This is a genomic window from Hymenobacter sediminicola (genome assembly GCF_014250515.1).
In the GTDB taxonomy this organism is placed as follows: Bacteria; Bacteroidota; Bacteroidia; order Cytophagales; family Hymenobacteraceae; genus Hymenobacter; species Hymenobacter sediminicola.
In genome coordinates, this window is record NZ_CP060202.1 from 4,321,200 (window position 1) to 4,378,870 (window position 57,671).

At 59.2% G+C, this 57,671-nt stretch carries 48 protein-coding genes (2 of these 48 cut by a window edge); 24 read left to right on the forward strand and 24 right to left on the reverse strand.

Going from position 1 to position 57,671, the window contains the following annotated elements:
- Nucleotides 1–177: the 3' end of an alginate O-acetyltransferase AlgX-related protein gene (locus H4317_RS18445; RefSeq protein WP_185888016.1), read on the forward strand. 1,146 nt of this gene lie to the left of the window's left edge; 177 of the gene's 1,323 nt are visible here — the last part of the coding sequence; its start codon lies off the left edge, out of view; it ends in the stop codon at nt 175–177.
- A gap of 71 nt (nt 178–248) precedes the next feature.
- Here the strand turns inward: H4317_RS18445 and H4317_RS18450 are convergent, their stop codons facing one another.
- Nucleotides 249–1,175: a T9SS type A sorting domain-containing protein gene (locus H4317_RS18450; protein WP_185888017.1), complete on the reverse strand. Its 927-nt coding sequence runs from the start codon at nt 1,173–1,175 to the stop codon at nt 249–251.
- Between the two features lie 108 nt (nt 1,176–1,283).
- Between H4317_RS18450 and H4317_RS18455 the strand changes: the two genes are divergently transcribed.
- Nucleotides 1,284–1,532: a hypothetical protein gene (locus H4317_RS18455; protein WP_185888018.1), complete on the forward strand. Its 249-nt coding sequence runs from the start codon at nt 1,284–1,286 to the stop codon at nt 1,530–1,532.
- A 71-nt stretch (nt 1,533–1,603) separates the two neighbouring features.
- Here H4317_RS18455 and asnS read toward each other — a convergent pair whose 3' ends face one another.
- On the reverse strand, nt 1,604–3,007 hold the full coding sequence (asnS, locus tag H4317_RS18460; RefSeq protein ID WP_185888019.1) for an asparagine--tRNA ligase: 1,404 nt from the start codon (nt 3,005–3,007) through the stop codon (nt 1,604–1,606).
- 280 nt (nt 3,008–3,287) lie between these two features.
- On the opposite strand from asnS, the gene rpoN reads away from it, so the two are divergent.
- On the forward strand, nt 3,288–4,877 hold the full coding sequence (gene rpoN / locus H4317_RS18465) for an RNA polymerase factor sigma-54 (protein WP_185888020.1): 1,590 nt from the start codon (nt 3,288–3,290) through the stop codon (nt 4,875–4,877).
- 130 nt (nt 4,878–5,007) lie between these two features.
- The gene (locus H4317_RS18470) at nt 5,008–5,640 is read left to right on the forward strand and encodes a hypothetical protein (protein ID WP_185888021.1); all 633 of its coding nucleotides are present in this window, start codon (nt 5,008–5,010) and stop codon (nt 5,638–5,640) included.
- 12 nt (nt 5,641–5,652) lie between these two features.
- Here the strand turns inward: H4317_RS18470 and H4317_RS18475 are convergent, their stop codons facing one another.
- Nucleotides 5,653–7,032: an FAD-dependent oxidoreductase gene (locus H4317_RS18475; RefSeq protein ID WP_185888022.1), complete on the reverse strand. Its 1,380-nt coding sequence runs from the start codon at nt 7,030–7,032 to the stop codon at nt 5,653–5,655.
- Between the two features lie 314 nt (nt 7,033–7,346).
- Here H4317_RS18475 and H4317_RS18480 point away from each other — a divergent pair, with 314 nt between their 5' ends.
- The 4 genes from H4317_RS18480 (at nt 7,347) to H4317_RS18495 (ending at nt 11,793) form a co-directional block, all read left to right on the forward strand.
- A complete protein-coding gene (locus H4317_RS18480; RefSeq protein ID WP_185888023.1) occupies nt 7,347–7,499 on the forward strand; it encodes a hypothetical protein in 153 nt (50 codons plus the stop codon).
- Nucleotides 7,500–7,804: 305 nt separating this feature from the next.
- Nucleotides 7,805–10,045, forward strand: a complete 2,241-nt coding sequence (locus H4317_RS18485; RefSeq protein WP_185888024.1) for a TonB-dependent receptor — start codon at nt 7,805–7,807, stop codon at nt 10,043–10,045.
- A gap of 90 nt (nt 10,046–10,135) precedes the next feature.
- A complete protein-coding gene (locus tag H4317_RS18490) occupies nt 10,136–10,528 on the forward strand; it encodes a hypothetical protein (protein ID WP_185888025.1) in 393 nt (130 codons plus the stop codon).
- Nucleotides 10,529–10,653: 125 nt separating this feature from the next.
- Nucleotides 10,654–11,793, forward strand: a complete 1,140-nt coding sequence (locus H4317_RS18495) for a putative sensor domain DACNV-containing protein (protein ID WP_185888026.1) — start codon at nt 10,654–10,656, stop codon at nt 11,791–11,793.
- A gap of 11 nt (nt 11,794–11,804) precedes the next feature.
- Here the strand turns inward: H4317_RS18495 and H4317_RS18500 are convergent, their stop codons facing one another.
- From H4317_RS18500 to H4317_RS18525, 6 genes are all read right to left on the reverse strand, one after another.
- Nucleotides 11,805–12,407, reverse strand: coding sequence for an alpha-ketoglutarate-dependent dioxygenase AlkB family protein (locus tag H4317_RS18500; RefSeq protein WP_185888027.1), 603 nt, complete (start codon nt 12,405–12,407; stop codon nt 11,805–11,807).
- Nucleotides 12,408–12,424: 17 nt separating this feature from the next.
- Entirely contained in the window at nt 12,425–13,126 is a 702-nt protein-coding gene (locus tag H4317_RS18505; RefSeq protein WP_185888028.1) for a hypothetical protein, read from the reverse strand.
- Between the two features lie 125 nt (nt 13,127–13,251).
- Entirely contained in the window at nt 13,252–14,532 is a 1,281-nt protein-coding gene (kynU, locus tag H4317_RS18510; RefSeq protein ID WP_185888029.1) for a kynureninase, read from the reverse strand.
- A 26-nt stretch (nt 14,533–14,558) separates the two neighbouring features.
- Nucleotides 14,559–15,644, reverse strand: a complete 1,086-nt coding sequence (locus H4317_RS18515; protein WP_185888030.1) for an amidohydrolase family protein — start codon at nt 15,642–15,644, stop codon at nt 14,559–14,561.
- A 38-nt stretch (nt 15,645–15,682) separates the two neighbouring features.
- Nucleotides 15,683–16,222, reverse strand: coding sequence for a 3-hydroxyanthranilate 3,4-dioxygenase (locus H4317_RS18520; RefSeq protein ID WP_185888031.1), 540 nt, complete (start codon nt 16,220–16,222; stop codon nt 15,683–15,685).
- Nucleotides 16,223–16,313: 91 nt separating this feature from the next.
- Nucleotides 16,314–17,597 carry a hypothetical protein gene (locus tag H4317_RS18525; protein WP_185888032.1) on the reverse strand — a complete coding sequence of 428 codons (1,284 nt, stop codon included), beginning with the start codon at nt 17,595–17,597 and terminating at the stop codon, nt 16,314–16,316.
- Nucleotides 17,598–17,736: 139 nt separating this feature from the next.
- On the opposite strand from H4317_RS18525, the gene H4317_RS18530 reads away from it, so the two are divergent.
- Both H4317_RS18530 and H4317_RS18535 read left to right on the forward strand, forming a co-directional pair.
- Nucleotides 17,737–18,528: an SDR family oxidoreductase gene (locus tag H4317_RS18530; protein WP_185888033.1), complete on the forward strand. Its 792-nt coding sequence runs from the start codon at nt 17,737–17,739 to the stop codon at nt 18,526–18,528.
- 158 nt (nt 18,529–18,686) lie between these two features.
- Nucleotides 18,687–19,409 (forward strand): glycosyltransferase family 2 protein, encoded by a 723-nt coding sequence (locus H4317_RS18535; RefSeq protein ID WP_185888034.1) that lies wholly within the window; start codon nt 18,687–18,689, stop codon nt 19,407–19,409.
- Nucleotides 19,410–19,549: 140 nt separating this feature from the next.
- On the opposite strand, the gene H4317_RS18540 is transcribed toward H4317_RS18535, so the two are convergent.
- The 3 genes from H4317_RS18540 to H4317_RS18550 form a co-directional block, all read right to left on the reverse strand.
- Nucleotides 19,550–20,857 (reverse strand): hypothetical protein, encoded by a 1,308-nt coding sequence (locus H4317_RS18540; protein ID WP_185888035.1) that lies wholly within the window; start codon nt 20,855–20,857, stop codon nt 19,550–19,552.
- An 88-nt stretch (nt 20,858–20,945) separates the two neighbouring features.
- A complete protein-coding gene (locus H4317_RS18545; protein ID WP_185888036.1) occupies nt 20,946–21,485 on the reverse strand; it encodes a carbohydrate binding domain-containing protein in 540 nt (179 codons plus the stop codon).
- Nucleotides 21,486–21,555: 70 nt separating this feature from the next.
- Nucleotides 21,556–22,851, reverse strand: coding sequence for a hypothetical protein (locus H4317_RS18550; protein WP_185888037.1), 1,296 nt, complete (start codon nt 22,849–22,851; stop codon nt 21,556–21,558).
- 122 nt (nt 22,852–22,973) lie between these two features.
- Between H4317_RS18550 and H4317_RS18555 the strand changes: the two genes are divergently transcribed.
- From H4317_RS18555 to H4317_RS18565, 3 genes are all read left to right on the forward strand, one after another.
- The gene (locus tag H4317_RS18555) at nt 22,974–23,723 is read left to right on the forward strand and encodes a class I SAM-dependent methyltransferase (protein WP_185888038.1); all 750 of its coding nucleotides are present in this window, start codon (nt 22,974–22,976) and stop codon (nt 23,721–23,723) included.
- A gap of 127 nt (nt 23,724–23,850) precedes the next feature.
- The gene (locus H4317_RS18560; RefSeq protein WP_185888039.1) at nt 23,851–25,239 is read left to right on the forward strand and encodes an ArnT family glycosyltransferase; all 1,389 of its coding nucleotides are present in this window, start codon (nt 23,851–23,853) and stop codon (nt 25,237–25,239) included.
- 49 nt (nt 25,240–25,288) lie between these two features.
- On the forward strand, nt 25,289–26,242 hold the full coding sequence (locus H4317_RS18565; RefSeq protein ID WP_185888040.1) for a glycosyltransferase family 2 protein: 954 nt from the start codon (nt 25,289–25,291) through the stop codon (nt 26,240–26,242).
- A 64-nt stretch (nt 26,243–26,306) separates the two neighbouring features.
- On the opposite strand, the gene H4317_RS18570 is transcribed toward H4317_RS18565, so the two are convergent.
- Nucleotides 26,307–28,058, reverse strand: a complete 1,752-nt coding sequence (locus tag H4317_RS18570) for a DUF6311 domain-containing protein (RefSeq protein ID WP_185888041.1) — start codon at nt 28,056–28,058, stop codon at nt 26,307–26,309.
- A 115-nt stretch (nt 28,059–28,173) separates the two neighbouring features.
- Between H4317_RS18570 and H4317_RS18575 the strand changes: the two genes are divergently transcribed.
- Nucleotides 28,174–29,616: an aldehyde dehydrogenase gene (locus H4317_RS18575; RefSeq protein ID WP_185888042.1), complete on the forward strand. Its 1,443-nt coding sequence runs from the start codon at nt 28,174–28,176 to the stop codon at nt 29,614–29,616.
- Between the two features lie 50 nt (nt 29,617–29,666).
- Here the strand turns inward: H4317_RS18575 and H4317_RS18580 are convergent, their stop codons facing one another.
- Together H4317_RS18580 and H4317_RS18585 are read right to left on the reverse strand one after the other, a co-directional pair.
- Nucleotides 29,667–31,175, reverse strand: a complete 1,509-nt coding sequence (locus H4317_RS18580) for an energy transducer TonB (RefSeq protein ID WP_185888043.1) — start codon at nt 31,173–31,175, stop codon at nt 29,667–29,669.
- A 289-nt stretch (nt 31,176–31,464) separates the two neighbouring features.
- Entirely contained in the window at nt 31,465–33,777 is a 2,313-nt protein-coding gene (locus H4317_RS18585) for a S9 family peptidase (RefSeq protein ID WP_185888044.1), read from the reverse strand.
- A gap of 128 nt (nt 33,778–33,905) precedes the next feature.
- Between H4317_RS18585 and H4317_RS18590 the strand changes: the two genes are divergently transcribed.
- On the forward strand, nt 33,906–34,874 hold the full coding sequence (locus tag H4317_RS18590; RefSeq protein WP_185888045.1) for a hypothetical protein: 969 nt from the start codon (nt 33,906–33,908) through the stop codon (nt 34,872–34,874).
- A gap of 83 nt (nt 34,875–34,957) precedes the next feature.
- Here H4317_RS18590 and H4317_RS18595 read toward each other — a convergent pair whose 3' ends face one another.
- The gene (locus H4317_RS18595; protein ID WP_185888046.1) at nt 34,958–36,502 is read right to left on the reverse strand and encodes an OmpP1/FadL family transporter; all 1,545 of its coding nucleotides are present in this window, start codon (nt 36,500–36,502) and stop codon (nt 34,958–34,960) included.
- A gap of 67 nt (nt 36,503–36,569) precedes the next feature.
- Complete coding sequence (locus tag H4317_RS18600) at nt 36,570–37,916, reverse strand: hypothetical protein (protein ID WP_185888047.1); 1,347 nt, start codon at nt 37,914–37,916, stop codon at nt 36,570–36,572.
- Between the two features lie 197 nt (nt 37,917–38,113).
- Here H4317_RS18600 and proS point away from each other — a divergent pair, with 197 nt between their 5' ends.
- Nucleotides 38,114–39,589, forward strand: a complete 1,476-nt coding sequence (gene proS / locus H4317_RS18605) for a proline--tRNA ligase (protein ID WP_185888048.1) — start codon at nt 38,114–38,116, stop codon at nt 39,587–39,589.
- Between the two features lie 66 nt (nt 39,590–39,655).
- Here the strand turns inward: proS and H4317_RS18610 are convergent, their stop codons facing one another.
- The 3 genes from H4317_RS18610 to H4317_RS18620 all read right to left on the reverse strand — a co-directional run bounded on the left by H4317_RS18610 (nt 39,656) and on the right by H4317_RS18620 (nt 41,175).
- Complete coding sequence (locus H4317_RS18610) at nt 39,656–39,901, reverse strand: hypothetical protein (protein WP_211538804.1); 246 nt, start codon at nt 39,899–39,901, stop codon at nt 39,656–39,658.
- Between the two features lie 66 nt (nt 39,902–39,967).
- Nucleotides 39,968–40,495, reverse strand: a complete 528-nt coding sequence (locus tag H4317_RS18615; protein ID WP_260625742.1) for a DinB family protein — start codon at nt 40,493–40,495, stop codon at nt 39,968–39,970.
- Nucleotides 40,496–40,590: 95 nt separating this feature from the next.
- Nucleotides 40,591–41,175, reverse strand: a complete 585-nt coding sequence (locus H4317_RS18620) for a Crp/Fnr family transcriptional regulator (RefSeq protein ID WP_185888050.1) — start codon at nt 41,173–41,175, stop codon at nt 40,591–40,593.
- Nucleotides 41,176–41,313: 138 nt separating this feature from the next.
- Here H4317_RS18620 and H4317_RS18625 point away from each other — a divergent pair, with 138 nt between their 5' ends.
- Together H4317_RS18625 and floA are read left to right on the forward strand one after the other, a co-directional pair.
- A complete protein-coding gene (locus H4317_RS18625; protein ID WP_185888051.1) occupies nt 41,314–41,760 on the forward strand; it encodes an NfeD family protein in 447 nt (148 codons plus the stop codon).
- 93 nt (nt 41,761–41,853) lie between these two features.
- Entirely contained in the window at nt 41,854–42,855 is a 1,002-nt protein-coding gene (gene floA / locus H4317_RS18630; RefSeq protein WP_185888052.1) for a flotillin-like protein FloA, read from the forward strand.
- Nucleotides 42,856–42,967: 112 nt separating this feature from the next.
- On the opposite strand, the gene H4317_RS18635 is transcribed toward floA, so the two are convergent.
- A complete protein-coding gene (locus H4317_RS18635; RefSeq protein WP_185888053.1) occupies nt 42,968–45,010 on the reverse strand; it encodes an OmpA family protein in 2,043 nt (680 codons plus the stop codon).
- Between the two features lie 285 nt (nt 45,011–45,295).
- Between H4317_RS18635 and H4317_RS18640 the strand changes: the two genes are divergently transcribed.
- The 4 genes from H4317_RS18640 (at nt 45,296) to H4317_RS18655 (ending at nt 50,753) form a co-directional block, all read left to right on the forward strand.
- Nucleotides 45,296–47,419, forward strand: coding sequence for a hypothetical protein (locus tag H4317_RS18640; protein WP_185888054.1), 2,124 nt, complete (start codon nt 45,296–45,298; stop codon nt 47,417–47,419).
- A gap of 53 nt (nt 47,420–47,472) precedes the next feature.
- The gene (locus H4317_RS18645) at nt 47,473–48,999 is read left to right on the forward strand and encodes a T9SS type A sorting domain-containing protein (protein WP_185888055.1); all 1,527 of its coding nucleotides are present in this window, start codon (nt 47,473–47,475) and stop codon (nt 48,997–48,999) included.
- Nucleotides 49,000–49,300: 301 nt separating this feature from the next.
- Nucleotides 49,301–49,870 carry a Riean_0653 family protein gene (locus tag H4317_RS18650; protein ID WP_185888056.1) on the forward strand — a complete coding sequence of 190 codons (570 nt, stop codon included), beginning with the start codon at nt 49,301–49,303 and terminating at the stop codon, nt 49,868–49,870.
- Between the two features lie 187 nt (nt 49,871–50,057).
- Nucleotides 50,058–50,753: a hypothetical protein gene (locus H4317_RS18655; protein WP_185888057.1), complete on the forward strand. Its 696-nt coding sequence runs from the start codon at nt 50,058–50,060 to the stop codon at nt 50,751–50,753.
- Here H4317_RS18655 and H4317_RS18660 read toward each other — a convergent pair.
- The 3 genes from H4317_RS18660 to H4317_RS18670 form a co-directional block, all read right to left on the reverse strand.
- On the reverse strand, nt 50,750–50,923 hold the full coding sequence (locus H4317_RS18660; protein WP_185888058.1) for a hypothetical protein: 174 nt from the start codon (nt 50,921–50,923) through the stop codon (nt 50,750–50,752). The two genes, H4317_RS18655 and H4317_RS18660, sit on opposite strands and share 4 nt — an antisense overlap.
- A 221-nt stretch (nt 50,924–51,144) precedes the next feature.
- A complete protein-coding gene (locus H4317_RS18665; protein WP_185888059.1) occupies nt 51,145–54,750 on the reverse strand; it encodes a T9SS type A sorting domain-containing protein in 3,606 nt (1,201 codons plus the stop codon).
- Between the two features lie 207 nt (nt 54,751–54,957).
- Nucleotides 54,958–55,782 (reverse strand): hypothetical protein, encoded by an 825-nt coding sequence (locus H4317_RS18670; RefSeq protein WP_185888060.1) that lies wholly within the window; start codon nt 55,780–55,782, stop codon nt 54,958–54,960.
- 131 nt (nt 55,783–55,913) lie between these two features.
- Here H4317_RS18670 and H4317_RS18675 point away from each other — a divergent pair, with 131 nt between their 5' ends.
- Both H4317_RS18675 and chrA read left to right on the forward strand, forming a co-directional pair.
- Nucleotides 55,914–56,891, forward strand: a complete 978-nt coding sequence (locus H4317_RS18675; RefSeq protein ID WP_185888061.1) for an isopenicillin N synthase family dioxygenase — start codon at nt 55,914–55,916, stop codon at nt 56,889–56,891.
- 197 nt (nt 56,892–57,088) lie between these two features.
- A protein-coding gene (chrA, locus tag H4317_RS18680; RefSeq protein ID WP_185890097.1) for a chromate efflux transporter crosses the window boundary here: on the forward strand, nt 57,089–57,671 show its 5' portion. The gene runs 596 nt beyond the window's last position; 583 of the gene's 1,179 nt are visible here — the first part of the coding sequence; its start codon is at nt 57,089–57,091; the stop codon falls past the right edge of the window.

The following is a 57,671-nucleotide window of genomic DNA, read 5'->3' on the forward strand; positions in this document are numbered from 1 at the left end:
ATTTTCTACCCGCTCACAGATGCTGACCAGACCCGCATCAAGGCCATCGAGGAGCGCCTGAAGCAGTCCACTGCCCTCCAGGACTCGCTGTGGCAGCAGGCCAACGCCATCAACCGCGACTACAATGAACTGCTGCGCGAGAAGGCTCTGCAACAGTACGAGTTGGTAAGACCGTGAAGCCAGCTTTCTAAAACAAGAACAGCCGCTGGTAAACCCAGCGGCTGTTCTTGTTTTAGGGCATCCTCGCGCTATTCTCGCACGAGCCGGGTGGTCTGCTGCCATTTATCGTTCCAGACGGTCAAGAAGTAAATACCGGCGGCCAAATCGGCGGGCAACTGCAACGTGCGCTCTGCTCCGGCGGCTGTCTGCTGCTGGAAATGGCTACGCCCGAGCACGTCGGTCAGCGAGACATCTAGGCGCTGGTTCTGGCTGCCGGCCCCAATCAGGAGCTTCAGGTCTGTCGCGAATGGGTTAGGAGCTACTTGCACCCAGTCGGCAGGCGCCTGGCTGAGGGAGGAATTGACAATGGCCACTTGGAACTGCACGTTCGGACGGTTAGCCGCCCACCGAACGGTTGGAATTACGGCACTGTTGACCTGGGTGGCATGGGCACCGCCGGTTGCGGAAACGGCTGTGTAGCGCCAGCTGATATCGGCGGTGGGAGCACTGTTGCGGAACCAGTCTACTAGTACTTCAATATTGTCGGTGCCGTTCCAGACAAAGGGGGCCGTGAAGGCGAAATCCTTCCAGCCGGTACCCGTCGGCAGGCTCAATGTAGTGTTGCTGTACACCTGCGTGGCGCTCAGCACTTCCGTATCCCATACCACCGGGTTGGCAGAAAGGGCTGCGGCTGTCGTGCGCTTGAGGTAGATGCGCAGTTGTGCATTACCGGAAGTATACTCGCCGGTGCCGTCCTTATACCAGGCAAGCTTGGTAATGGAGCCGGCCCGTGCTCCGGCGGCCTGTAGCTCGGCAGCAGAATAGATGGACACCGTGCGCGCGTACTTGTTGGTGGTGGTGCTGGTGCTGAGCAGCGCGTTGGTAGAGCCAGCGGAAGTTCCGGTGCCAATCGTAACGGTTACCGGAGTCTGGGCTTCCGCAAAACCGGTGGCCAGCGCCAGCAACGACAGGCTTAAAAAGGTCCGGGAAACGAAGGAGGGTAGTAATTTCTGCATGCAACTGGTTTTGAGGGTGGTGGTGGAAGGTGAAGGAAAGCGGAATATAACTACTTCCTGGCAGAGACGTTGTTACGGGTATCTGTTGTCTTCAGACTCACCTGTACCATGCCTACCGCCTACAAACCCATCAGCTGCAGCTTCTACGACGAGCTGGAAGCCCGCGCCACCACCGGCCAGCCCTGCACCCTCACCTACCGCACCGAGCCCGACACGCCCCCCAGCACCTACCACGGCATCATCCAAGACCTCTACATTCAGGACAAAGTAGAATACCTGCGCCTCGCCGACGGCTTCGAGCTGCGGCTGGATAATCTGCTGGCCGTAGACGACAAAGAACTGCGGAACTACTGCTAATACTCAAACTAAAACAGGCGGCCCTTACGGAGCCGCCTGTTTTGTTGTTGGAGCCGGATGAATTCAGACGGTTAAAACTCCGCGCTTTTCGGGAAGCGGGGGAAGGGAATGACGTCGCGAATGTTGGCCATGCCGGTGATGAACAGGATGAGACGCTCGAAGCCCAGGCCGAAGCCAGCATGCGGGGCGCTGCCATAGCGGCGCGTATCGAGGTACCACCAGAGGTCTTCTTCGGGCACGTGCATTTCCTGCATGCGCTGCGTAAGCTTCTGCATATCCTCTTCGCGCTGCGAGCCGCCGATGATTTCGCCAATGCCGGGAAACAGCACGTCCATGGCGCGCACCGTGCGGCCATCCTCGTCCAGCTTCATGTAGAACGCCTTGATATCCTTGGGGTAGTTAGTCAGGATAACGGGCTTCTTGAAGTGCTTCTCCACCAAGTACCGCTCGTGCTCCGATTGCAAATCGGTGCCCCAGTCCACGGTAAACTCGAACTTCTGCTTCGCCGATTTCAGAATTTCCACGGCCTCGGTGTAAGTGAGGCGCTTGAACTCGTTATCCACCACGAACTGCAGACGATTGAGCAGTTCTTTGTCGTACTGGTCGTTGAGGAACTGCAGGTCGTCGGGGCAGTGCTCCAGGGCATAGCGGACGAGGCTGCGGAGGAAATCCTCGGCCAAGTCCATGTTGTCCTGCAGATCGTTGAAGGCCACTTCCGGCTCAATCATCCAGAACTCGGCCAAGTGGCGGGCGGTATTGGAGTTTTCGGCCCGGAACGTGGGGCCGAATGTGTAGACCTTGCCCAGCGCCATAGCTGCCACCTCGCCTTCGAGCTGACCCGAAACGGTGAGGTTGGTGGCTTTGCCGAAGAAGTCGGCTGTGTAGTCTACTTCACCGGCCTCATTCAAAGGCGGCTTGGTGTCAGACAGCGTGGTTACGCGAAACATCTGGCCGGCACCTTCGGCATCGGAGCCGGTGATGATGGGCGTGTGGATGTAGAAGTAGCCGTGGTCGTTGAAATACTTATGGATGGCAAACGACATGGCGTGCCGGATGCGCAGCACCGCGCCGAACGTGTTGGTGCGGGGGCGCAGATGGGCTATTTCGCGCAGAAACTCCAGCGAGTGGCCTTTCTTCTGCAACGGATACGTGGTCGGGTCGGCAGAGCCATACACCGTAATTTCCTCGGCCTGAATTTCTACCGACTGGCCTTTGCCCTGCGAGGCTACCAGCTTGCCGCGCACGGCAATAGCGGCGCCATTTTCTACGCCGTCGGCTTTCAGCTTTTCCTCCGGAAACTGCTCGGCGTTGGCTACTACCTGAATAGAATTGAAGCCTGAGCCGTCATTCACGGCAATAAACTGCACGTATTTGTTGCCGCGGCGGGTGCGTACCCAGCCTTTCACCAGCACTTCGCGGTCCAGGTCGGTGCTACGGAGCAGCTCCTGCACGCTGGTTTTTCGGAGGTCGGACATCAGGATTTCGGTTCTCAGGGTTTGGAATAGATAAGATGGCAAAGGTAGAAGATTTGTTAGCCGGTTTTCACCCTTATATCTGTCATCCTGAGCCAAGCGAAGGACCTTCTCACGTCTGGGTTACTGTTAAATGGTTTTGGTCTGGCGTGTGAAGGTCTTTCGCTTGGCTCAGGATGGCAGATGCTGAGCCAACATTTTCCCCCTAACCCAAGTACAGAAAGGCATATCTTTGGCTACCACACCCCGTTTTCACCTAGGCGGGGCGTACGCGTTTTTGAGTATGCAACGACTGGACATGAAACAGCTTCTCTCGCAGAAGCTGTCACCCCAACAGATACAATTCATTAAGCTGCTGCAAATCCCGACCGTGGAGCTCGAAGCCCGCATTAAGGAGGAGTTGGAGGCCAATCCGGCATTGGAGGAAGGCGACGACGCGGACGACGATTTCGAGGACCAGGAAGGCGGCGACGATTCCAGCGACGACACGGATGATTTCGACGACCCGGATTCGGAGTTCGACAATCCGGACAACACTCTGGACGAGGACTTTGACGACAGCCGCAGCGAGGAGCAGCCCGAAATAGAGCTGCCAATGAAGGACGAGCCGGCGGACCAGAAAGAGTCGGACAGCGCTGATGACCTGGACCTGAGCGACTACCTCAACGACGACGAAATAGCCGGCTACAAGATGCAGGGCGACGGCCCCGGCGAGGACGAAGACGACCGTGAAATGCCTTTGGCCGATACCAGCGGCTCGCTCATCGATAACCTGCTCGACCAGCTGGGCTTCGCTGACCTAGACGAGAAGCAGGAAGCCATTGGCCGCCAGCTCATCGGCTCGATTGACGGCGACGGCTACATCCGGCGCGACCTGTCGGCCATTGCCAACGACATGGCTTTTGCGCAGAACGTAGAAGCTTCGGTGGCAGAAGTAGAAGCGGTGCTGCACGTGGTACAGAGCTTCGACCCGGCCGGCATAGCGGCCCGCGACTTACAGGAGTGCCTGCTGCTACAATTGGAGCGCCGCCCCCAGGACGAGGTAACGGAGCACGCCGAGCGGATTCTTAACGAAACATTCGACGAGTTTACCAAGAAGCACTACCCCCGCATCCAGCAGCGCCTTGACCTTGAAGACGATGAGTTGAAAGAAGCCATTGCCCTGATTCTGAAGCTCAACCCCAAGCCCGGCGGTACTGGCCCGGTGGGTATGGGCAAGGTGCAGTATATCATCCCCGACTTCATTCTGACCAACGACAACGGCATTCTGAACCTCACGCTCAACTCGCGCAACGCCCCAGATTTGCGTGTGTCGCCGGCCTACACGGATATGTTCCGGGCTTATGACAAGGGCGCCAAGAAGGACAAGAAGCTGAAGGAAGCTGTGACCTTCGTGAAGCAGAAGTTGGACTCGGCTAAGTGGTTTATTGATGCCATTCGGCAGCGCCAGAACACGCTGCTGCGCACCATGGACTCCATTGTGCGCTACCAGCGCGAGTTTTTCCTGGACGGCGACGAAAGCAAGTTGCGCCCCATGATTCTCAAGGACATAGCCACCGAAATTGGCATGGACATCAGCACCGTGAGCCGAGTAGCCAACTCCAAATCGGTGCAGACGGAGTTCGGAATTTACCCGCTTAAGTACTTCTTTTCCGAAGGCATTGCCACCGACTCGGGCGAGGACGCCAGCAGCCGCGAGGTGAAGCACATCCTGAAAGAAATCATCGAGGGCGAGAAGAAAGACCGGCCACTCAGCGACGATAAGCTGGAAAAGATGCTGAACGCCCGCGGCTACAACATTGCACGCCGCACAGTGGCCAAGTACCGCGAGCAGCTTAACATTCCGGTGGCGCGGCTGCGCAAAGAGCTGTAGATTACTATTGAGTATTGAACGGTGAGCCGGCCGGAAGTTGTTGCTTCCGGCCGGCTCACTGCTTTGGTAGCGGGCCGGCACTTTGGTAGCTTTGGCTATTGCTGCTCCCCTACCGCTACCTATTGCTTTTTTGAACCGCCTGCTCGCCACCATTTTATCGTCGGTGTGCCACCCGCTGCTTGTGCCCGGCTACCTGTTCTATGTGGTCTGCTACCAGCTGCCTGGTGTGGTGCTACGCCCCGCCCTGCCCGACCGGTGGCTGGTGCTGGGCGTAGTGCTGCTATTCACGTTTGTGCTGCCTTCTGTGGGTACGGCGCTGCTGCTGTGGGGCGGCTACGTAAGCAGCTTGGAGCTGCGGGAGCGGCGCCAGCGGCCCTTGCCCCTGTTGCTGGCCGTCATTGGGTTTAGCACGGCTACCCTGACGATGGGCCGCTATCCGCAGGCGTTTGATATGCTGTTGGTACAAATGATGGCCGGCATGACCCTGGCCGTGCTTCTTACCCTATTAATTTCGCTGCGCTGGAAAATATCGGCCCACGGCGTAGGCATGGGCGGCACGGTCGGGCTGCTGACACTCTTGTATCTGGGAGGCGAGGCCGGCAGCACCATCATCTGGTGGCTGACGGGCAGCATTGTGCTGGGCGGCGCCGTCATGAGTGCACGGCTGGCCCTGAATGCACACACGCCGGAACAGGTTTGGGCCGGTTTCGGGCTGGGCGTCAGTCTGGTTATGGGGTTTGGTGTAGGGCTGGCGCTGGGGTAGCTCCGGGCAGGCTTAGTCAGCTATGCGGCCCATTTCGTGGTGCACCAGTTCCTGCACTTCCGGCTTATCAAAGTCCGCCTCGGCCTCAATGTGCTTCATCAGTTTGCGCATGATGCGCTCTTGCCGCTGCCCGTTGGCCAAGGCCTCAGCGTAGGGCGTGTCGGGCGAGAATGTAACCTGGGAGTAGAGCGGCAGCCATTGGTCGGGATACTGCGCCGATATTTTGCTCTCGATTTTCTTCTGCAGCAGGAAGCGCGGGTCCGCTACCCTGTCACGCATCTCCTCGAAGTTGTAGATGGCTAGGTCGGCCATGGCGTCGGCGTTGGGCTTGCGCTGCCGCTGAAACTCCTGGAAAATCGTGTGCCAGTCGTTGCCGTGTTCATCCATGAGTTGGCTGAGCACGGTGCAATCCTCGAAGCCGGCGTTCATGCCTTGTCCATAAAACGGCACAATGGCGTGCGAGGCGTCCCCGAGTAGCAGCACATCATCGTCAAACGCCCACGGAAAGCAGCGCACCGTCACGAGCGAGCCGGTCGGGTTCTGGAAAAAGTCTTCGATCAGTTCCGGCATCAGAGGGGCAGCATCCGGAAACACTTCTGCGAAGAACTCCTGCACCTGCGCCGGAGTTTGCAGTGCCGCGAAGGAGTGCTTGCCTTCGTAGGGAAAAAACAAGGTGCAGGTAAACGAGCCGTCGAGGTTAGGCAGTGCAATCATCATGTACTGGCCGCGGGGCCAGATGTGCAGCGCATTCTTCTCCAACTGCCACGTGCCATCAGCAGCGGGCGCAATGTTCAGCTCCTTGTAGCCATACTCTAGGTAGCTCTGCGAGTAGTTGTAGCGGTCCGTCTTCTGCATGGCCGTGCGCACCGCCGAAAACGCCCCATCAGTACCGAATAGCCGCTGAAACGGCCGCACCTGCTCCTGGCCGGTAGCGGCATCGCGTAGGTGCAGCTCACGCTCCTTCAGGCCCACGTGCAAGCACTGCTGGTTGAAGTGCAGCGTCACGCCCGGCTCGGCCTCGGCCAGCTCCAGCAGCGTGCGGTTCAGGCCGCCTCTCGACACAGAATAAATAGCCTGATTATCCTGGCCGTAGGGTTGGAAGGTGAGTTGGCCCTTCGCGTCGTGCATCACGCGCCGGTACATAGGAATGGCTACGCGCCGAATTTCGTCGCCAATACCCACGCCTTCTAAAGCCCGCCAGCCACGGTCCGATAGTGCCAGATTGATGGAACGGCCTTCTACCGGGCCAGCCAAACGCGGGTCGGGGCGGCGCTCAAACACATCTACGGAATGGCCACGACGCGCCATGTATAGGGCTAGCAGCGAGCCAACCAGGCCAGCTCCCATGAGCGTAACGGAATCAGATGAGTGTGGGGCGACGGTAGCGGACATGGAGTGGGTGGGTAAGGAAGGGGTAACGAAGCTACTAGTTCGGCAGCGGATTTGTTCGGCTGCCCCAACTCCCAGCAGTTAGTCTGGCAAATGGTGAGGTTGGTCGGGTATCTGCCCCTGCTTCAGCGTAAACTCCTGAAGCGCCTGAAATAGCCGCGTAATTTTGAACTATACAATGAATTTATTTATCCATGAATCCATATACTTCACAGTCTTCGTATCTAAAGTCCAATAAAGATTTACTGCCGATACTGTGCATAACTCCTTCCGCTTGCCTACTCATTCTCTGCTCCTCTCCTAAAATCTCCCTGACCATGCCTCCAATTCCTACTCCTGAAATGTCGCATTCTACTGCTGTTACCTCCAACCTCACGGGCACAGGCCCCGAGCAGTTGCAGATTGGCGAGTATCTTATTGGCAGCGGTGATTGTCCACAGTTGTATGGGCATCCGGACATTCGCTACTAATTCGCCGGTTTCAGTTTACGGCTTCCCTATCTATTCTTATTTCGCTATCCAACCGCCTTCGGGCGGTTTTTTTGTGTCTGCCTCTTTTCATCTCGCAACTGGCCTCAGGCTACTTGGCTTGCTATTCCAGGCAATAGCAAATGGATATATACTGTTTGATGTAGGTTAAATACAAGAAGATACTTAGCAATAAACTTATGATTTTCAAATACTTGCCCTATTTTTTGTTATGCATAACAACTATAATTTTGCAGGCTATTTGCGTTTTTACCCTTTGCTAACTCCCTTTTTTTGCTTGCTCTAACATGAGAAAAACCTACCATTTGTTTGTCTTTCTGCTTCTTCTGCTGAGCTATGCTCCAGCTTGGGCACAGGAAGCCATTACGGTCAGCGGCCTAGTGCAGACCGATGCCGGTGAACCGCTACCGGGTGCCACCGTGTTTATCAAAGGAACATTTATTGGTAGCAGCACCGACCGGGAAGGCCGGTTCCAGCTACGTGCCGATTTCTCGGCTCCACCGGTTGTGCTGTCGGTATCGTTTGTGGGCTACGAAACCCGGGAAGTTTCGCTGGCGCAGCCCGACAACAACGTGCAGGTGACGCTCAAAATCAATTCTACGCTCACGAATGAGGTAATTGCCTCGGCCTCGCGGGTGCAGGAAGGGATTCTGCAGGCTCCTGTGACTGTGGAAAAGCTCAACACGCAGCAAGTGGAACGCATCCCCACAGCCGACTTGCAGGTGGGCCTGAACCACTACAAAGGCATTGATGTAAACAGCAGCAGCCTGCTGATGAACTCGTTGAGCACGCGCGGCTTCAACTCGGCCAAGTCGGAGCGCCTGATTCAGCTGACGGACTACTTCGATACTCAGTCGCCGAGCCTTAACGTGAATGCTGGCAACCTGACGGGCCTGCCCGAGCTGGACGTGGAAAGCATCGAAATCATCCACGGCCCGGCTTCGGCACTCTACGGAGCCAATGCTTTCAACGGCGTATTGCTACTCAACTCCAAAGACCCCTTTGTGACGGAAGGCCTGAGCGTGCGGCTGCGCGGCGGCCAGCGCAATCTGTTAGACGGTCAGTTTCGCTACGCCAAGAAGCTGGGCGAGAAGTTTGCCTTCAAAGTTGTAGGCTCGTATCTGACAGCCGACGACTGGCTGGCCAGTAACTACGCGGCTACCAGCACACTCATTGAAGGCCGCAACAACGCCGAAGGCTCGGCGCTGGGCTATGATGCCGTGAACCGCTACGGCGACGTAGGCGGGTTTACCTTCACCAACGACCCGACCTCGCCGGCTTATGCCACTACGCCAGCCGCGCTGCGCGGCAAAACAGTGTTTATGCCGGGCTTCACGGAGAAAGAGCTGGTAGCCGATGACTACAAGGCTCGGTCTGTGAAGATTCACCCGTCGCTGTCGTACCTGCTGACCAGCAATATCAAGATGACGGTTGGTTTCAGCTATAACCGTGGTACTTCTAGCTACCAGAGCAGCAGCCGCTACCGTTTCAAGGAATTTGGGACCAACCAGCTGCACGGCGAAATCAAGGGCAACCGCTGGTTTCTGCGGGGCCAGTCGCTGCAGGATTTCGGGGGCGAATCGTACGACTTGGGCTTCCTGGGTTCCTTCCTCCAGACTTCCTCAACCAACAACCCTAGCCGCCCCACCGAAACCTACGCAAGTCGCTTCTACGAGACGTACCTGACCAAATTCCAGACGACTGGCTCGCTGGAGCAGGCACAGGCTGCCGCCAACGCCACGCAGCTACAACCCTCTGATCCACGCTTCCAGGAGCTGCGGACGCGCATCATTACGGATGCGACTCCTGGCGCCGGTGCCCGCCTCAACCCTAGCTCTTTGCTGAACGAAGGCAACGCCCAATACAACCTGCCACTGGCCGAAGGCACCGACCTAATTGTGGGTGGTGCGTACCGCAAGTTCCGTCTGGGTTCCAACGGCAACCTGTATTCCGATGACAACGCCCGCATTCAGAACCACGAATTGGGTGGCTACGCTCAACTGACGCAAAAACTGCTGAATGAGCGCCTGAAACTGGCAGTAGCCGGCCGCGTTGATGCCTTCAAGAACTTTGATGCCGCCTTCTCTCCCCGGGCTTCGGCAGTGTACTCGGCCGGTGAGAACAAGCAGCATAACTTCCGTGTCTCGTACGGCCGTGCCTTCCGCTCACCCACGCAACTCGACCAGTACATCCGTCTGGACGTGCGCCAGGTGCTGCTGCTCGGCAACGTAGATAATGGTTTCCAAGGCTACAGCACCGGCGTTGCCACGCGGGCAAACATCATTGCCGCACAAAGCAACCCGGCCGTACTGACTCCATTCGAATACAACGCTGCTCCGCTGAAGCTGGAGCGCCTGAGCACCTACGAAGCGGGCTACAAAGGCACGCTGGGTGAGAAGCTGGCCGTGGATGTGAACTACTACCAGAGCTACTACAACGACTTTATCGGGGCGCAGCGTTTCATTGGCAACCGCGACGGCAGCCGCCCAACGCTTGCCCAACTGACTGCAGAATCCGGTAAGGCCTAACCTTTTCAGGATGTTACCTCTCCTACCCGCATTCTGCAGGTATGGACCAACGCCCGCCAGGAAGTACGCACCTATGGCGCGGCACTTGGCATGAGCTACAGCGTGGCTCGCCCGCTCACGTTCACTGCTAACTATTCGCTGAACGTGCTGGACAAAAGCAATCTGCCCGAAGGATTCCAGACGTTCTTCAACACACCGAAGCATAAGTACAACGTAGGTGCCAACGGTGTGGCGTTCAACCACCTGACCTACTCCGTGAACTACCGCTGGGCTCAGGGTCACCTCTACGAGCTACCCTTCGCAGTGGGCGAACTGAACGACTACAGCTCGGTGGATGCCTACGTTGGGTATGCCATTCCGAAGCTGTACACGACCGTGCAGGCCGGTGGCTCCAACCTGCTTGATGCCACCAACACGCAGGTATACGGCGGCCCGAACATCGGTCGTCTGGTATTTGTGGGGCTACTCTTCGATATCAAGTAAGCAGCTGCAGCTGCCTTCGGGCATCAGAAACATTCCCTGCAAACGGCCGGTTTCCTCGCGGAAGCCGGCCGTTTGTGTGTTCCGGCTAACCCGTAATTTGCGCCGCCACAACCGGCGGCCAGCCTATGCTTTCTGAACCTACTTATCTGGCGGCCCGCATGGTGGCGCCGGTCATTGAAACGCATTTCGCGCAGCACCGGGCGCTGGCCAGCCAGCATGATATTCCGCACCTGGCGCCGCCGCCCGAAGTGCCGTTGGTAGAAGCTATTATTGATGTGGCTTTCTGGGCGAGCCTGCGCCGGGAAGAAGGCCGGCCACCCAAAATTTCGCTGGCGCTGCTGCAGCCCGATCAAACCGCGCAGCCCCTGATATTCGGGCACCGGCGGCGCCTTACACCATCAAACCTGATTAAGCTGGCCCCGGCTGTAGAGCAGCCCGGCACCCACTTAGGGGTGTGGCACGATGAAGATGGCCTATATGTATGGGGAACGGCCACCAGTGTACCGCCTCTGTGCTTTGTGCTGGAAGTAATAGAACCGGGCCTGCTGGTAGCCAAGCACCGCCGGGCCGATGGCTTCGGCAAGTTTATCAACGTTGCCATTCTGCGCGGCGACCAGATTCAGGTGGTAGACGAGGACAACGCAGGCGTAGCCGACTGCCCGGCGCTGCGTAAGTCGCTGCAGAGTTTCACGCTGCCTTCTACCGGCCAGTCTGATAATGTATTGGTAGAGCTGGCGGCTGCCATGCGCACCCACGGCCGCGGCGGGTTGGTACTGATAGTTCCGCCCGATTCTGAGCGGTGGCGGACATCTATCGTGCAGCCCATGAGCTACCCGGTGGTGCCAGCCTACACGACCATTACAGAAGTCCTGAGCCAGAAGCCGACAAACAAGGACAGCCTAGAATGGCAGGAAACCCTGCTGCGCGCCATTGATATTGTGGGTGGCTTCACGGCGGTGGATGGTGCTACTGTCATCACCCGGCAGTATCATCTGCTGGCTTTCGGGGCGAAAGTAACCCGAGCGGCTTCCAGCGTACCCGTAGAAAAAATGGTGATGACGGCCCCCGTGGTGGGTGGTGAGGCTCAGGAAATGCACCCGGCCCAGAACGGTGGCACCCGGCACTTAGCCGCCGCCCAGTTCGTGCACGACCAACACGATGCACTGGCACTAGTAGCTTCTCAGGATGGCTATTTCACGGTATTTGCCTGGTCGGAGCCGCTGCAGATGGTACACGCGCACCGCATAGATGTACTGCTGCTGTAATAGCAGCGGCTTCAGGAAGAAGGCGTAACAGCCCGAAAGGTCAGGTTGAGGCGTGGGCCGGTAGGCCGGGCCGTTTTGGGCACGGCATGCAGCCAATAGCGCTGCGTGTAGCCACGCATGACGAGCAGACTTCCTGCCGATAATTCCAGTGAAACCGGTGCGTGCTGCGTACGTTGTGGGTCGCGGGGCTTCAAGCGGAACCGGCGGGTATCACCAAGGCTTACAGAAGCAATGATGGGAGTCGGCCCCAACTCCGGCTCATTATCAGCGTGCCAGCCCATACTATCCTGCCCAGAGCGGTACAGATTAAGCAGTACACTGTTGAAGTGGGTGCCTGTAGCAGCTTCCACTTGTGACCGGAGCCGCTCCAGAGCCGGAGTCCAGGGGTACGGCTCTAGGGCCAGGCCAGAATACTGATACCGTGCGGACGGGTCGCCATACCAAGCAGTAAGGCGCGGTTGCATGACCTCCTTGCCAAATAGCTTGATGGGTTCCTGTCGCCACGCAATGGTAGTGGTCAGTTCTGATAGCAGGGCAGCGGCAGCATCCAGGCTCAGAAACTGCGCATCGAGCAGCACATCAGCATCGGGCAGGGCAAGTGACTGGACTGGCACAGGACTTTACAGGCGGCTTATTGCTTCATCATTTGCTCCACCTGCATCTGCACCTCCTTCGGCTGCTGCTTAATGATATAGGGCATAGCTTTCTGCAGGCCCCAGACTACCAAAAAACAAATGACGATGGGCGGTATCAGGCTGCGGCTGCGGTAAGTGGCTGTGCGCACGTAGCGTGGCCAGAACCAGAGCAGATAGGCCAGTACGGCGGGCACATTGAAGAGCACGATAGCCAGATACGGGTTCAGGCCCTGCATCATGGCCCAGGCCAGCACATTAGAAGCCACCAGCAGATACACCACAATAAACAGCACCAGGCCGAGCAAAGCACGCTTGTGTCCCAGCCGGAACAGGTTCATCCCCAGCAACACGCCCCCACCTATCATCATCGACATAGGCAGCATCGAAAACAGCACGATAGTACCCGGCGAATACAGCGCAGGACCATCGACAGCGGCAGGCTCAGGTTCTCCCGGAGCGGCTACAGGCGTGCGCGCCAGTTCCCGCTCACGAAGCTGCTGCTGTTGCCGCTGCTGCTCTACTACGGGTAGAAATTCGGTGCGGATGGCCGCCGCTTCGGGCTGGGGCTGTCCACGCAGCTCCAACTCTTCGAGGGCAGCCAGAACAGCCTCTTCCTGGTATTCCGTGCGGTTGCGCACGTACAGGAGAAGTTCGGGCAGTTTTTTGCGGCTCATTTTTTCCGCGTACTCTTCAGACATGGCACTGGGGGTGAAAGGGAAACCACCGAAGTTCGGTAGTAAAACGTAAAACAGCGCACCGAAGGAAATGATGCCCGAAATGTTACACGGGCTGCATTTTCATCGGAACACTACAAGGCCGGTCGCTAGCGGGTCAGCCAGCCGGCTAGTGCTGCGCCTACGCGCTGCACATCCTGAAATGAGTTGTAGAGCGGCACTGGTGCCAGCCGGATAACGTTAGGCTCACGCCAATCAGCAATGATGCCTTTCGCGGCCAAGAAATCGAACAGTTCCCGGCCCTGCTGATGCACAAGCAAGGACAGTTGGCAGCCGCGCGCCTCCGGGCGTTGCGGCGTAATAATTTCCAAGCGGCTAGCAGGCAGGTTCAGCCCCCGAATCAGAAATTCCAGATACGCCGTGAGCTGCTCACTCTTGCGGCGCAGCACCGCCATTCCCCCGGCCTCCTCCACCAGCGCCAACGCAGCTCGGTGAATGGCCATCGGGAAAATCTGGGCGTTGGACAGTTGCCAGCCAGCGGCACCAGCCATGGGCCGGAAGCCCTTTTTCATCTGGAAACGGTCGGACGGGTCGTGGCCCCACCAGCCCGCCAGGCGCGGCAAATCGGGCCGGTTAGCGAACCGCTCGTGCACATATACGCCGCTTGTGCCGCCGGGACCAGAATTAAGGTATTTATAGGTGCACCAGCAGGCGAAATCCACGTCCCAGTCGTGCAGCTGCAGCTCCAGGTTGCCGGCCGCGTGGGCCAGGTCGAAACCCACAATGGCACCTACCGCGTGGCCGGCCCGCGCAATAGCCGCCATATCAAAGGCCTGGCCCGTATAGTAGTTCACGCCGCCCAGGATGATGGTGGCCAGCGAGTCGCCCAGCTCCTGAATCTTCGCCTCGATGTCCTCGGTGCGCAGCGTATGCTCGCCGGAGCGCGGCACCAGCTCCACAATGGCATCATCGGGGGCGAAGCCGTGCAGCTTCACCTGGCTTTCCAGCGCATATTGGTCCGACGGAAACGCGCCACCTTCCATGAGCACCTTGTAGCGGGTGGCTGTAGGGCGGTAGAACGAAATCAGTAGCAGGTGCAGGTTAGTGGTCAGGTTATTCATTACCACCACTTCTACTGGCTTCGCTCCTACCAGCCGGGCGCTGGCCTCGGTGAGGGTTTCGTGATAGTGCATCCAGGGCGAGGTGCCATGAAAATGGCCTTCCACTCCCAGCCGCTCCCAGTCGGCAAACTCCTGCTCCACGGCCGCGCGGGCAGCTTTTGGCATCAGCCCCAGCGAATTACCGCACAGATACACACTTTCCTGCCCATCGGGGCCGGGCGGAATATGAAAGCGGGAACGGAAGTCGCGCAGTATATCCTGCGCGTCGAGGTGGGCGGCAAAGTCGGGGGTGGGCTGGAAGGAAGTCATTGGGGCAAAGATAGGCGGGCGAGTGGCTAGCGGCCCGCCAGAATTTGGGCCACCTTCGCATCGGGCAGCCCCAGCCAGTCCAGGGCATTCTGGCCTAGCATGCGGGCTTTCATTTCATCCGGGAAAGGCATGGAATGAATCAGCTCACCCGGCGTCAGCTCGCCCAGCGGAAACGGATAGTCGGTGCCGAGCGTGATTTTGTCGGCCCCCAGGGTTTTCATGAGGTAGTCGAGCATCAGCGGGTCGTGCACCAGCGAATCGACCCAGAACCGGCCCAGATACTCACGCGGATTCACATTGTTGTCGACGGCGCACAAGTCGGGGCGCACCTGAAAGCCGTGCTCGATGCGGCCGATGGTACTGGCGAAGGTGCCACCGCCGTGCGCCACCGCCACGCGCAGTTTCGGCAGCCGCTCCAGCACGCCTCCAAATACCAGCGAGCAAAGCGCCAGCGTACTTTCGGCGGGCATACCCACCAGCCAGGGAAGCCAGTATTTGGGCATTTTCTGCTGCGCCATCATATCCCAGGGATGCACAAACACGCACGCTCCCAGTTCTTCGGCCGCCGCAAATACCTCAAATAGCTCCGGCGCATCAAGGTTCCAGTCGTTGACGTGTGAGCCAATCTGGATGCCGGCCAGCCCGATCTTCATGCACCGTTCCAACTCCCGCACGGCCAAGTCGGGGGCCTGCAGGGGCACGGTGCCGAGGCCAATGAAGCGCGTAGGGTAGCGCTGCACTACGTCGGCAATATGGTCGTTGAGCAGCTGGCTCAGGTCCAGCGCATCCAGCGGCTTGGCCCAGTAGCTGAACATGACGGGCACTGTGCTGAGCACCTGCACCTGCACCCCAAACTGGTCGTATTCGCGCATCCGCACCTGTGGGTCCCAGCAGTTATCCTGGATTTCGCGGAAGAACTTGTCGTCCTGCATCATGCGGGCGCAGCAGGGCTTGTGGTGGTCCAGCCGAATGAAGCCCCCATATCCGTACCGTTCGCGCAGGTCGGGCCAGCGCTCCGGCAGAATGTGGGTGTGGATATCGACGGAAAGCGAGTTGGCGAGAAAGGCGGAAACGGGTGGCGAGGCGGCGGAGTGAGGGGTGGTAGAAGGCATTGCCGCAACTGGGCTTGGGTGGGTGGCGGAAAGGGTGGTTACTCGGTGGGTGGCGCTACGGGGGCTGGCGCAGGCATGTAAGTGCCGCACTTTTTACAGGTGCGTAGGTCGTCGTTTTGCCAGAAGGCATTCATGATGGGTGGCAGCTGGGTCACGATGTCTGTGATTTCCGCATACTCTTCATAGAGCTTGTTGCCGCAGTTTTCGCAATACCACTGGAAGCCGTCCAGCTCACCAGCGGTACGGTAGCGCTCCAATACCAGCCCTACGGTGCCGGCCGGCCGACGCGGCGAGTGGGGCGTGCGGGGCGGCAGCAGGAACATCTCGCCCTGTTTTATTTCGATATCGACTGGCTTGCCATCCTCGATAATCTTTACCACAATGTCGCCTTCGATCTGCAGAAACAGTTCTTCGCCTTCATCAAAATGGTAGTCTTTACGGGCGTTGGGGCCGCCTACTACCATCACAATAAAGTCCTGGTTGTCTTTGAACACCTGCTGGTTGCCGACCGGAGGCTTGAGCAGGTGGCGGTGTTCGTCAATCCATTTCTGGAAGTTGAAAGGACGGGCAACGGGCATAGCGTGGGGGTGGTTGGGTGAAGGATAGCCGCCCCGAGCCGGGGCCGGACAGCGTGGCCGAACTTACACAAAACCGCGCACCAATTCCCCATCAACTCACTTCAGCACTGGCCTGCAGCAACTCTGGCTCTTCGTCCGGGCCATGCCCCCGCAGCAGCAGCAGGATTGGCCAAGCCATGGCCACGCCTACCAGCGTCAGGTAGATGTACGGCACCTGTACAAAGGCATAAAAGGTTGCCAGATAGACTTTCAGCGTGAGAAGCCCGTAGATGCGGTAATCCAGCCGGGGCCGGCGCCCAAACCAATAAGCCGCGGCCGCCACTACTACCGCTACACACACGCCTGCGTGCACCAGCCGCACCAGTTGCACCCGCTGGGCAATGTCGCCGGGGGCCAGGCGGTGGAAAAATGCGGCCAGCCCAACTCCGCGGTACAGATGCTCAGGCCGGCCGATGGGAGGCTGTTCCCATTCACCGATGGCAGCGCCGGTGTACGTGTCCTGGGCGCGGGCAAAGGCGCCCCAATCGTGGCTCAGGAAGGGCGCGATATAGATGACCAGTACCAGAGCGGCTACCAAACCCGTCACACGCAATGCCACCATCCGCCCCTGCTGCTGCCAGAGTATTGCTAGCCACAGCGGCACCCAGAATACCAGCGAAAAGCGCGACAATATGCAGACCGTGAGACACAATGCCTGCACCCACCAAGGCCCGCGCCACAGGCTAAAGGCCAGCAGCAAATAGAACCCCACGATAAGAAGCTCAATCGTGCGTGTAAGCGTATTCGGGTCGGTTTGCAGAATGGCTTGGAGCAGCAGCAACGGTACCACTGCCAATGCCAGCGTTGCTGGCAACGGCAATTGGCGCCGAATCAGCAGCCCGACACCTACCGCAACCGCCAACCCAAACCCAACAAATGCCACCCACCGGTAGTCGATATGCAGCAGCTCGGCCGGTACGAAGGGCAGCCAGGTAAGAGGCAAATAGGTGGGATAGATGATGTACCCGAAGTCTAGGATGGGCACATAAACTGCCTCGTGGGCCAGCCACCGTTGCACCATCACTTCGATAGAAGGAATTACATCCGACAAAGCAGGATCGATGGGTACCTTCCCCAGCATCCGGGCCACCCGCAGGCCGAAAGCTACTAATGCGCCAAGCAATAGAGCTGCACTTATCAACTGCGCTTTTGTAGCAGGGCGTAGTACCGGCAGTGAACGGCCCCGGAACGCCCACAGTCCGCTTATCCCTACTCCTACCCCCGCCAGCCACAGCACAACCGGACTGAGGGCCGCCCCAAATACATTGCGCAGAAACGTGAACAGCAGAAACTCAACAACAAAAGCGGCTACCAGCAGCCAACCGGCAAAAGACATACGAATCGGATAAAGGCGCACCTGTTCTGGCCGCGCTGCAACTACCGGCGAACTTACGCAAAAGCCTGTTCCAGCTACACGTGACCAGTACCCGACAGGCATTTTGCTACTTTTAAGCTCATTTCCAACTTTGGTTTCCATGAATCTTGATCTTACTTCCCAACGCGCCCTGGTAGGCGGCAGCACGCAGGGCATCGGCCGGGCCATAGCCGAGGAACTGGCTTGCTTGGGAGCCACCGTTACGCTGCTGGCCCGCGACGAAGCTCGCCTGCGCGAAACGGCGGCGGCGCTGCCTACGCCCCATGGCCAGGTGCACGACTATCTGGTAGCCGATTTTTCGCAGCCCGCTACCTTGGCCGAACGCCTGCATGCATATCTGGCGGCGCATCCCGAAGGTTTTCATATCCTCATCAACAACACCGGCGGACCAGCCGGCGGGCCAATTCTGGATGCCCCCGTGGATGCCTTCCGGGCAGCATTTGAGCAGCACCTTGTCTGCAATCATCTGCTGGCACAAGCCGTTGTGCCGGCCATGCGCCAGCGTAAGTATGGGCGCATCATCAACATTATCAGTACTTCCGTGAAGCAGCCGCTGCCGGGTCTGGGCGTGTCGAATACCATCCGGGGAGCGGTGGCCAGCTGGGCCAAAACGCTGGCCAACGAACTGGGCCCGCATGGCATCACCGTGAACAATGTGCTGCCGGGCGCCACCGTCACGCAGCGTCACACCTCACTTATCGAGAAGAAAACCACTCAGACCGGGCAGTCGGCAGAGGAAATTGAAGCCGGTATGCTGAAGCTGATTCCTGCCAGCCGATTTGGGCAGGCCGAGGAAACGGCGGCGGCAGTAGTATTTCTGGCTTCCGGCTCGGCGGGCTACATCAACGGCATCAACGTGCCCGTAGATGGCGGCCGCACAGGCAGCTTGTAAGCGCCAGAAAAAGGCCATCATTTCCCAGTTTCAGACCCTTGAGTAGCCGGCAGAATAGTAGCTAATTTCTTCCGCTATTGATCATTCCAGGCGGCGGGTAGCCAACACTGGCCAATCCGTCCTATTTTTGCTGACTTTCCGTCAAGCCTTTTCGCGCTTTGGTACACATCGACACGCTTTCCATCGTCATTCCCGTTTACAACGAAGGCCGCACTATCCATCAAATTCTGGATTTGCTGCGCGAACTGAAGCTGGTCAATGATATAAAGAAGGAGATTATTCTGGTCAATGACTGCTCTTCCGACAACTCGGTGGAAGCCATCCAGGCCTATATGCAGCGCTACCCCGAAATGGGCCTGCGCCTGCTGCAGCATACAGTAAACCAAGGCAAGGGCGCGGCGCTGCACACCGGCATCCGCGAGGCCACCGGCGACTACGTCATCATTCAGGATGCGGACTTGGAATATGATCCGGAAGAGTACAATGTGCTGCTCAAGCCGGTGCTGAAAGGCTTTGCTGATGTGGTGTTTGGCTCGCGCTTCATGGGCGGCAACCCGCACCGCATTCTGTTTTTCTGGCACAGCATCGGCAACAAGATGCTCACCTTCCTGTCGAACATGTTCACGGATCTGAACCTGACCGACATGGAAACCTGCTACAAGCTGTTCCGCCGCGACATTATTCAGCGCCTGAAACTGGAAGAGAAACGCTTTGGCTTCGAGCCGGAAGTAACGGCTAAAGTGTCGCGTGTGCAGGATGTGCGCATTTACGAAGTCGGTATCAGCTATTATGGCCGCACGTACGCCGAGGGCAAGAAAATAGGCTGGCGCGACGGATTTCGGGCCATCTACTGCATCATAAAGTATGGCCTGTTTGGCTAGGCCTTTCAGGAACTCCACACCTTCCTTACAGACACAAGCCCCCTGGCCTCAATAAGAAGAGGCCAGGGGGCATGCGCTTTAGTGGCTTTGTATACCCGAAAAAGGGTCGAATGCCTGATATGAGAAAGCAGCTTCGACTACTATTTCGGGGGTGCTGGAGGCCATTCTAGCCAGAAGAAATGCGCTTTATACATTTCCCAGGTAGTGTCGCAGCAGTGCAGAATGGTTAGATGATACTGCCACGTCTGCAACAGGTTGAGCACAATGCAGCCCAGCAGTACAAGGGTAATGCCGTAGAGCGAAACATAGGAACGGCGGCATCGGTCGAAAACGCTGGCCAACGGCAGCGCCAACAGCGGATACAGGCTGATGAGGGGGCGCTGGCTAAAGCTCCCGCCGTAGCCCCAGTCCCACCACGACCAAGTAACGTACAGCACCAGCGGCAGCAACACCACCAACACCGGCAGCGCCGCCCGCACCTGGCGCCGCAGCATAAAGACGCCCAACAGGGCCAGCGCCATAACAGGCGTGTAAACCAGCCAGCCCTTGCGCATACTGAAGAATCCTTCCAGCAGATGCGAATGACGCAAGTCGAATTTCTCGCCCGGATAAGAATCAATAACCCAGGCGCCGCCTACACTGTGCCAGAACAACGGCTGCACTGCCAGCACCGCCACTGCCAGCACCCCAACCAACAGGACTTGGCCACGGTGCTGCCACAGCTGCTGCACCCGTTCCCGTACTGCTACGCCCGAGGTAAGGCCCCACAGTGCCGGCACTAGTCCCATCCACAGCTCCGTGTTGCGCACCAGTCCCAGCAAGCCTAGCGTAAGCCCGAGCAGCACGGCATCGCGCTGCCGGAAGGCAGCCAGCCAGCGGATTGTGAGCAGCAGCAGAGTCGCATTCAGCAGAAACAGCGTGCCGTGCGACATCGGCGACTCGTAAGTGGCATAGCAGAAAAAATTGGTGGCCAGCCCTACTGCCAGAATAGTAAGCGCCACGGTAGTGTCTTCGAAGAACCGGCGCAGCACGGCCCGCAACAGCCACAGACCCAGCATGGCATAGCCCAGGCACAGCAGCATAACCATCTTCTGATAAATCGGGGCATAGCCGTCGGCCGGAGAACCACGCAACAGCGAGAAAGTGTGCGCTACGAAAAAGGCGGGCGTGTAGAACAGCGCCATGCCGGGCGGATACTTCATTACCTGCTGCCCGTTGGGCGCCGGCACCAACCCATAGCGGCTGTTGAGGTCGGGCCGATAGTGGGCGCGCACAGCCGCTGTGTAGGAACCGTCCCCTACATCATCGTAGATAAAATAGCTGGGCAGATATTGGTAGTAGCCGCCCATGTCCCAGACCAATACGTTGTGCGCATCCCATTTTCGGGCCTGAAAAACAACCAGCAGCGCCAGCGCAACAACCAGAAGATAACTAGCTAAAGATTTCATGCAAAAGGGTCCAAGCGGACAGCAAAACGGCTCTTCGGGGCAGCCAGTAGCTTATCCCGAAGAGCCGTACAGGCAATAAGGCAGCTGCCTAATCGACTTTTTCGATGGTCAGATCATCCAGGAAAGCAGGTTCTGGAGCGCCGGTGCGCCACAGGTACACGCTTATCTTGTTGGCGTAGGTCACGTTGTCGGGCAGGATAATCTCCTTTTCTACTTCTACCCATTTATTGAACGCCTTCACTTGGTCTGTGAGCTTAAGGCCTTCCCAAACAATCGGTTTGGCAGCCGGATTTGCGGGGTCCGTGATTTGCGTAACCAGTACAGCTTCGGTCTTACCGTTCGGCAGGTTTACCCAGCCGTGCACCTTCAGCTTGCGTAGTTTGCTGGCGCTGAGTTTGCCCAGCAAATTGCTATAGCCCATGCTATATTCTACAGCCGGATCTACTTTGATGGAATACCGACCCGAATGAGCTTTTTCTTTGGTCAGAGAAGCAGGGGTATTATCACCCATCCAACCGTCAATTGATTCGAAATCGTTGCCAGCGAGTTGATTGGCCGGAATTTCTGCTTTTTTTTCGCCGCAGGAAACCATGCCTACCGCCAGAAGTGCGTAAAGCAGTTTTTTCATAAATGTGAGACAAAGAAGTATTTGTGTGCTCAAAACTAGCGGAAAATCAGCAGCCCGCCAGCACCTATAGCTACGATTGCGCCGGAGATGCTTCGGGCTCTTTTAAACACAGGATAATCCAGACCGACATGAAAGGCACCAGCAGTAACAGGTTGTCGTAGGGAACCTGAATGAAGGCATAGAAAAAGGTCAGATTCAGCTTAAGCGCTAACAGTGCCAGATGCCGATAATCGAGGGTGAGCCGATGCCGCCGCAGCCAATACCACGCTGCAACCGCGGCTACTGAGCCCACAGTTGCAACCAGATGCACTCCTCGCAGCAGGTTGATGCGGGCGGCAAAATCACCAGGCGCGTATTTGTAGAACAGGCTGGCCAGCCCTACGCCACGAAATAGCTGCGTGGGTAGCCCATCGGGGCCCACATTGTTCTGCCATTCCGCCACGGCAGCGGCCGTATAAGCTCCCTGCCCTTTCATGAATGCCGACCAATCAGCAGATAGGAAGGGAATAACATAGATGCCCAGCACCCCTATTGCGACCAGAGCCACCAACCAGAATGCCCGTTTAGGACCTTCGTGCCGGTAAATCAGCCATAGATAGAAAGGTATCCAGAACAGCAGTGAGAACCGTGAAAGCAGGCATAGCAGAAGCCCTACTGCCCGGAATGCCGTGGACTGACTGAGGATGCCGGCTACCAGAATGAAGTAGTAGCCGATAATCATGGTTTCGATAGACAGACCCAGGATATGAGTATCATGCCCCAGCAAAGGCCAGAACAGCACCAGTGGCAGCAGCAGCTTGAGAATACCTCCATACAGGGATGGAGCGGTACTGGCCAGCCGGTACGCATACAGCAAAGCACCCACAGCCAGTACCCATAGCCCTAGCCATCTGTAGTCCACGTTCAATGCATCGGGCAGCAGATAGGGCAGCCACATCATGGGCAGGTAAGTAGGCGACAAGTCGTACCCGAACTCGGTGATGAGTGCGTACACCGGCTGCCCTGTCTGAAAGCGTCGCAGGTATATCTCAATGGAAGGCAGCACATCCGACATCTTCACATCTACCGGATACTGTTCAATGATTTCGCGCAGCCGGGGATATAAGGCAACCGCCAGCAGGCCCATTGCCACCGGATACGCCCAGCGGGGCCGCATTGCGCTGGCAGCCCCCAGGATATAAGGCTGATTCCGCAGGGCACGCCAGGCGGCCGCTGTAAACAGCAAGGAGGCCCCTACATACAGCACCGGACTTACATACGGCCCGAAGGCATTGCGCCCATAAAAGAAGAGCAGGAATTCGGCGGCAAAAGCAGCCAGCACGAGTACGGTCTGCGCAGCGGAGGGGCGGGTGGTAGCGGGCACCATGGGTAGAAACTTCTAATAACAGGGGGCAAGATTACTAACTTTGTCGCAGTTACAGGCGGCCCGTTTGTCGGGGCTATAGTTGTACCAGTATCTTTATGTTTTCATAATCATCGCCTGACCGTATGGACCTTACTTATGAGCAGAAATATCATCAGCTTGAAGAGCAACACTGGTGGTTTACAGGACGCCGGGATGCTGTCCGGAAGCTGATCCATAGTCTGCACATACCTGCCGCGGCCAACATTCTGGAAATCGGCTGCTCGGCCGGGCCGCTACAGCAGATTCTGCAAGCCGATGGCTACCAGAATCTTACTGGTATTGACATCAGCGAAAAGGCTATTGCACTGGCTCAGAAGCGAGGCATCCCTAACGTCTCCGTGATGGACGGTGCCCGGCTGGAGTTTGCCGATGCGTCTTTCGACCTGCTGATTGCCTCCGATGTGCTCGAGCATATCGAGGATGAGGAACGCGCCGTGCGCGAGTGGAGCCGGGTGTTGCGCCCCGGGGGCCGCATGATAGTGTTTGTGCCGGCTTTTCAGATGCTCTGGACCCGCCACGATGAAGTAAACCACCATTTCCGCCGCTATACTGCGGCACACCTGCGCGGCGTGCTGCTACGGGCTGGCCTGCAGCTGGAACGGTCGTCGTACTGGAACTCAACGCTGTTTTTTCCGACTTCCGTGATGCGGCTAGCCAAACGGGTGCTACCCCGCCCCGCTGCTCCCGATGCGGCCGATACCGGCGACCTAAAACACTTCCCCGGCTGGCTAAACAGTGTGCTTAGCCGACTGCTCAAAACAGAAAACACCCTACTGAAGCACACGCCGTTGCCAGTTGGCGTGAGTGTATTCGCTATTGCCCGGAAACAATAATTTGTTGGTGAGCTTGCGCCCCCTACTTTCCTCTTTCTCGTTGTGGCCGGAGCGCAGGCAATATCTTGTGCTGGTACTGCTGATAGCTCCATTTGCCTATCTAAGCCTTTTCTACCGGCTGGGCTCCATGCCTATTGCCCTGTGGGATGAGTCGAGGCTAGCCGTGAATGCCGCCGAGATGCTCAACAATGGAAATTGGCTGGTTACGCATTTCGATGGCAAGCCCGACCTGTGGAATGCCAAACCGCCCCTCTTAATCTGGATACAGGCGTCGCTGTTCTGGCTTTTTGGCATGAATGAGGTCACCCTGCGCCTTCCTTCTGCCTTGGCTGGCTTGGCCACTGCTGGGTTACTTGCCTGGTTTGGGGTGCGGGTGCTCCGCTCGCCATTGGTAGGGCTGTTCAGTGCTTTGGTGTTACTGACTACCTCCGGCTACATCGACCGGCACATCACACGTACTGGCGACTACGACACCTTGCTTGTGTTTTTCACAACGTGGTATGTGCTCAGCTTCTACCGGTATCTGGAAGAAGGGCACCGCAGAAGTCTGTGGCATACAGGCATTGGCATCACGCTGGCCATTCTCACCAAAAGTGTAGTAGGAGCCTTTTTTCTGCCGGCACTTCTGCTGTACACCATTGCTACCCGCAAGCTTTTGCCGCTCCTGCGCCAGCGGGATTTTTATATAATGGCCGCAGGCATACTCGTGGCAGTAGCACTATACTATGTGCCCCGTGAGTTTGTGTCGCCGGGTTATTGGCAGGCCGTGTACGACAACGAATTGGGTGGACGCCTGGGCAAATCCGAAATAGGGCTGGTTTCAACCTGGACTTGGTACCTGGACATGCTCATTCAGGACGAACTGTTGCCTTGGCTGTATGTCTATCCCATTGGGTTCTTTGCCCTGCTTCATCCCGCAGCGCCGCCTAAGTACCGGCGCTTGGCTTTGCTACTGGTCATCTGCGTGGCTTTCCTGCTGACTGTAATCAGCTATTCTGCTACCAAATACTTCTGGTACGAAGCGCCTATCTATCCTTTGTGCGCTTTAGTGGCGGGCGCCGGGCTGGCCGTTATTGCCGAAGTTATAGTAACGCATCTGCGGGCTGGAAGTCGTCCGTGGGCAGTCATCCTGTTTATTGTGTGCGTGTTTGCCTGGCCCGCCAAGATTATATGGGATGAGTGTTTCTATAACGAGTATGAATCGGATACGCTGTTTGGCAAATACATCCGGCATCAGGCCAAGGAATACGGCCAGATAGACTCTTACACTCTACTTACCGGACTAGGCTACGACTCCAGCATGCTGTTTTCGCGGCTGGCGGCCATGCGCGAGTACGATCATACGGTTCGGGTGCTATACTACTGGCAGATTCTTGACCTCCGGCAAGGGGAAACTGTTATCGTCTGCAACCCAAAAATGCGGACACAGGTGGACAGTCTGTTTCAGACAAACGCTGTCTTTGAAGAGTCGCCCTGCGCTACTTTGTTACTTTTAGCTCCCAAAGTAAACCGATAGCCACCTGCCTGGCGCCCTCCCTTTTTCTCCTCTAACCCCACCCCCGCTCTTGGACCTCTCCGTCATCATTCCCATCTACAACGAAGAATCCAACATCCCGACGCTCTACGACCGGCTGCGGGGAGTGCTGGACCCGATGGGGCTACGCTACGAGTTTATCTTCATCAATGATGGCTCGCGCGACAAGTCACTGCAGTTGGTGCAGACCTTGGCACTGCGCGACGACCGGGTACGATTCATTGACTTCAGCCGGAATTTTGGTCACCAGATTGCCGTAACAGCCGGCCTGGACCTAGCCGTAGGCGACGCCGTCGTCATCATCGATGCCGATTTGCAAGACCCGCCGGAGCTGATTGTGCCACTCTACCAGAAGCTGCAGGAAGGCTACGAAGTGGTGTACGCCAAACGCCGCTCCCGCCAGGGCGAGAGTGCCGCCAAAAAGCTTACGGCCAAGCTGTTTTACCGCCTGCTGGCTAGCATCACCAACATCTCTATTCCGGTTGACACCGGCGACTTCCGCATTATATCTCGCAAGGTGGTGGATGCGCTGAAACAGATGCCGGAGCAGAACAAGTTTATCCGGGGCCAGATTTCCTGGATTGGCTACCGCCAGACCTATATAGAGTACGACCGGGCTGAGCGGGCGGGCGGCGAAACGGGCTACACCTACCGCAAAATGATTCGGCTGGCGCTTGATGGTATCACCGGCTTCTCCGATGCACCTCTGAAAGCGGCTACGGTCAGTGGGTTCATCGTATCGGCGGTGGCATTTCTTGTGATGATTTACACGCTGTACTCGCGCTTCGTGAGTGGCAACTATCAGCCTGGTTGGGCCTCACTCATGGTGAGCATTCTGTTTCTGGGCGGCGTGCAGTTGATTGCTGTGGGCATTATCGGCGAATACATTGCGCGCCTCTCAGCCAACGTGCGCCAACGCCCGCTCTACATCATTTCTGATACCAACATCACGCACGCTCCGCAAACAGATAAGCAACTGCGCTAAAGCAGCCTGCGCCAACGAAAAGAGCCGCTCTAAGGCGGCTCTTTTCGTTGGCGCAGGCAAGACCCTATGGTTTTGCCAGCAACACGTAGTTGCCTACTAGCCGCTCCCGGTAGCCGAACGGCTGAAACAATTGGCGCAGGAAAACATGCACCGGCTTGTTGCGGTAGGCTGGGTCGATGACGAAGGCCGCCGGGTTGTAGGTGCGCAGGAAAGACTGCAGCTGCGCAGTAGTAGGAGGCGCCGGCTGAATGGTATCGGGCTTCATCTGCAGGTGTAGCAGCGCATGCAGCACCGGCTCTTGGTCCAGAGAGGCAAACAGCTCGGGGCGCACCCGCGAGAGGTACCCGATGGGCAGCTTCTTGCGGTGCAGAGTCTGGTAGAACATATGCTCCGACTGCATCACGCCCACCTGCCGGTAACCGTCCAGAATGCCCAACGGGATAGGCACCAAAGTAGTACCGGGCAGCTTCGCCACTTCTTCAAACACCGGCGGAATGGTAGCCCGCGACGCCCGCTGGTACGGCTGGGGCCAGAATTCCAATCCAATCAGAACAGCCAGGGCCAGGCTCAGCAGAGTTTGGGTAGTGGGGCGCAGCCGGGCGTGCCAAGCCGCTTCCAACGCACTGAATGATACAAGGGGCAGCAACAGGCCAACCATCATAATCCAGCGAGTAGGACAACGAATATTGTTGAAAAAAGGAATGAAGTGTAGAATAGCTGTAGGTAGGTTCAGCCGCTCATGGCCGTAAATGCGCAGCGCTGGCACCGTAAACATCAGGAAGATAATGAGCACCCACACCAGCGGGCGGCCCTGTACATCCTGAAAACGTTGCGAAACCGGCCGCTTCCGGGCCAGCCGCAACAGCCACAGCGCAATAGCAAGCAGCGGCAGCACGTACCCGATAAACACAGTATTCTCCAAGTTGCCGGGCATGTTGAACACCTCCGCGTTGTTGTACAGCCGCTCGGCCCAGTCCCAGTACACGAAACGGCTTGTGGGCGGTGGCATCAGATATGATACCACGTCGCCGCCCCACCAGATACCGCCGTTTTCATTAACGTGTTTCAGGCGCAGCAACCGGATGATCAGGTGACTCCCGACCAGAATCCCGACCAGCCAAAACCAGGTGCGCCGCTCCCGCCACCGGATACGCCCAATCCGGAACCAGAACCAGGCGGCGTAAGCCAAAGAGAAATACAACAGTCCGAACAGCACATAGTAGTCGGAGAGCAGCGTGACGATGCCCAGCGCAAAGCAGCCTGCCACCGCGCCCCAGCTGCGTACTATCGGCAGAAAACGGCCTTCCCGAAACTCAAAGGCGCGCAAAAACAGTAGAATGTAGAACGGCACCGTGGCCGTAAGCACTAAGTTGTAGTGCTCAGGTAGGCGCTGCAGCTTATAGGGTGCATAGGCGAATACAAACCCCGCCAACAGGCTAAGAATTGGGCTTTTTATCCAGCGTCGCGCCAGCAGGTAGGCCCCTGTGCCCGAAAGCGCATAGCTGAGCAGAAGCCCGGTGTTGACGGCTAGCATTTCGTTGCCGAGCAGTACGCTTATCAAGCCCATCAGGGGCGTGTAGGCGTGCATCACCAGCCCCGAACCGTGCGGATAGAACACCCAATCCGTGACGTACGGGTTGTGGCCACTCAGCACCGCGTCGCGAAAGTGCCAGACGTTCCAGAAGAACTGATAGGAGTCTCGGCCGGGTACAGCCAGAAAGGAAGAGGTGAAATTGGCCGCCAGCGGCCAGGTAAATAGCACGAACAACAGGGCATAGAAGGCCAGCAGAAGCGTCAGGCGCAGCCAGTTTTTCATAGAGGTGATACAGCAAACGGATGAAAACGGCAGCGCAGCTACGCCGGCGTTCGGCAAAAGTAGCTATTCAAACCGGCTGGCTTTACCTTGCCGTCCATATCCGCCCCCTCCCACCATGCTGCACCTCCAGAATTATATCAACGGCCAGCTTGTGCCGCCTTCTGCCGGCCACTACCTGCCCAATATTGAGCCCGCCACCGGCCAGGTATTTTCTCAGATTCCGGATTCTGGCTTGGAGGATGTGGCTAGGGCTACAGCCGCCGCCGAAGCGGCGCTGCCCGCGTGGCGCCGCCTACCGGCCGAAGACCGAGGCAAGCTGCTGGTGCGCATTAGTGAGCTGATAGAGCGGGACCTGGAGCGGCTGGCGCAGGCCGAAAGCCAGGACAACGGCAAGCCCGTCAGTCTGGCCCGCACCGTGGATATTCCCAGAGCGGCCAGCAACTTCGCATTTTTCGGGACGGCAGCGCAGCATTTTGCTTCCGAAACCCATTTTCAGGAAGGCGTGGCGCTGAACTACACCGTGCGGCACCCCTTGGGGGTGGTGGGCTGCATTTCGCCCTGGAACCTGCCGCTGTATCTGTTTACCTGGAAAATTGCGCCGGCACTAGCCGCTGGGTGCTGCGTGGTAGCCAAACCATCAGAAATTACCCCTTACACAGCGTTTCTGCTGAGCGAATTGTGCATTGAGGCGGGGTTGCCGGCCGGTGTGCTCAATATCGTGCACGGCACGGGGCCGGGCGCTGGCCAACCCATCATCGAGCATCCGGGCATTAAGGCCATCAGCTTTACGGGCGGCACCAAAACCGGCGAGCATATTGCCCGTACCGCTGCGCCCATGTTCAAGAAACTTTCACTGGAGCTGGGCGGCAAGAACCCCAACCTCATCTTCGCCGACTGCGACCTTGCCGAGGCCGTGCGTACTAGTCTGCGCAGCTCGTTCGCCAATCAAGGCCAGATTTGCCTGTGCGGTTCGCGCATTTTCATTGAGCGCAGCATCTACGAGCCGTTTAAGCAAGAATTTCTGACTGGCGTTGCGGGCCTTACCATCGGCGACCCGCAGGACGGGGGCAGCCGGCAGGGCGCACTGGTGAGCGAAGCGCATCTGGAGAAAGTACTGAGCTACATTGCGCTAGCCCACGAGGAAGGCGGCACACTGCTGGCCGGCGGTAAGCGCATAGCGCTGGAGGGCCGCTGCGCTGGAGGCTATTTTCTGCAGCCTACCGTCTTCGAGGGCCTGGCACCCGACTGCCGCGTGAACCGGGAGGAAATCTTCGGTCCGGTGGTCACGCTCACGCCGTTTGATACCGAAGAGGAAGTCCTGGCCTGGGCCAATGGCACCGAATACGGGCTGGCCGCCACCATCTGGACCCGCGACCTGAACCGCGCCCATCGTGTGGCGCACAAGTTGCACAGCGGCATCGTGTGGATCAATACGTGGCTGCACCGAGACCTGCGTACGCCTTTCGGGGGCATGAAGAACTCTGGCGTAGGGCGCGAAGGTGGCCTAGAGGCGCTACGGTTTTTCACGGAGCCTCAGAGCGTTACCGTGAAACTGTAATACCGAATCTTAGCGACGCATCCGGCGCTTGCAGTCAGGTTTGACACTGACTACAACCGCTCTAGGCGGCGCTCCAACTCTTCAAGCGTTGTTTCTTGGAACTCCAGCGGGGTGGACTCTTGGCCGGTGGTAGTTTCCTGCCAGGCCAAGTAAGGCGTGCCGCCTTGGTAGCGCAACCCGATAAGAATGGCGCGGCGGCCGGCCGGCACGTTATCGAACTGATAGCCGGTTTCTGTGGGCTGCCCAACCAAAACCGAAGGCGTGGCACCGCGCATTACCAACCGTACGGACGTAGTGGCGTCGGTTTCGGAGGACAGTGCTTGGTAGCTGCTGGTAGCCCCGGAAACAGGGCGGTCGGCGTTGAACCAGCCGAGTTGACTGCAGTGAAACACGTACCGGTCGGTGGGTTCGGGTGCAGCCGCAGCTTCTTCAGAAGCTGCGGTGGGGAGTGAGGCCGCGGCCATGACGGGAGCTTCCTGCCCCGACGCCGGCGTACTGTCGGTGGCAGTCAGCTGGCCTTCGTTGAAGGAAAACCGAATGGGCAGCATCATCTTCACCTTCACAAACTCACCGTTTCGCTGGCCGGGTGTCCAGCGGCCGGAAGTCTGGCGTAGCACGCGCAGCACTTCCTCGTCGCAGCCGTGCCCGAGGCCGTAGAGGATTTTCGGATTCAGCACTTTACCACCTTCATCCACTACAAACGACGCAAACACAACTCCCTGCGTGCGGCTGGCTAGGGCTTCCTGCGGATAGCGAATCAGGCGGTTGATGTCGGCGGGGCCACTGCCGTAAGCGGGCATGGGACGGGCGTCGGTGTAGATGGTTTCGGCCGTTTCGGAGGCGGGAGCAGCCATTTCGGGCGCTTTTTCCCAGCGTACCGGGGTTGTAGTGCTCTGGCCATAGTAGAGACGCATATCGGCGAGCGGGCGTCCATTGAGGGCGGGCAGCTCAAGACGCACCGTGCGGCCGGCCGCTACCTGCAGGGGGCGGCCAGCAGCGGTGGCCTTCATGAACACCATACCCGCTGTCTGGAGGGGCTGGCCATCGGTGGTGGTGGTACTGAGGTTGGTAAGCACCATTTCGGCGGGCGTCAGGCACTCTTTCAGCTCTACCCAAACAGGACCAGTAGCGGCCTTCTGCTGGGCATCAACCAGCGTGCCGGCACTGATACGGACGATTGTTCCGTCGCGCCCCCGCACTTCAGCGGCCTGGGTGGGGTCAATCTGAAAAAACTCACTGGCTTTGCGAGCTAAGTCGAAGAGCGTGGCTTCGCCGGGAGGTGGCGCGGAATCCTGGAGGCCGGCCGGGGCGCTGCGCACGCTCCGGTATACGATAAGCGGCGCGTTGCGGCGCGTGGGGCGGGCCAGCCGGTGCCAGTCGCGGCGCACAGGGGTGGTATCGAGGGTGCCGACTGGGTCGGAAAGAGAATCGAGAGCCAGCGAATCGGCCAGGGCGGGCGTGCGCTGCTCGGTGCTGGCGGGCTTATCGGGCTGGCAGGCAGGCAGGGTAGCCGACAGGGCCAGGCCAATAAGAAATGAAGGTAGCCGGGGTATTCGCATTGCTGGGTTTCTACGCACAAACGAACAAAAGGCTAGGCTGCGTGTGCTCTACAGATAGTTTTCAGTCAGTCGCGCAGCGCCAACAGCTCAAGTATAGGCATTTAGCTGCGAAAGAAATGTACTGGCATATGGCGGAAAACACCAGACTATGCCAGAATCGGTCTGACGTAATGAGCAAATAGTAGCTGTGCAGCAGCAAAAAGCCCCTAGCGTCTAATGAAGCCAGGGGCTTTCTATTGAAGGCAAGCAACCGATTGGAAGCCTGCTAGTGCGTTGTCGGAAGAACCTGCTAGAGGTTCTTGAGCACGAAATCGGTCATCTGGCGGTAGAGGTGCAAGCGGGTATTGCCGCCGTAGATGCCGTGGTTGCGGTTAGGGTAATAGAGCGTCTGGTAGTCCTTGTTGGCCTTAATCATGGCGTCGGTGAAGGCTACTGCGTTCTGGAAATGCACGTTGTCGTCGCCGGTGCCGTGTACCAGCAAAAGCTTGCCTTTGAGCTTGTCGGCGTGCTGCACCGGCGAGTTGTCGTCATAGCCGGCGGGGTTTTCCTGGGGCGTTTTGAGGAACCGCTCCGTGTACACAGTGTCGTAGTAGCGCCAGTTGGTGACGGGTGCCACCGATATACCCATCTTGAACACATCGGCGTTTTTGGTGAGGGCCAGCGCGGTCATGTAGCCACCGAAGCTCCAGCCCCAGATGCCGATGCGGCTCTTGTCGACGTAGGGCATCTGGCCCAGGAAGCGGGCAGCGGCGGCCTGGTCCTCTGTTTCGAGCTTGCCAAGGTTGGCGTAGGTGCTTTTCTTGAAGTCGGAGCCGCGGGCGCCGGTGCCCCGGTTGTCCACGCTCACCACAATGTAGCCCTGCTGGGCCAGCAGCTGGTGCCAGAGGTAGTTGGTGAAGGCAATACCGCCCCCCGCATCATCTTTCACGGTCTGGGAGCCGGGGCCGCCATACACGTACATCAGCACGGGGTACTTTTTGCTCGGGTCGAAGTTGGCGGGCTTGAGCACAGAAGCCACCAGGCTCTGCTTACCCGCTACTATGCTCGGCTTGCCACCTGGTCCATTGTCTACGTCTAGGGTTGTGAATTCCAGCTTGCCCAGATTGTATTCAGAGAGCTTCTGGCGCAGCTTGGCGTTGTCTTCCAGCACTTTCACCAGCTTGCCATCCTGGCCGTTGCGCAGGCTCACCACCTGCGGGTCGCCGGCTTCCGAATGGTAGTTGAGGTAGTAGCGGCAATCAGAACTCATGTTCACCACATCGGTACCACGCGTGGCGTCGCTGAGCCGCGTCTTGTCTTTGCCCTTGAGGCTGACGCGGTACAGATGGCGCTCCAGCGGCCGGTTCTGCCCCATCCCGACATTATCCGACGAGTAGGTGCCGTGCGTCATCAGGCTGTTTTCGGTGCTGGTATAGTACACGAGGCCCTTTTTCTCGTCAAACCCGTTGATTTCGGTGATTTCCCAGGCGCCTTTGGTGAGTTGGCGCACCAGCTTACCCTGCATGTTGTAGAGGTAGAGGTGGCGGTAGCCGTCCTTCTCGCTCGTAAACAGGAACTCTTTGCCGCCCTCCAGATAGCGCAGGTCATCGGTGATGTCGACGTAGGCTTTGTCGGTATCGGTCAGCACTACTTTGCTTTGGCCGGATTTGGCGTTGGCATGCAGGATTTCGAGCTTGTTCTGCAGGCGGTTGAGGCGCTGAATGCTGAGCAGCTCGGGCGTCTGGGTCCAGAGGATGCGCGGAATGTACTGGTCGGTTTCGGCACCCACGTCCATTTTGGTGGATTTGCCAGCGGCTACGTCGTAAGCTGAGATGCTGACGATGGAGTTTTTCTCGCCGGCCTTGGGGTATTTATAACGGTAGTCTTTAGGATAGAGCGGGCCCCATTCCTGCATGTTGTACTCGGGCACCTGGCTTTCATCGAACGTGTAGTAGGCCACGTAGCGCGAATCGGGCGACCATTGGAAGCCCTGGGCAAACGAAAACTCCTCCTCATACACCCAGTCGGTGCCGCCGTTGATGATTTTATTGAGGACGCCATCCATCGTGACGGCCGTTTCCTGCATCGTGGCCAGGTCCGTGACGAACAGATTGTTGTCGCGCACGAAAGCTACCCGCTTGCCGTCGGGCGAGAAAGTGGCGTAGAGCTGCTTGCCCGCCACTTTGCTCAGGGGCGTAAGCTGCTTGCTCTGGCGGTTGTAGATATAGAAATTAGACTTGCTGGAGCGGCGGTAGATGGCCTCCGTGTCGGTGCTGAACAGAATTTGCTGCTCATCGGCGTTGAAGTTGTAGCCATCGACGGGCAGCGGCTTTTCTTGGCCGGGCAGCTTCAGGTCGGTGGCAGCCACCAGGGTCTGCACGGCTTGGCCAGTTGTCACATCATGCTGCACCAGGCTGCCTTGGTCGAGCGACGAGTAGTAGCGCCCGTCTTTCATCCAATTGAAGCCGGGCACCGATTTGGCGGCGAAAGTGCCTTTCTGCCAGATATCTTCGAGGGTGAGGTTTTGTTTCTGCTGAGCCGAAGCGGTGGTCAGCACGGTGGGAACCAGCGCGGGGCCGGCAGTGGCCAGCCACAGGGCCAGCCCAAAAGAGCGGAATTTCATGCAGAGCAAGGAAAATGACAAAGGCAATAGAGTCGTTAAGGTAGGAAATACGGGCGCATGGTTGCACATGGGCCTGCGGAAAGCCCGTCTTCCACATCCGGCCCGAAACTCCGACCTTTACCGAACTTATGCGTCTTCGCCTGCTTCTTCTGCTTCTGTTTCCGGTGCTGCTGGCCGGCTGCAACCCCGACCCCAACCCCGGTCCACGCATCGACTTGGTGGGCAGCACGTCGCCGGCCTTTATTTCGTCGGATAGACTGAGCACAACCCCCGCCGATACGTTCACGACGCGCCTGTTTGCCGAGGCCCGCGACACAGTGAACGGGCCCGCACTCACGCGGTTGCGCATCACAGTAGACTACACCCCTACCCGCAACCCCTACACCTACCCCACTACCACGGCTTTCGACCCGGATCTTGTGCCTAAAGACACGCTCCCGCTCGTGTACCTCGACTCGGTGCTGGCGCCGGGCAAGCGCGCTATTGCGTTTCAGTATACTGCCGTTACGCGCAGCACTTCCGGCCAAGAGCGGTGGACGTTCCAGATAGAAGATGCCGAAGGCGGTTCCAACAAGCGCAGCTACCAACTTACGCTCCGCAACCCCGACTCCCTGCTGACCTATCACCGCTATTCTATGCGCCTGCAAGCCCCGCGTACCCGCAAGTCGCGTAGCTTTGCTACGTTAGCATCGGGGCTTGTCCTGCCGGCTTTCGCGCTGAGCTCCTCCCCCGACCAGATTGCCAACCGTGACTCAGTTGACTTGGTGTATCAGCCTATTACTGGTGGGCAGGCCGGGCTAGCAGCCCCCGCCGACCCCACAGTGACACTCACAGGCTGGCTTCGCAAGCGCACCACCCAGTTTCGGCGCACTACCCTGGACGCCAACGCATTTGGCTCCGCCGACACAACTCCGGAACTGGTAGCGGCCTTCGATGCGGGCACTGCCTTCACGCCCAGCACCCGCACCGGCTCCCTCAGCAAAGGCCAGGTAGTAGCGTTTCGGACCGCCACCGGCAAGTCGGGCCTTATTCTGATTGAGGACTTTCCGACAGCCCCTGCCGCGGCTATTCAGGCGCAGGTTCGCATCACGAAATAGCCCGCCACTCTTATCCCATCAAAAAAGGCCGCCTCCAATTGGAGGCGGCCTTTTTTGATGGCTGGTTACTCTGGAAATATAAGTTAGAACAGGAAACCTGCTGTGACGGTAGTCGTGTACTTGTTGTCGTCTATGCTAACCACTGGTGCAGCACCGGCTTCGCTGAGGGTGTACGGGCTGTAGAACCGCTTGCTGGTGCCGTACACAGCGGCAGCATCCAGAAAGAAGTTCTTCTGGCGCAGGCCCACGCCGCCCGTGAAATAATTCTGGGTGCGGTCAAAATCGTTCTGCTTGTACGCATCGCCGTAGCGGGCATAGCCGGCCCGCACCCGGAAGATGTCGAAGCGCAGCTCGCCACCAACCCGCACGTTCACGGCCGACCGATAAAGGCTACGCACGGCGTCGTTGCTGGCGCTGAAGTCATAATCGGTGCCTCCCACAAGGTCATTATTCGTATCGTTGCTGAGACGAGCCTGGCTGTAGTTGAGGTATTCCACGTCGCCGCTCAGGAAACCGTATTTACCAATCACTACGGCCACGCCGCCAGTTGCCTTGAAAGGCGTCGTCAATACATAGTTGAACTCGCTGGGGTCGGAGCTGGCGGTACGGCTGCTGTAGCTCTGCCCGTCAACTACCAGCGGCCGGTCGAAATTGGCACTGAGGGAGGAGCTGTAGCTTTCCGACAGGCGCATCCAGGTAGGAGTCTGAATGGAAGCACCTACCCGCACAGCATCATTCACGCGGTAGATAGCACCCACCCGCAGGTTGATACCGCTGCCCCGCGTTTCCAGCACGTCACGATAGTTGAGGCTGTTGAAAGCCGTGCTGGCATCGGGAGTAGCCTCTGAGGCTGTGATTACGCTGGTCGAGTTATAGCGCGTACTCACAATGCCAATGGCGCCACCCAGATACAGCCGGTCGCGGTAGCTGGCTCCGTAGCCGAAGTCAAATTGCGTCTGGGAGCCGGTAGTCAGTACGGTTTCGTCCTGTTGCAACGCGCCAGTAGTGGTGAACGGCGTGGAAAGCCCCAGGCTATCCTGCCCCTGCCGATTGGTAAAACGGTCCGTCAGGAACGCGCCATACGCCAAGCCATCAAGTGAGTAATAGCTCTGGCTGTTGTCCTGCGCTACCACGTCGGCAACGCTGTTAACCGGGTCGGCCAGACGCTGCAGAATATCCTGGTTCAGGGCTGGCGTGCCACGGTAGCGGAAGCGCTGGTTGTAATCGTTGATGCGGTTCAAGCCTAATGCAAAGGTGCCGTTGCGCCACTCGCTACCATCCGAATCAGGTCGGCGGTTGACGAAAGCGGCCCCTAGGCTGGCAACATGCAGACTATTGCGCGAGTCAGTGGTGGTAGTGCCGAATGCCTTGCTCTCAGTGCTGCCCAAACCCAAGCCGGGCGTAAAGCTGAACTCAGAGCGCTGATAGAGACCCAAACCAGCCGGGTTTGTTACAAGACTACTCAGGTCGGCACCCACCGCTGAATTGGCGCCCCCTATACCCAGTGTGCGAGCTGTGCCGCTGGGTTGGTTCTGCGAAAAGCGCAGCGCATCTACTTCATATTGGGCAAAGCCGTAGCTAGCCTGGCCTACAAAAGCCACGGCAAGCCAGTATTTCAGGTTTTTCATCTGAGAAAAGGAAGGGGGCCGCTAAGCACAGCAGCCAGTAGCAGATTCAGTTGCTGAGAAAGGGCACTTAGTTCACGCGGCCACGGCCGCCACCTCCACCGCCGCCACGGTTGCCGCCACCATTACTAGCGGGCGGCGAATAGCTGCGCGAAGGTTCCGAAGCCCGGCTAGGCTGCTCATAAGTACGCTGAGGGGCCTCGAACGTCCGCTGCGCAGGAGCATCCGACGTGCGCTGCTGGCGGCGCATGGGCTGGTCGGCCGTCTGGCCGCTGCCATTCTGGGCAGCACCTGGGCTGAAAATGCTACGGGTACGACGAGGCTGCGAGTACTCGGATGACGCTGGTGCCGCTTGGTCACTACCAGTGCTGGCATCCTGCGCTACACGCCAGCGACGCCCCTCTCCACCTACGCGACCAGGAGCGGCCGCATCACCGGTAGTGGTAGCTTCCTGCTGTGGCTGATAGCGAGTGTTAGGTGCTTTCTGATTTGGAGTAGCAACATCTGGTGCCTGCTCGGCAACCTGCATCGTGCGGCCGTTTCGTACAGCTGGTTTCGCCGTAGCGTCGGGCATAGCCTCTGCCGAGCGAATATTACCACGCGTGGTAGGCGTGGGACTTGTACCTACTACACCACCTACAGGAGCAGTAGTACCACCTGGCGCAACAATACCGCCTTGGTTTACGCGGCCTCGGCCGCCTGGAGTTGTTGTGTTGGGCCGGCCACCGGCCGTTGTGGCTTCGGCACTACGCCCACTCCGTGGGCCATAGCGCACATTGCGTACCGTACCAGTTCCTACACCGCCACCATAGTAGCCACCATTGCCGTAGTAGCCACCATAACCGCCTCCGTAAAGGCCACTGTAGTAGCCATCATAGAAGCCGCGGCCATAGCCACCACCCCAACGGTTCCAGCCCCAAGGGCGGCCCCAATACGGGTTACCGAAACCGATATTGATGCTCACGTAGCTGCCGCCATAGTAGCTTGGGCCCCAGAAAGGGTCATAGCCACCGTAGTAGCTAGGGCCCCAGGCCGAGTAGTAGCCGGGGCCGCCGTACCAGAAGGGGTCGGCGTAAATGAAGTCGTTATAGCCGTAGCCAAAGCCACGATAGTAAGGCTGGTGAAACCGTCGGATACGTGACGAATACGCATAGTCTTCGTCATAGTATTCCGTGCCACCCGACGATGATGAAGCCGTGCTTTCACCGGCATAGTCCGGGTTGGTTAGCTCGTCACCGGCAACAGTTCCGGAAGGGGTAGTAGAGGTCACCGCTGCCCGGGTATTCTGCGTGGTGCGGTCCTGGGAAGAATAATAAACGCCGTCGTTTTCCGTGGAGGAAATAGCAGCGGTGCCGGCACAGCCACCCAGCGCAAGCAGGGAGAGAGCAGGCAATAAAGTGGGAAGGAAATTTTTCATGGCGGCTAACACGGAAAGAAGGCGGGCAAAAGGAAAGAGCTGCTTACGAGTCAAAGGGTTGCCTGAACTAGCTGACTGACTGTGGCGGAAGGCTCCAGTTTAATAACGTAATTTGGCGGCGAAACGGTGCCGGATTTCTCAATACAAATCTTGGGCCAAACCGGGAACTTTTTCGACTTACCAAAGATACCTGAAACATGAGCAAAAGTTTGCCCAAGCGGAGCGAAGATTATTCCCTGTGGTACAATGAGTTGGTGAAGCGTGCCGGGCTGGCCGAAAACTCCGCTGTGCGGGGCTGTATGGTCATTAAGCCCTACGGCTACGCCATCTGGGAGAAGATGCAGCGCACCCTGGACGATATGTTCAAGCGCACTGGCCATCAGAACGCATACTTCCCCCTTTTCGTCCCCAAAAGTCTGTTTGAAGCGGAGGAAAAAAATGCGGAAGGTTTCGCCAAGGAATGTGCCGTTGTAACGCACTACCGCCTGCAGACCGACCCCGACAACCCAGGCAAGCTCCGCGTGGACCCCAATGCCAAGCTGGAAGAAGAACTGATAGTGCGCCCAACCTCGGAGGCTATCATCTGGAGCACCTACAAAGGCTGGATCCAGAGCTACCGCGACCTGCCGCTACTCATCAACCAATGGGCTAACGTAGTGCGTTGGGAAATGCGTACCCGCCTGTTTCTGCGCACCGCCGAGTTTCTGTGGCAGGAAGGCCACACGGCCCACGCCACCGCCGAGGAAGCCGTGGCTGAAACCCGCCAGATGCTGGAGGTATATGCGCAGTTTGCCGAAGAATGGATGGCGCTGCCCGTTGTGAAAGGTGTAAAAACTGAAAACGAGCGGTTTGCCGGTGCCGAGGATACGTATTGCATCGAAGGTCTGATGCAGGACGGCAAGGCGCTGCAGGCCGGCACCTCGCACTTCCTGGGCCAGAACTTTGCCAAGGCGTTTGATGTGCAGTTTCAGAGCAAGGAAGGCGGCTTGGAGTATGTGTGGGGCACCAGTTGGGGCGTAAGCACGCGCCTGATGGGCGCCCTTGTCATGGCTCACTCCGATGATGAAGGCTTGGTGCTGCCGCCCAAGCTGGCACCTATCCAGGTGGTCATTGTGCCCATTTACAAAACCGGCCAGCTCGATGAGCTGCTGGAGCGCATCCGTCCGATGCAGATGGGCCTGATTGAGCGCGGCATTTCGGTGAAAGTAGACGACCGGGACACGGAGCGCCCGGGCTACAAATTTGCCGAATGGGAGCTGAAAGGCGTGCCGGTTCGGCTGGCCGTGGGCATGCGTGACCTAGACGCCGGTACCGTGGAAGTGGCCCGCCGCGACACCAAGGAGAAAATGAACCTGCCCCTGGCCGACATCGTGAACAGCGTGGCGGCGCTGCTCGACGATATTCAGGTCAGCATTTACCGCAAGGCGCATCAGTTCCGCGAAACGCACACGACCCGCGTGGACACCTACGAGCAGTTCAAGCAGGCCTTGGAAGGCGAAGGCGGCTTCGTGGTAGCCCACTGGGATGGCACCTCCGAAACTGAGGAGCGCATCAAGGAAGAAACCAAAGCCACCATCCGCTGCATTGCGCTGAATGAGCCTGATGAGGAGGGCACCTGCATCCTGACCGGCAAGCCCAGCAAGCGCCGCGTATACTTCGCCCGGGCTTACTAGCGCCTGAGCCAAAACACAAAAAGGCGCCCGGCTGCAGTAGCCGGGCGCCTTTTTGTGTTTTGGTTGTTACTGAGCGGCTGAAATGGCGGTAGCCAACTCGTCATCGGAAAGATTATCGAGCCAGTCCTTTTCGAGCTCCAAGCGTACGGTTTGGGCGCCGCCGCTAGGCGTGCACACTACCGGCACAGCTCCTGAATCGGTTTCGCTGCGGGCAATTGCCTCTTCGGTAGCAGAGCTTTCTACGGCGGCGTAGGCCTGCACGCAGGTCCAAGTGGTATTGTGCTGGTCGGTTACTTCGCGTTGTTTCATCATGCGCCTCTGATACGTACCTGAAGCCTGTGAGTAGCTACGAAGGCCCACATTTGGCAGTGACGCAGGTTACAGGGCGGCCTCCTGTGCCTGCCGAACGTCCCGTAGCGCCTGCTGGACATGGCGCTGCTCGTGCAGCACTACAAACTCCAGGGCTTCGCCGGTGCGCAGCTTCAGCAGCCGAAAAAACTCTACGGGCACGGCTTTGCGGTTTAGGTCGGCAGTGGCAGCCTGCTGCAGCAGCGCCGCCAGTTGCTTCTGGTGCTGCAGAAACTCCTGTAGCACCGCCACGGTAAGCAGGCTCCCCGCCGGATTCATATGCTTCACCGTTTTGTGCTGCTTGCGGCTACCGGGCCGCACCATGTCCAACGACTTTCGGCCCAGCCAGCTGTACTGTACTTCGGCGCGGGCGGCAGCCGGGTGGCGCAGCGCCCGGGCCAGGGCGGGGTTGTAGTAGCGGCAGTAGCGGTTCAGGTGCTCCACGCATTCCAGCGCGCTCCACCGCTCAGGAGCTGGCTTGCCGTTGAGTAAGGCTTCGGGCAGCGGCAGCAGCTCGGTTTCTACCAGGGTCTGTATGCTGCGAACATTGGTGCGCAAATGCTGAAGAAATTTGGGGGTGTGCATAGGAAATGGCCGGATGATGCCCAAAGGTCGGGCAGCGTAGTCCCCGAAACCTTGATTTCACGCAAGATTTAGCGCAGGCGGCTTAGCGTCTCGGGAGTCATGCGCAGGTAGGAGGCAATGTATTTGCGGGGCACCAGCTGAAACAGGTGCGGACTGCGGGTTCGTAGCCGGTCGAGACGGCGCTGGGGCTCAGGCAGCAGCAAATCTATTTCCCGCTCGATGCGGCCTACCACCGCTCGTTCCATTTCGGTGCGCCAGAAGCGGGCAATAGCCGGGCGGCTTTCGAGCAGATCCAGCACGGCGGCCCGGCTGATGCCCAGCAGCCGGCTCCCGCGCAAGGCCTGAATGGCATAATCAGAAGGGCGGCCTTCCACAAAGGAGGGAAACGAGCAGAGTAAGGTGCCGGCATAGCCGAAACCCACGCATATTTCTTCGGTAGCCACGGGCAGAAAAATCCGCAGCACTCCTTCGGCCACGAAATACAGGTAACGCTCTGTCTGTTCGGGCCGGATCAGAAAGTCGTGGCGGGCCAGCACCACCGGCTTGTGCCAGCACGCCACAAACGCGTCAACGTCTGCCGCGGCTAGGTACGGCACCTGCTGCAGCAACTGCCGCAGCGCAGCTATATCAGCACTGAGCGAAGACACAGGCATGCGTAGTGTGAGAAGTAAAGGCCCGGCAAATTAAGCAAGCTTCCACAGCCCCACGAACATAAGTAGCGCCGCTACTGGCTTTCTGCGTATCTTTTGCTAACCAATTTCCTCTTTCCTATGGACTGGCTTACTGTTGCAATGCTTCTGCTCTTTGGTCTGCTCTTTCTGGCCGCCGAAGTCGTCTTTATTCCGGGCACTACCATTGTGGGCCTGATTGGGTTTGCGCTGCTGGCTGCCGGCGTGTGGTTTGCCTACCGCGACTTTGGCTCCGCTACCGGCCACATTCTGCTGGTTTCGTCGCTGGCTGTCACGGGCCTGATGATATACATTGGACTGAAGCCCAAGAACATGGCCCGCGTAGCCCTGACCGACGTCAACAATTCGCACGTGCGGGACGCCCGCCTACCCGATGTGCAGCCCGGTACTACCGGCCGCACGCTTTCGGCGCTACGGCCCGCGGGCACGGTGCTATTCGAGGAAAACCGCCGTGAGGTAACAACCCGCGGCGAGTTTGTACCGGCCGGCACCGAGGTGCGCGTGCTGCGCATCGAGCAAAACCGGATTGTGGTAGAAAGTGTGGCATAAAACTTAGCTTGTAGCCTCAGCAGTCGGTAGAGCAGCCATGGCCTGGCCGCTTACTTTCCCAAACCAGCACAAGCTTGTGCTACATCACACCCTATGGACTTTCCCATTTTCCCACTCATTGTTGGGGCCATTGTTCTGCTGGTCTTTCTGTACTTTTTCCCTATCAGCCTCTGGATTACGGCGCTGTTCTCGGGCGTAAAAGTGAGCTTGTTCCAGCTGGCGTTCATGCGGGTGCGCAAAGTGCCGCCGTCCCTCATCGTCAACTCGATGATTACGAGTACTAAGGCCGGCCTGGAGCTGACTGCCAACGACCTAGAAACGCACTACCTAGCCGGCGGTAATATTCCCAGCGTTATTAAGGCCCTGATTTCGGCCGATAAGGCCAATATCCCGCTCACATTCAAGCAGGCCACCGCCATCGACCTGGCCGGCCGCGACGTGTTTGAGGCCGTAACAACGAGCGTAAATCCCAAGGTGATTAACACGCCGAATGTGGCCGCCGTAGCGCAGGATGGCATTCAGCTCATTGCTAAGGCCCGCATTACGGTGCGCGCCAACATCACGCAGTTGGTGGGCGGTGCTGGGGAGGAAACCATTCTGGCCCGCGTTGGGGAAGGCATTGTGACTAGTATCGGTTCGTCGAAGTCGCACAAAGAGGTGCTCGAAAACCCTGACAAGATTTCCAAGCTCGTGCTCAGCAAAGGCCTCGACGCCGGCACGGCCTTCGAAATCCTGTCCATTGACATTGCCGACATTGACATAGGAGAAAACATCGGAGCCAAACTGCAGATAGATCAGGCCACTGCCGACCTGAAAGTGGCCGAAGCCAAAGCCGAAGAGCGCCGGGCAATGGCCGTGGCCGTGGAGCAGGAAAACCGCGCCAAAACCCAGGAAGCCAAAGCCCGCGTGGTAGAAGCCGAAGCCGAGATACCGAAGGCCATGGCTGAAGCCTTCCGCTCCGGCAACCTCGGCATCATGGACTATTACAAAATGCGCAACATTCAGTCCGACACCGACATGCGCGACTCCATTGCCAACCCCGGCAACCAAAGCAGCAGCAGCAAGCCCGGCCGCGACGAAACCCGCCTGAGCTAAACAGCCAAGCCAGCTAAACACTACAAACGAGAAGGCCCGATCCTGTTAAGAATCGGGCCTTCTCGTTTACTCGCTTCAGGAAAAGCAGCTGTCAAAGCAGCCTAACAGGACATTACTTCTTCGTAATCCGGAACTCTACGCGGCGGTTGAGTTTGCGGGTTTCTTCCTGGTCGTTGCTGGCAACGGGCTTCTTGTCACCAAAGCCTTCTGTCGTGATGCGGGTACCACTGACGCCTTTCGAAACAATGTACTTTTTCACCTCGTTCACGCGGTCCAAGCTCAGCTTGAGGTTCAGGGTTGGGTCGCCTTGGTTATCGGTGTGGCCTTCCAGCTTGATTTCTACCGTCGGATACTCTTTTAGCGTCCGAATCAGGCGCTGCAGCTCCGGGTAGGAATTCTCGCGCAGATAGTATTTGCTCTGGGCAAAGAAGATGTTGTTCAGCTTGATGGTCTGGCCCACGGCGAAGGGCACCAGAAACAAGTCCTGCGTCACTTCGGAATACTTTTGGCGGTCCGTTACATCGAGGTTGTCGGATTCGGCCAGGTAGTTAGGCGCTTCGGCGCGGTAGCCGTACTGCACGCCCGAGGGCAGCACAATAGTGTAGGAACCATCTACAGGGTTAGTTTCCGCCACCCCGATTTCTTCGCCGGTTAGCAGATTTTCATACTTGATAACGGCCTGCACTGGTTTCTTGGTAGCGGCATCCAGTACCCGGCCGCGTACCAGCGTCACCACTTCGGGCTTGAACTGGGGCGTGAGGCCGATACGGAAGATGTCCTTGGAGCCGTTCATGCCATTGCGGGCCGATACCAGATACGCATCTTCACCAGCTGCCGACACAACATAATAGGCGTCGAAATCAGGGGAGTTGACGTTGGGTCCCAGGTTGCGGGGCTTGGTCCAGTTGGTCCACGTATCGTCGAGACGCTTGGAGTAGAAAATGTCGCTCTTGCCGTAGCCGCCGTGGCCCTCCGAGGCGAAATACAGGGTCTTGTTGTCCGAGGCCAGGAAGGGAGCAAATTCCGGCTTCTTGGTATTCACCGTGGGGCCCAGGTTGCGGGGCTTACTCCAGGTTTTGCCATCGGCATTGCGGAAGCTCACGAAAATATCCTGCTCACCTTGTCCGTCTTTGCGGTCCACGGCCATCAGCAGCGCCTTGCCCGACGGCCCCAGGAAGTAGTCGACGTTTTCGGGGTCGTCGTTGTAGAAATTCTCGATGACTACCTTTTCGGGGCGGCTCCAGCCGGTTTTGGTGCGCTTGCTGGTGCTCAGGCCCTTGGGGTCGAGCGAACCGTCTTCGTTATAGACGTTAATCAGCACGGCCGTATTTCCGTCCGATGATATCGAGGCCAGACCGTTGGGGCCGGGCGTATTGATGGGGCCACCAATGTTCTTGGCGGGGTTCCAGGCTTTGTTGGCCGCATTGGCCAGCGTACTGTACCATACATCCTGCACGTCGCGGGCACCACCCGAGTTCTGGGGGCTTTCTTGGCGGGCAAAGAACAGCATACGGCCATCAGGCGAGATGACCGGGTGTGTATCAACGTATTTGGAGTTGACATTCGGCCCCAGATTCACCATGGCCGAGTCGAATTTCACCCCGTCGTTTTCGCCTTTGAATTCCTTCTTCACCATCGTTTCGGCTACGTCGGCAATGCCGATGGCGTCAATCTGGTTTACGCCGTTCACGGCCTTGGTATTCATGGTCACCAGCACGCCAATGGTGCGGTAAGTGGCCGGCGAAAACGTTACCTGTAACGACCGAAACTGCTCCGGAATAGGGCCGGGGCTGGTATTCTCGTACACTTGGTGCTTCTGGCCGCGGGTGTCCACCAGCTCAATCTTCACCACCGAGCCGGGGTTGAAGTTCTCCACTACGGTCACCTGTTTTGCTACCAGCGACTTGCCAAAGCGCACTTCAATGAATTCGTCGCTTCCTTCTTTGCGCGGAATCCAGGCCTCGTTACTGACCTGGCCCAGGGGCTGGGCATTGGGTTCCCCCAATACTTTTTCAGGCGAGAAGGCCTCTTTGCCTTCCGCTTTCTGCGACGATACGGCTACCACCTTGGCAGCCCACACGGCGTGCTGCGCCTGCACGCTCCCCGCAACTCCCACGACCAACCCCACCGACAGCAGTAATTTCTGAATACTCATAAGCTGACTGGCAAAACAACGGCTTGTGGCTCCCGCCCAAACCCGGAAAGATGGTCTCGAACTGACTGAGACGTGAGGGAGGGCCGCTAAGTTTCGGCGGCCCGCCACAAGAACCCCAAAGGTAGGGATACCAACCTCCTGCATGGGTTAAATTTTGATGAAAAACGGAAATAGCCGGCCCGTTGCGGCCGGCGCCCCGATGAAGTACCTTGCTTACCCAACAGATTGCCGACAACGCTACCTGCTGCAGACGCTGGCGCTACTGCCTGTCTTTGACTGCTTTTCATGAAGCTACCCGTACCCGCCAAAAGTTCCGCTTATGCTTCTGCTTCCCTGGGTCGCATGGGCGGCGCGCGGACTGGCGGGGCGGGGCGGGAAGTGCTGGTCTGGGTAATTTTCACCTCTCTTCTGTTACTGCTGCTGCCGCGGCCAGGCCGGGGGCAGGCACTGGTGGATGCCGGCTCGCTGCCGCTGCTGGCCCGCACCGTGCTGCCCCCGCCCGACTCTTTGCTGCTGCTTACAGTGCAGGCCCGGCGAGTGGGCGTAAGCACCTATGCCCAGCGCACAGCCCTGCTGGGCACCGTGCAACTCAGCAAACACCAGCAAGTGCGCTACCGACTTCTGAGTGAGTGGATTTATGACTCGCGCGGGGAGCCGCCGTTTGTACGCGAAGACTATGCCGCCGATGCCCTGCACACCGTAGACTTGGGCGGCGGCTGGCGCACCGGGCAGTTTATTCGCTACGAGCAGAGCCGCGCCAACGCTACCCGCACCGGCCTGTGGCTAGCCCGCTTCGGCTACGAGCAGGCCCTGCCCCGCCTGCTGCCTACGCAGGCCACCGATTCGCTGTCGGTGATGCGTCTGATTGGGTTTGGGGGCGCGGTACAGGACGCCCGCAACGGCCGCCAGGATATGGGCGTGGCGTATGGTGTGGATTTCTCGACGCTGGCATTTCTGCGCGGGGCGGCCGCGCCGCCGCTGGCCCTGCGGCTGCTGGGCACCCGCGCGCAGCTGGGCCCGCGGGTGTGGCAGCGCCTGCTGGCCGAAGGCTACTACGAGCACACCTTCGACGAATACTCCAGCGGCACGCTGCGCGGCACCTACCGCGCCCACCGCGCCGAAGACTACGTGCCCGGCAACGTGCAGCGCATTCAGAGCGACACGCTGGCCGGGCAGCTGACGTGGGCCTACCGCCTCTCCGATAAGGTGTCGTTTCGGTCGGTGAATGCGCTGGCGCTGCCGAGCCGGGCCTTTGAATACCGCCGCCTGGGGCCCGAGGCGGATACGCTGCAGGACCTGGGCTACCGGCAGCGCGAGCTGGACACCCGCCAGGAGCTGCGCCTGGGCAGTAAGAAGGTGCAGGCCGTGCTGGCCTTCGGCTACCGGGAGCGGAACCGCGCTTACACCCTCGAAAACAACCGCAGCCTCACCCCCACCCTCTACGAAGCCGCCCTGGCCCGGGAGCGAATCAAGGACATCAACGAGCGGACCACACAGTGGCAAAGCGAGCTGACCTGGCTGCCGGCCCCGCGCCACGCCCTGTCGCTTATTGGGGCAGCCCAGCTGCTACGCGTGACGGCCCCCAGCCGCGACAACCAGCAGGACCGCGACGAAGCCCAGCACCAGCTACGCATGACCTGGACCGGGCGCTGGCGCGGCAACTTCCGCACCAGCCTGGCCCTGGCCGGCGAGTACCGGCAGTTTGTGTTTATCCGGGCCGCCCTCAGCGCCGAAAACTACACCGACCGGCTGCTGCACTGGGAGCCAGGCTTTACGTGGGCGCCGGGCAGGTTCAGCATCCGGAGCACCTACCACCTGTGGGTGAGCTACCAGGTGCGCGACCGGGCCAGCGAGCAGCTGCGCAACCGCGCCAGCCGGGTGCTGGAGCAGCAGCAGAACCTCACGTACCAGTTCACGCCCCGCCTGCTGGCCACCGTAGACTATGCCCGCCGCGAAAACCGGGTGGGGCTGCTGCGCTGGCCGGCCTTCAAGGAAAGCCCCCTCGATACCACCATCACTCACGACCTGCGCGGCGGCCTGCGCTACGGCTGGACCGGCCGCCGCCGGCCCGTGGCCAGCGCCAGCAGCCTGCGCCTCGGCTACCGGTTTCTGGAGCAGCGCACCCACAGCCGCGCCGCGCTGGTGCAGGATGCCGGCCCCGCCACCCTCATCTACCTGCGCGCCCTCACCCGCCAGCAGGGCCCCGATATAGCTTACGAGCGGCGGGCCGGGGCTCTGGCCCTCTCGGCCAGCCTGTGGCTGCAGGAGCTGCGCACCCTCGCGCGCTACCGCCCCGGCACCGGCGCCTTCGTGGGCACCAGTTACACCCCCGACGACCTCGCCCGCACCACCCACGACCTCTACCCCTACTTCGAAGTGGCTCTGGCCTGGCGCCTGCGGCAGTGGTAGGTTTTGTACTGGGAATTATGCGGGTTAGAACACGCTATACTCCCGCTTATCCGATGCGCTTCGTTGCCTCTATCCTGTTGCTGCTAACCCTGCTATTGCCAGCTCGTGCGCAACGGCTGGTGCAGGAGCGGGTATATCCCAACCCCACAAATCCCAGCGCCGGCATTGGCTTCAATGACCTACGGCTCATGCCCGGCGGGGACTTAGCCGCGTCCGGCCCCGCCTCCGACCCTGCCTCCGGTTTTCGCAACCACCTGTGGCGTATCCGCGCTGCCACGCTGGATACGGTGTGGCACCGGGTAGGTGTGGGCATGTTCTCCGGCGACCAGCGCCTGCATGTGCTGGCCGACGGCTCGCTGACCTTCTGCGGCAATTACCTCCCGCCCACGTACCGTCGCGAAACCGTGGTGCAACGCTTCTCCGCGGCCGGCCAACTCCGCACCATGGTGCCTACAGTCAATCCCTTCGGCACAGACCGTATTTTTGGTGCCTCCTTATTGGCGCCCGGCAACGGCTATTTTATTGCCCTCACTTCCTTTCCGGCCACACGCCTGCGGGGCCAGTTGATTCGTACTGACAGCAGTGGCAACCTCCACTGGATTCGTAACCAAGGATGGCAGTATAATGACTACTGGATTGACATGCAGTACACCCGCTCAGGGAATCTGCTGCTAGCGGGCATCTCACAGGTACCAAACACTCCCCGCTTTGTGCTCAAGTTACTGGAAGTCAATCTACAGGGAGACTCAGTGCAGGGAAGGTTGATTGCACCATTGGGGACAAACTATAACGTGGAAATGCATCTAGTCTACAACCGGTTGCTACCCACGGCCGATGGGGGTTACCTGCTGCCGGGCCGCGTCGATACGGTGGACGCGCAGGGTCGCAGTGTGCCCATGCCTATCCTCGTTAAGGTCAATGCCCAACTGCAACCGCAGTGGACTTACGTGCACCGGGCGTTGTGGCCGCAAAGTGGGTTATATGGCAATATGGTAGCTTTACAGGACGGCTCCGTGCTTGTGCAGGCCTACTACTACAATCCGCGCACACTCTCCGACCGACTGCGCCTGCACCGCTTCAGCGCCACTGGCCAGCTCTTGAGTACAATGGAGTTGCCCAGTGTAGTGTGCCCGTCCGTTCGACCAGCCCCTATGGTGCCGGATGCCACGGGGCGTTATCTGTACATCGGAGGCTCTTGCTCTGACTATATCAGTGGCAACCGAAGCGGGGCCTACTTGGCGGTGGTAGACCTGCAAAGCCTGCCCGGTGCCGTCGTGCTCAGTGTCCCGCAGCCCGCACAGCCCACCGCCGCCGCCCCGCTCACCTTCGCACTGTTTCCCAACCCGGCCACTACCACGGCCACCGTGCGTTACCAGCTGCCGGCCGGCACCACTGCCGCCGCGCTGCACCTCACGGATGCCACCGGGCGGCTGGTGCGCCGGCTGACGCTGCGCGGCGGCAGCGGCGGGGAAGTGGCCGTGCCGCTGGCCGGGCTGGCGCCGGGCCTGTACGGGGCCACGCTGCTGGCGGCCGACGGACGGCCCCTGGCTACGCGCCGGCTGGCCGTGGCCACGGAGTAGGCGCTACCCTGGGTTTGTATTTCGGCGCGTCCGTTCACCAGTCGGTCAAGCCGTTTCTGTTGTGCGGCGGTAGCGCCAGGGGGTTTGCACATGCGGCCTCGCCTACTGGGTTGTCTGCTTCTGAAAGGTGCCAGCCTGCTCCTGGGCCCGCACGCCGCATCGGGCCGTTGCATTCCTCTGGCAGACGCTTGTAATCCCTCCGCCCCCTTCCTATCTTACCGCTACTTCCCGCCCCCGCTTCTCCTACCACCGCCTATTGCCCCTGCCACACTGCCCCGGCCTCTATTGGTCCGGCCGTGGCATGGGCTTTTCTGTTTTTCAGGCTTTCCTCTCCACGATGCGCAAGCTGCTGCTTTACTCCGCAATTCTGCTGCTCACCCAGTGCTCCAAATGCAAAGACAACGACCCCAACCCGCTGGAACAGCTGCCCCCAGCCACCCAGACTGGGGCCAACACCTTCGGCTGCCTGGTCAACGGCCAAGCTTGGACGCCGAAAGGCTATACTGGTAGTTCCAACAACAGCGTCTCCTATGACCCTGGCTATCGATTCGGCACACTTAACATCAGCGCCTACCGCTATCAGTCGAAAGAAGCCAGTTCCCGGGAGGATATCACCCTTTTCTCTGACAGTCTTAAAACAGCCGGCATATATCCGCTCACACGTCCAGGAAGGCAGGAAGGTTTATTTAGTGGGCAAACCGGCCAGTGTGACTTTTATGCCCGCGACACCCACTACCGCCGGGGCAAGCTGACCATCACCCGGCTGGATATTCCCGGCCGCGTCATCTCCGGCACATTTGAGTTCACCTTGGCCAAGCCCGGCTGCGACACCATCCGCGTCACCAAAGGCCGCTTCGACTATAAACTCTGATTGGTTCTTCCCCTCACTCAGCCAGTGCTATGCCTACGCTACTACTCGTGTGGTTGGTCAGTAAGTGGGCGGCGCTGCTGGGGTCCCCTGGCCGCGCCTTAGCAGCTGTTTAGTTTTTCAATTGCCCTATCCGGGGCCGGGCGGCGGGTGCCGCGCGGTACTCCCTCCTACTTTATCTATTTCACGCATGTACGACGAACAGTACGAGAATCATTTCCTTAATATCCGGGCCTCGCGGGCGGTGTTTCTGCAGTTTGCCCAGTACACGGCCACGGCCCTGGCCGGCACGCCCAGCGCGGCCCTCAAGAAGCTGACCGCCCCGTTTCAGCAGCTCGTCACGGACCTAGAGCAGGGCCTGACTGCCCGCGCCGGGCAGGCGGGCTCCGGCCAGGGCGGCACCCTCACTCAGGACGAGGCAATTGGCCAGATTCAGGAGTTTGTGCGCGAAACCAACGACGTGCTGCTTGTGCCCCGATACCGCAAGCAGCCCGCCACGCTGCGGGAGTTGCTGCCCCAGGGCCTCGACTACCTCACCGGGGCCGCTAAAAAAGACCTGCCTACCCGCTTCGAGGCCTTCGTGAAGAAGCTCGAAGCCTACGCTGCCGACCTCGGTGCCCAGCCCGCCACCGACGGCCGCGCCCTGCTCGCGGCCCTGGCCACGGCCACCACCGCCCGCACCAAAACCCGCCTAGCCGAAACCGCCACCATCAGCACCCTCGGCACCGACTGGCGTGCGCTGTGCGAAGCCCTCTGGCAGGTGCACTGCGTGGGTCTGGCCGAGTATTATCAGGAGCCCGCCAAGGCCCGCACCCTGTTCGCCTATCATCTGCTGAAAAGCCGCAACGGCGGCAAGAAGAAGCCTGCCCCTCAGCTCGTGGCCTAACGCCGCCGTTGTGGGGCCACCGGGTGCGCCTCTCCCAACGCTGACCCGCCGCTTGCGCCCACTTCTCCTACTACTATCTGCCGCATGAGGCGGGTGCTTTCCAGGGAGCCGCAGGCCGGCTGCCGCATGCGGATGGCTACTTCCAGGCTTCCCCAACCTACTTGCCGCATGCGGAAAGCCACCACCGGCCGGCCGGCACCGTGCTACCGCATGCGGCGGGCCACTCAGGACTTTCCCTAGAGCCTCTACCGCATGCGGTAGCACCAGGCCGGTGCGTTACACCCGTCTCCGCACGGCGGCCAATAGCTTCAAAACGCAAAAAAGCCCGCCGGCCACAAGGCCAGCGGGCTTTTCGCTTCGCAGGGGCGAGGCCGCCCCTGCGTTGCCGCCGTTAGTCGAGGATTACTTTGCGGGTGATGGTATGCTCGCCGACCTGCACGCGGAGCGTGTAGAGGCCTTTGGCCAGGCCCTGTACCGGCAGCGCCTGCTGCACGGCACCGGCGCGCACGGCTACGGTTTCGGTGAGTACCTGCTGGCCGAGGCTGTTGAACAGCAGGGCCTGCGCGGCTTTCACGGCACCCGCCCCGCGGATAGCCAGGTTAAGCGTGCCGTTGTGGCTTGGGTTCGGGAATACGCTCACCTCGCCGCCGGGCAGCTCGCCTTTGCCCGTGCTCAGCACTGGCCGCAGCTGAATCGTGAACGGACCCTGCGCATCGTTGGAGGCAAAGCCCGATACCGATACGTAGTAGGTAGTACCCACCGTCAGGCCGCTCAGGGGCAGGGCCGGAGCCTGCGTGTTGGCGCCGGGGCCAGCCTGGCAGGCCAGCTGCGTGAACGGACCGCTGCAGGTAGCGGCCGAGAACAGGCGCACCTGCCCGGCCGTGTTGCCACCTACCACAATGCCGCCGGAGCTCAGGGCGCTGGTGTGCACAAACGAGAACCATACGTCGCGGGGGCTGCCGGCCGTGGTGCAGCCAGGGTTGGCGTAGCCGTTGGGCAGCGTGGTGGTAGCACCCAGCGTGGTGGCGTTGGTGGCGGTAGCATTCACCGTCAGCACGGTAGCCGTGCAGGGGTCGTCGTTGTTAGCCGGGGCAATGTCGGTGCGGAAGCACACGGGACCTACCCGCTCACTGCTGCCGTTCAGGGTACCGCAGTTCTGGCTTACATAGTAGCAATACTGCGTATCGGCGGTCAGGCCGGTGAGCGTAACGCCAGGGGTAGTGCTGGTAACGGTGGTACCGGCACCCGTGCCGGGCGTGAAGCCCTGCGGGCCATACTCAATCACGAACGAGCCGCTTGGCGTCGGGCCAGCCACGTTCCAGGTGAGTGCCGCGGTGGTAGCCGTGACAGTGCCGGTGGTCAGGCCCACTGGCAGTGGGCAGTTGGAGTTGCCGCGTACGCAGATGGTGAAGGCGCTCTGCACCGTGGTGTTGGTGTAGCCCGCTACCGATACGTAGTAGGTGGTGTTGGGCGTGAGGCCCGTCACGATGAGGCTACCGGCGGTTACGGTGCTGCCGGTGCTGCTTTTGCAGGCCACATCCGAGAACGGACCAGCGCTGCTGGCCGCCGAGAATACCCGCAGCACGTTGGCGTTGTTGCCGGTCGTGGTCAGCGTTACTTCCGTAGAGCCTACGCCAGCCGCCGCCGTCGTGAACTTAAACCACACGTCGCGCGGAGCCGTGGCCGTAGATGGCGTACAGGCCGTGCCGGGGTTGGTGTAGCCGCTAGGAGTAGTGCTGGTAGCCCCTACCAGCGTGGCGCTGGTGGGCGTCAGGCAGTCGGAGCCCAGCGTGAGCTGCACGGCACCGCTGGGGTCGTCGTTGATGATGAGCGTGCTCACGGTACCGGTGAGGGTAGCCGTAGAAGAGCCGTCGGGGCAGAGGCCTACTACCGTTACGGTGTAGGGAGTGCCGGCCGTGAGGCCATTCAGCTGAATCGGCGAAGCCGTGCCGGTAGCCGTAATAGCCGTGCCGCCCGCCGTGGGCGTAGCCGTCACGGTGAAGGTCTGCTGGCCGTTGCCGGGCACGAAGTTCACCTGCGTAGCCGTCTGGGTGGTGTTCGTGAACGTGAGGGTGCGAGGGTCGCCGCAGGTAGGCGGGAACGTTACGCAAATCGTGAAAGCACCTTCGGGGTTGCCGGTGCCGTAGCCCGACACGCGCACATAGTACGTAGTGTTCGGCGTGAGCTGGGTAAGGTCGAGTGGCGGAGCCGCCACCGTAGCGCTGGTAGAAGAACACCCAATCTGGGTGAACGGACCGGCGGCGCTGGCGGCCGAGAAGGCACGCACCTGGCTGGCTGGCACACCCGTCACGAGTACGCGCACGGCCGTAGAAGCTACGCCCGTAGCAGGCGTCGTGAACGTGAACCATACGTCGCTCGGCGAGGCGGCAATACCGCAGCTGTTCGGCGACGTGCCGGGGTTGGTGTAGCCGCTAGGCGACGTGGTAGTAGCCTCCGTGTTGTTGCCCGTGGTAGGCGTGCAAGTGGCATTCACGGTCAGCGCAATGGCACCGCTCGGGTCGTCGTTGACGGGAGGCGGCGTAGGCGTCGTCACACAGATGGTGAAAGGAGCCGCGGTGGCGCTAGGGAGCGTGGCGCTGTACGAGTACACGCGCAGGTAGTAAGTAGCACCAATCGTCAGGCTCGAGTAGATTTTCACGTTCGGGTCGGAGTAGGCTACCGTGGTCAGAGTGCCGCAGCTACCGCTCAGCAATTCTTGCACATAGTCGCCGGAGCCGGTGAGGGTTACGGTGTGTGCCGTAGACGTAGCCACGAAACGGTACCACACGTCATCGTCGGCGGTGCCAACGGGCGTGGCCAAGCCGGCTGTAGGCGTAGCGCCCAGCAGCGTACCGCTGGTAGCACCAGGGCAGGCTGCCGATATAGCGCCCGGCGTAAGGGAAACAGCAGCGGTGCAGGCGTCGTTGGCAGGCGGGTTGGCGAGCGTCGTGAAGCTGGCAGGGCCGGCTACCAAGCTGTTGCCGTTGCTGCCGCCGCAGATCTGCGTCACGTAGAAGTCGTACGGGGTGGTTGCCGTCAGGCCCGTCAGCGAAGCGCTGGTGGTGGTGCTCGTAACTACCGTACCGGCCGTTGAGCCGGGCGTGAAGCCCTGCGGGCCGTACTCAATGCGGAACGTGCCGCCGCCGCCCGTTACCGTCCAGGTCAGGTTGGCCGTGGTGCTGGTGGCAGTAGCCGCGAGGTTACGCGGAGCCGGGCAGGCAGCTGGAGCTGCTGGCGTGAAGGCGTACACCTGGCCGGTAGCAGGCTTAGCGAAGATGTTGGTGTTTTCGGTGGTGGAGCTAGCCGTTGGGTTAGGTCCCGAGTCGCTCAGCGAGAGGTAAGAACCTGCGCCAGTGCCGGTGCCGGCCAGACCGATAGAAGCGCCCAGCGTAGCGGTGGCATTCGTCGGGTTGGGCTCCTGCTGGTAGATAAACTCTACCCGGTTGGAGCCTTCGTAGAGCTTTACTTGGAAGGAAATAACAGCTAGGTTGACGCCCCAGCGCCACTCCCAGTTCTGCCACTCGAAGGTGAACACCCGGTTCGGAGCCGTACCAGTTGTCAGGTACGAGGCCTGAGCGGTAGCACCTACCGGCCGGCCGTCCAGGTCGTCGCCGAGGGGCGCTACCAGTGGGCGGTTGGCTGCTACGGCGGCTGCCAGCGTCGAGATGCTGGATGCCCCGGTGGCGTTAAAGGTCAGGAACCCATTCGACGAGGCCTTCACTGCGGTGAAAGGAGCCCCATCGAACACGAACGTGAAGCCCAGCGGAATAGCCGTGGGGGTGATGTAGGTGTCGGCCAGCATATCGGGCAGGGCCGTGCCGCCAACCAGCGGAGTGTACGTGCCCTGTGAGGCCGCAAACTGATAGGTGTCTACCTGCGCCTGCGCCGGGCGGGCTACGCCCAGCCAGAGGCTAAGCATCAGCGCCGCAAGCACACGCACACGGCTGAAGGCAGTCGGACTGGTCAGCCCGGCTGTCAAGCGTAAAAGGTGTTGCATGAAAAAATTGAAAAGGGTGGTGGTATACTGGGCAGGCAGAACTCCTGCAGCGTGAAGCTACTGAAAACAGGCCTTATCTGACATTAAGAGCATGTTAAAATGCCACCAAAATTGTAGGATGCCAGAATATTACACCCTTATTAAAAGCGCTGCCCATCTTCCGGCAAGCGGAGGATGGGCAGCGAAACAAGCGAGCAACAACCAGCGCTACGGCTGAATCGAGAAGTTGCGGGTTACGGAGTTGTAGGGGCCGGGAATGAGGTTGCCGCTGGCATCTACCAGCTCCAGTTTCACGGTATTTTCCCCAATGGGCAGGCCTTCCATCATGTAGGGCGCCCATTGGTCCAGCATAAACTCGGCTCCGTTGATGGTAGCGCGCACCTGCGTACCACCAGGCTCCAATGTGGTGTTCACGAGGTAGAAATCCAGCATGACCCGCTCGGCATCCTTGCCGGTATACACATCTTTGGGGCGGCTGTAGAACAGGTGCGGGGCCGTCACATCAAACTTTGGCGTGCCGGGCGCCACTTTGCCCACGGTCACAACGCGTAGGTCGTAGGCGCCGCGGTGCTTGAGACTCTCGTGATAGGAGCGCGACAGAAACGAGAGGACCACATGCTGCCCATCCACCACGTTCTTGGTGAACTCCGTGTCGTAGTGCGCCGTGTAGGGCTCGTTGTCGATAATGTTGTGGATGTGCTGTCCTTTCTGCGAGTTAGCCAGATGCGCGGCATGCATGCCGCCCGTCATCTTAGTGAGCAGGAAATTGCTTAGGTCGTAGTCGAAAGCCACGGCCCCACTGGGCACGGTGGAGCCGGCCGGTGGCGTCTTGAGAATTAGTTGGGCTTCCGGAAACTTAGGCGAGTCGTTGAAGGGCGTAACGCGGATGCCGTTTTTCGCCTGGGTAGCCGCCGTGGTAGTCACCATTTCGGCGGTAGAGGAGTTGGACGTATCCGACTGAATCTTGGCTGCGTCGCAGGCAGCTAGTGCCAGCAGCAAGGCCACGCCAGGCAGTAAAGCAAATGGTTTCATATAGGGGAAACAGGGATGAAAAAGACAGAAACAGGAGCCTTTCGGAAACCTGCGTTAGCGGGACAACGTTGGTTTTTTGAGTACCTTGCGCAGCACGCATTCATTGTTCAAAAGTATAGTGATTTTCCAAGATGGAAGAAAAACTGCTGGAAGAAATTCCCTCCCTCGACCTCGCAGACTTCCGCTCCGGTGACCCGGAGCGCAAAGCCCGCTTTGTTCAACAGCTCGGCGAAGCCTATCAGAACATCGGCTTCGTTGCCCTCAAGAACCACGGCCTCACCGATGAGCAGACGCAGAAGCTTTATAGTGATGTAAAAGCTTTCTTCTCGCTGCCCGACGATGTAAAGCAGCAATATGAAAAGCCGGAGCTGGCAGGCCAGCGCGGCTACGTGAGCAAAGGTAAGGAACATGCCAAGGGCCGCAACACCGGCGACCTGAAGGAGTTCTACCACGTGGGCCAGGAAGTGGACGATGCCAATGACCCCATCGGCGCCGAATACCCCGACAACATCTGGCCCAATGAGGTGGACAGCTTCGCGAATACGTCGCGGACCACGTACAAAACGCTGGAAGCCGCTGGCAAAGACGTGCTACGCGCCATTGCGCTGTACTTGAATCTGCCCGAGAGCTACTTCGATGACAAGGTGCGCAACGGCAACAGCATTCTACGCCCAATCCATTACTACCCGATTGAGAACCCTGACGCAGTACCGGCTGATGCTGTACGGGCCGCTGAGCACGGCGACATCAACCTGATTACGCTGCTGATGGGCGCTTCGGCCGATGGTCTGCAAGTAAAGCGCCGCGACGGTAAATGGATTCCGATTACGGCCCTGCCGGACCAGATTGTGGTGAACGTAGGCGACATGCTGCAGCGCCTGACCAACGGCGTACTGAAGAGCACCATTCACCGCGTCGTGAACCCGGCCCGTGAGAAAATGAACTCTTCGCGCTACAGCATCCCATTCTTCATGCACCCACGCTCCGAAATGAGCCTGGCCGCTCTCGAGAACTGCGTAACGCCCGAAAATCCCAAGAAGGAGGCCGACATTACGGCAGGCGAATTCCTGAATGAGCGCCTGATTGAGTTGGGCCTCAAGAAGAAATAACCCGTTTCTTCTGCTTAGCAAAGCCTCCGCACCATTGGGTTGCGGAGGCTTTTTTGTGATGACGGAAAGCATATTTTTCTGACTCAACCAGCGTCACAACCAACCGCTTATGCTACATTAGGATCGTGCTTTCTACTCCGCCTGTCCTCCCACCCGATGAGATTAAGCTGGCCCCGCCTCCGCGCGGGCGCCGTAGGTTGCCTACACGCCGGGTGCGGGGCATCATCTTCCTGAAAGACGTGGCGTTGCTGGCCGTTACGGCATTTGGAGGCCCGCAGGCGCATACTGCCATGATGCTGCGCCTGCTTGTAGATAAGCGGCGCTACCTTACGTCGGCGGAGTTGCTCGAAATTATGGCGCTGTGCCAGCTGCTGCCTGGCCCTGGCTCTACCCAGACCATTACGGCCATCGGCTTTCGGCTGGGTGGCCCCAATCTGGCCTACCTGACGCTGCTGGTCTGGATGCTGCCAGCTGTCTGCATCATGACGGCCGCCGGGCTGGCCATGAACTACCTCGATAAAGAGCAGGTGGCCCGGCTGGTGCAGTATATTCAGCCCATTGCTGTAGGTTTCGTCGCCTATTCAGCCTACAAAATTTCTGAGAAGGTCATTCATACCAAAACCTCGGTGGCATTGATGGTGGCAGCAGCTATGCTGGCGTATCGGTTCCAACTGCCCTCGGTGTTGCCGCTGCTGTTGTTTGGCGGAGGCTTGGTTACCACGTTCCGCTACCGCAAGCACGCCGTCGTGACGCAGAAGCAACCGTTGCGCATCGAGTGGG

Coding starts and splice junctions, on each gene's coding strand:
- H4317_RS18450 (WP_185888017.1), bottom strand. CDS start 1,175: ATGCAGAAATTACTACCCTCCTTCGTTTCCCGGACCTTTTTAAGCCTG.
- H4317_RS18455 (WP_185888018.1), top strand. CDS start 1,284: ATGCCTACCGCCTACAAACCCATCAGCTGCAGCTTCTACGACGAGCTG.
- asnS (WP_185888019.1), bottom strand. CDS start 3,007: ATGTCCGACCTCCGAAAAACCAGCGTGCAGGAGCTGCTCCGTAGCACC.
- rpoN (WP_185888020.1), top strand. CDS start 3,288: ATGCAACGACTGGACATGAAACAGCTTCTCTCGCAGAAGCTGTCACCC.
- H4317_RS18475 (WP_185888022.1), bottom strand. CDS start 7,032: ATGTCCGCTACCGTCGCCCCACACTCATCTGATTCCGTTACGCTCATG.
- H4317_RS18480 (WP_185888023.1), top strand. CDS start 7,347: ATGCCTCCAATTCCTACTCCTGAAATGTCGCATTCTACTGCTGTTACC.
- H4317_RS18485 (WP_185888024.1), top strand. CDS start 7,805: ATGAGAAAAACCTACCATTTGTTTGTCTTTCTGCTTCTTCTGCTGAGC.
- H4317_RS18490 (WP_185888025.1), top strand. CDS start 10,136: ATGAGCTACAGCGTGGCTCGCCCGCTCACGTTCACTGCTAACTATTCG.
- H4317_RS18495 (WP_185888026.1), top strand. CDS start 10,654: ATGCTTTCTGAACCTACTTATCTGGCGGCCCGCATGGTGGCGCCGGTC.
- H4317_RS18505 (WP_185888028.1), bottom strand. CDS start 13,126: ATGTCTGAAGAGTACGCGGAAAAAATGAGCCGCAAAAAACTGCCCGAA.
- kynU (WP_185888029.1), bottom strand. CDS start 14,532: ATGACTTCCTTCCAGCCCACCCCCGACTTTGCCGCCCACCTCGACGCG.
- H4317_RS18515 (WP_185888030.1), bottom strand. CDS start 15,644: ATGCCTTCTACCACCCCTCACTCCGCCGCCTCGCCACCCGTTTCCGCC.
- H4317_RS18520 (WP_185888031.1), bottom strand. CDS start 16,222: ATGCCCGTTGCCCGTCCTTTCAACTTCCAGAAATGGATTGACGAACAC.
- H4317_RS18525 (WP_185888032.1), bottom strand. CDS start 17,597: ATGTCTTTTGCCGGTTGGCTGCTGGTAGCCGCTTTTGTTGTTGAGTTT.
- H4317_RS18530 (WP_185888033.1), top strand. CDS start 17,737: ATGAATCTTGATCTTACTTCCCAACGCGCCCTGGTAGGCGGCAGCACG.
- H4317_RS18540 (WP_185888035.1), bottom strand. CDS start 20,857: ATGAAATCTTTAGCTAGTTATCTTCTGGTTGTTGCGCTGGCGCTGCTG.
- H4317_RS18545 (WP_185888036.1), bottom strand. CDS start 21,485: ATGAAAAAACTGCTTTACGCACTTCTGGCGGTAGGCATGGTTTCCTGC.
- H4317_RS18550 (WP_185888037.1), bottom strand. CDS start 22,851: ATGGTGCCCGCTACCACCCGCCCCTCCGCTGCGCAGACCGTACTCGTG.
- H4317_RS18555 (WP_185888038.1), top strand. CDS start 22,974: ATGGACCTTACTTATGAGCAGAAATATCATCAGCTTGAAGAGCAACAC.
- H4317_RS18560 (WP_185888039.1), top strand. CDS start 23,851: ATGCCTATTGCCCTGTGGGATGAGTCGAGGCTAGCCGTGAATGCCGCC.
- H4317_RS18570 (WP_185888041.1), bottom strand. CDS start 28,058: ATGAAAAACTGGCTGCGCCTGACGCTTCTGCTGGCCTTCTATGCCCTG.
- H4317_RS18575 (WP_185888042.1), top strand. CDS start 28,174: ATGCTGCACCTCCAGAATTATATCAACGGCCAGCTTGTGCCGCCTTCT.
- H4317_RS18580 (WP_185888043.1), bottom strand. CDS start 31,175: ATGCGAATACCCCGGCTACCTTCATTTCTTATTGGCCTGGCCCTGTCG.
- H4317_RS18585 (WP_185888044.1), bottom strand. CDS start 33,777: ATGAAATTCCGCTCTTTTGGGCTGGCCCTGTGGCTGGCCACTGCCGGC.
- H4317_RS18590 (WP_185888045.1), top strand. CDS start 33,906: ATGCGTCTTCGCCTGCTTCTTCTGCTTCTGTTTCCGGTGCTGCTGGCC.
- H4317_RS18595 (WP_185888046.1), bottom strand. CDS start 36,502: ATGAAAAACCTGAAATACTGGCTTGCCGTGGCTTTTGTAGGCCAGGCT.
- H4317_RS18600 (WP_185888047.1), bottom strand. CDS start 37,916: ATGAAAAATTTCCTTCCCACTTTATTGCCTGCTCTCTCCCTGCTTGCG.
- proS (WP_185888048.1), top strand. CDS start 38,114: ATGAGCAAAAGTTTGCCCAAGCGGAGCGAAGATTATTCCCTGTGGTAC.
- H4317_RS18610 (WP_211538804.1), bottom strand. CDS start 39,901: ATGATGAAACAACGCGAAGTAACCGACCAGCACAATACCACTTGGACC.
- H4317_RS18620 (WP_185888050.1), bottom strand. CDS start 41,175: ATGCCTGTGTCTTCGCTCAGTGCTGATATAGCTGCGCTGCGGCAGTTG.
- H4317_RS18625 (WP_185888051.1), top strand. CDS start 41,314: ATGCTTCTGCTCTTTGGTCTGCTCTTTCTGGCCGCCGAAGTCGTCTTT.
- floA (WP_185888052.1), top strand. CDS start 41,854: ATGGACTTTCCCATTTTCCCACTCATTGTTGGGGCCATTGTTCTGCTG.
- H4317_RS18635 (WP_185888053.1), bottom strand. CDS start 45,010: ATGAGTATTCAGAAATTACTGCTGTCGGTGGGGTTGGTCGTGGGAGTT.
- H4317_RS18640 (WP_185888054.1), top strand. CDS start 45,296: ATGAAGCTACCCGTACCCGCCAAAAGTTCCGCTTATGCTTCTGCTTCC.
- H4317_RS18645 (WP_185888055.1), top strand. CDS start 47,473: ATGCGCTTCGTTGCCTCTATCCTGTTGCTGCTAACCCTGCTATTGCCA.
- H4317_RS18650 (WP_185888056.1), top strand. CDS start 49,301: ATGGGCTTTTCTGTTTTTCAGGCTTTCCTCTCCACGATGCGCAAGCTG.
- H4317_RS18655 (WP_185888057.1), top strand. CDS start 50,058: ATGTACGACGAACAGTACGAGAATCATTTCCTTAATATCCGGGCCTCG.
- H4317_RS18660 (WP_185888058.1), bottom strand. CDS start 50,923: ATGCGGCAAGTAGGTTGGGGAAGCCTGGAAGTAGCCATCCGCATGCGG.
- H4317_RS18665 (WP_185888059.1), bottom strand. CDS start 54,750: ATGCAACACCTTTTACGCTTGACAGCCGGGCTGACCAGTCCGACTGCC.
- H4317_RS18670 (WP_185888060.1), bottom strand. CDS start 55,782: ATGAAACCATTTGCTTTACTGCCTGGCGTGGCCTTGCTGCTGGCACTA.
- H4317_RS18675 (WP_185888061.1), top strand. CDS start 55,914: ATGGAAGAAAAACTGCTGGAAGAAATTCCCTCCCTCGACCTCGCAGAC.